This window comes from Solibacillus kalamii, assembly GCF_002174535.1.
GTDB classification, from domain to species: domain Bacteria; phylum Bacillota; class Bacilli; order Bacillales_A; family Planococcaceae; genus Solibacillus; species Solibacillus silvestris.
Map to the genome: position 1 here is coordinate 1 of NZ_NHNT01000011.1, position 57,671 is coordinate 57,671.

Consider the following 57,671-nt stretch of genomic DNA (forward strand, 5'->3'; position numbering starts at 1 on the left):
CCAGGATCAAACTCTCCATAAAAGTAGTTTGAAAGCTCATTTGCTTTGCTAGCGATCCAACTTCGTTAGAAGTTGAAATCTATTGTTTGCTTCATTTAAGAAGCTTGTTTCATTAACGTTGCTTGTTCAGTTTTCAAGGTTCATTGTGTAGTCTTAAGTGACAACTTTTATATCTTACAACATTCTGTTTTGAATGTCAACAGTTTTATTTAATGAAACTGGAGCGGGTGATCGGAATCGAACCGACAACATCAGCTTGGAAGGCTGAGGTTTTACCACTAAACTACACCCGCATTATATTATAGTATATTATGGCGCGCCCGACAGGAGTCGAACCCATAACCTTCTGATCCGTAGTCAGACGCTCTATCCAATTGAGCTACGGGCGCCGGGAATTTTTGGTGCGGCCGAGAGGACTTGAACCTCCACGGGGTTGCCCCCACTAGGCCCTCAACCTAGCGCGTCTGCCATTCCGCCACGACCGCTTCATCCGACAATAATTATTATACATCTCTGAAATAATTTGTCAATATGAAAACTGGTGAGCCATGAAGGACTCGAACCTTCGACCCTCTGATTAAAAGTCAGATGCTCTACCAACTGAGCTAATGGCTCTAAATGGCTGGGGTACCTGGATTCGAACCAGGGCATGACGGAATCAAAATCCGTTGCCTTACCGCTTGGCTATACCCCAAAAATGGCGGTCCCGACCGGGATCGAACCGGCGATCTCCTGCGTGACAGGCAGGCATGTTAACCGCTACACCACGGGACCATTAGTAAATCTTCATTATTAAAATATAAGTGGTGACCCGTACGGGATTCGAACCCGTGTTACCGCCGTGAAAGGGCGGTGTCTTAACCACTTGACCAACGGGCCACTAATGGCTCCGAAGGCAGGACTCGAACCTGCGACCTGCCGGTTAACAGCCGGATGCTCTACCAACTGAGCTACTTCGGAATAATTACTTCGTTGCGACATCATCTTGTCGACTTTTACTATTATAGAGAGCGATTTCCGTTTCGTCAACACTTTTCCTAAAAAAAATTAAAGAAAAAATCTCTTCCTATATATAGAGCAAAAATCATTTTCTTTAAAAAATAACATAAATACTGTATACCTTTATTCATTCATTTTTAAACATCTTTTTCAAATTATTTTTCGCTTCGAAGAAATTTAATTTTCCCTTTACAAATACTGCAGCAATACTTTTTTATATCCATTTTTCTTTTTCTCTTATATATTTGTCCGCAATTCGTACAACTGTATATATGTATTGTCTTTTGCACCTGCTTTTCTTTAGGCTGTTCCAAAGTAGAACAAAAACGTGGTGCTCCAACTTTTTTCAATAAATTCCGAAAATCTGCATCTCCATGCCTATAACCCATCCCTAAAATATGAAGATGATAATGGCAAAGTTCATGTAAAATAATTCCCCTTAACTCCTCTATTCCGAACTGGTCATACAGTTTTTTATTAAGTTCAATATTGTGACTGTTTAACATATACCGTCCGCCCGTCGTTTTCAACCGACTATTAAAATAAGCTTTATGAATAAACGGTCGATCAAAAAATTCATTTGATAATTGCTCAACTAACTTTTGTGCCTGTTCGTCCGTCATATGCCAACCCCCCTTAAATTAATAAAAAGCGCATATCAGCTATGCGCTTTTTATTATAATTGAAAATTATGCTCTTTACACGCTATGTTGATTTTCAGGAGTTAACATCGTTAAAGAAATACGACCTTTATTAGCTTCTACTTTTTCTACCCAAACTGTCACAATATCTCCAAGCGAAACAACATCTAATGGATGTTTAACACGACCCTTTTGCAATTTGGAAATATGGACAAGTCCATCCTGCTTAACTCCGATATCGACAAACGCTCCAAAATCAACAACATTCCGAACTGTCCCCTGCAGTTCCATCCCGACTTGCAAGTCATCCATTTGAAGTACATCGGTTTTCAATAACGGTTGCGGGAAAGCATCACGAGGGTCACGGGTAGGTTTTATTAGTGTATCTACAATATCTTTCAACGTAACTTCCCCTACATCCAATTTCTCACCTAATGTTTTTAAATTTAACTTGCTGATTTCTTCTTCAGCTTTCGCTGTTCCGACATCCTTTTTCGTTAATCCTGCTGCCTCTAATACAGCTTCAGCTAATTTATAGCTTTCGGGATGGATACCTGTAGCATCTAACGGATTTTTAGCATCTGCAATACGCAAGAAACCGACCGCCTGCTCGTATGTTTTAGCACCTAATCGCGGGATTTTTTTCAGTTGGGCACGTGATGTAAATTGGCCGTTTTCACTACGCATTGTCACAATATTTTCTGCAACAGTTTTTGAGAGTCCAGATACATATTGTAAAAGGGAGGCCGAAGCTGTATTTACATCTACCCCAACTTGGTTTACCGCTGTTTCCACAATAAATGTTAGTGATTCTGCGAGCTGCTTTTGGGACACATCATGCTGATACTGCCCTACACCGACAGCTTTCGGGTCAATTTTCACAAGCTCGGATAATGGGTCTTGCAAACGACGGGCAATCGAAACAGCACTCCGTTGTTCCACCTGTAAATCCGGAAACTCCGCTCGCGCCACTTCAGAAGCCGAGTATACGGAAGCCCCAGCCTCGTTGACAATAACATATGCAATGTTTCCATCTGCTTCTTTCAACAGTTCTGCAATAAATTGCTCTGTTTCTCGTGAAGCTGTCCCATTACCAATTGCAATAATACTAATCGGGTATTTTTTTAATAATGCCTTCACTGTCGCTTTCGCTTTCGAAGGATCCGACGTAGTGTGGGGATAAATAACGCCAACTTCAATCATCTTACCTGTCTCATCCACTACCGCCAATTTACAGCCGGTTCTGTATGCAGGGTCTACACCAAGTACCATTTTACCGCGCATTGGAGGCTGTAATAATAAGTTGCGGAGATTTTCCGAAAAAATATGAATTGCCTGTGTTTCTGCTTTTGATGAGAGTTCTGCGCGCAGCTCATTTTCAATAGATGGTTTAATTAAACGTTTATAGCTATCTGCAACTGCCAATTTCACCTCGTTGACAGATGGACCTACATAATTTCTAGGTATAAAATGATTTTCCATTTGAGTTGTCGCTTTATCAATCGGAACTTCAATCGTTGCACGAATCACTTCTTCCTTTTCACCGCGGTTTACCGCCAGTATACGGTGGGGTGCAATTCGATGAACAGGTTCTTCATATTCGTAATACATTTCAAATACTTGTTTTTCATCTTTTTCCGCATTTTTTAATGTTGTGACAAGCTTGCCTTCTCGCCAAGATAGTGTGCGTAATTTTTCACGAATTGCGGCATCATCGGCAAATCGCTCTGCTAAAATATCGCGTGCACCCGCCAATGCTTCTTCAATCGAAGTAACACCTTGTTCTTCGTTTAAATAAGGAGCTGCCATTTCCTCCATCGTCCGCTTTGTAAACTTTAAAAGCTCTTCAGCTAACGGTTCCAAGCCACGTTCTTTTGCAATCGTTGCTTTTGTACGACGCTTTTGTTTAAATGGTCGGTACAAATCTTCCACACGCTGTAAAACAGTTGATGCTTGAATAGCAGTTTGTAGTTCTTCCGTTAATTTACCTTGCTCATCGATTAAACGCAGCACTTCCTCTTTCCGTGTTTCGAGCTGCTGTATGTAATGGTAGCGGTCTTCCACTGCTTTTATTTGAACTTCATCAAGAGAACCTGTCATTTCTTTTCGGTAACGGGCGATAAAAGGTACTGTGTTACCTTCTTCCAGTAGCCCAATAACCGCTTTTGCTTGCTTTGGCTCTACTTTTGCATCTTTCGCGATTATTTGTAACATTTTTTGTTGATCCATCATGCCACTCCTTTAAATTTAAAACTTTCTTTTAGTGTACCATTCCATTTGTATTGTTTCCCAAAAAAGCGATGAATTTATGCATAAAAAAGAGCCTACTAATCTAAGTTAGTAGACTCCTAAAATTTATAACGAGACGCCGCCGCTTGCTGTGATGGCATCTTGTAATTTTTTAATGGCTTTACGTTGAATTCGCGAAACGTGCATTTGGGATATACCGAGTCTCTCCCCGGCTTCCTTTTGACTAAGCTGTTCCAAATATGTTAACTGGATAATCTGTCGCTCACGTTCATTTAATACATTCATCGCATCAGCTACAATCATTCTGCGGTTTGTCACTTCATAACCTGTATCTTCTCGACCCACTACATCAAATAACGTTACCGTACTGCCATCAGAATCCGATTCGATTGAATGATCCATCGATAGTGCCTGATAGCTTCGTCCCATCTCCATCGCTTCCAATACATCCTCATCCTGTACTTCTAAATATGTCGCAATTTCAGTAATGGATGGGGAACGTTGTAAGGACGTCGTTAATGCTTCGACTGCCGCCTTGATTCTAGGTCCCAATTCTTTAATACGTCTCGGAACATGCACGTCCCAAGTTTTATCACGTAAAAAGCGTTTTATTTCACCTACGATTGTCGGAACAGCAAACGCCTCGAAACTTCTGCCAAAAGAAGGGTCAAATCGTCGGATCGCACCTAATAAACCAAGCATCCCTACTTGTACAATATCATCATAATAAGATTTACCATGTGAATATTTGCGTGCAATCGACTCGACTAACTGCTGATAATGGAGCACAAGGTTAGTTTGTGATTCTTCACAGCCGCTCGCCTGATATTCTGCAATCCAATTTAGCACTTCTTCTTTTGATGTATTTTTAGGTAGTGATTCTTTCGACATTCCCTTTCACCTGCTCTCTCGAGACATACTTTGTCATGAAAACAGTGACGCCACCTTCGTTATTTAATTTCACTTCGTCCATTAAAGTCTCCATTAAATAAATCCCTAATCCACCTTCACGTAATAGTGCTACGTTTTCATTTTCATGATATGGACCAACTTTTGATTTAATCTCTTCAAAGTTAAAGCTGACACCGTAATCTGCAACCATTATTTCGATCTTGTCCTCAAATAACGCACAGCCGATCACAACTTCTCCTTCCTCGTTTGCTTTATAAGCATGGTGTACAACATTTGTCACCGCTTCACTTGTAGCAATTTTTAAGTCCTCAATTTCATCATAAGTAAACCCAACTCGCATCGCTAATCCTGAAATTGTTAGCCGGATTACACTTACATATTGCGATTTGGCAGGCACTCGAATTTCAATATAGTCAAATGCTCTCATCATTTCAACTCCAATTCCTCATCAATCTCAATACTCATTAATTCACTTAAACCTGTAATTTCAAACAATCTAACTAAACGATTCGATAAGTTGACTAATTTTAATGATGCATTTTCTCTCGTAACTTTTTTATAAAATGCAACAAATATTCCTAATCCTGTACTGTCCATATAATTTACTTTTGATAAATCTAATTCGATTTTTCGGCCTTCCACAATTTGAACAGTCTCTAACTCTTCGCGTAAAATCGGGGCTGTGTACGTATCAATTTCACCCTCGATATAGCCTTTTAATACGTTTCCATCTTCTCTAAATTGAACATTAACATTCATTATTAGACACCTCCATCTATAAACCTAATTACTTTTCCCCAATGTACAGGAGTTCAAACATAATTATTTATTTATTTTTTAAAAATAACAACCGTAAAATCATCTTCTAATTCAAAATCCGGCAAGTTTTTCAAATAAGTGTACATTTCCTCACACATTTTCTGAGCTGAAAGATGGTTACAGCTTAATGCCAAATTCTTAATCACATCCCGGGGGTCCAGTTCTCCTTGCTTACGGAAATCCGTTACCCCATCTGTAATCATAACGATAAAATCATTATCCTCCAAATGAATATCATACTGTGGATACGTGACTTCCGGCATGACACCTAACAATAAACCTTTTGACTCCAAATCAAAGAAAGTGTTTTTACGAGCATTATAATATATAGCAGGTTCATGTCCAGCTGACCCATATGTAAATTTGCTTTCTTTAATATTATATGTCCCGTAAAACATCGAGACAAACATACTATCATCAACACTTTTTTCAATAATGCGGTTTAACACTTCCAAAATGTATGATGGATCTTTCGTTGCATACTCAAGTGTATCTAGCCCGTACTTAACCATCGACATACAAAGGGCTGCTGGTACACCTTTTCCGACAACATCCGTCACTGCTACACTGACAACTGAGTCATTGTTGTTTAAAAAGTGAACATAATCACCATTCATTTTGCGGATTGGTACAGATAGCATCCCAATATCAATCTGATCCAACATGGGTACTGTTGTTCTGAGAATCATATTCTGAATTTTTGTAGCAACATTCATCTCCATACGCAGTTCTTCTTGCTGTTCCAGTAAACTTTGATGCTCCTTTAAAGTTAAACCAAAGTGTACCATAATCTCAATTAGAAAATCATAGCTATGCGAAATATCTTCTGGTAGATCTGGATAAATTTGCTCTATCGCATATTTGTGGATATTGATAACTTCTTCTGGAGCTACTTTTTTTTGGATTAACTGTCGAATAAAATTTTGGCCTATATACAAATTTCGCTCAGTTTGGTTTGCCAAAAAATCCGATAATATTTTTTGATATTGAGTTTGCAGCTCTTTCAAATTTTATCACATCCTACTTTACCCATTTTTCGATAACTATTGTCGTACCGTTCCCTACATTGGATTGTATGTCCATTGTATCCATTAGTCTCTTGACTCCTGGCAGACCCGCTCCAAGCCCACCTGAAGTAGAATAGCCGTCTTCCATTACCTTTTTCAAATTACTAATTCCCGGTCCTTTATCTGCCGCTATTATGCGAAGGCCAACTTTCTCTTCATTACTAATACGCTCTATCGTAACTTCCCCGGATCGGGCATATAAATAAATATTTCGAGCCAGTTCGCTTATCGCCGTCGTAATTCGAGCCTGATCTACCGCGCCAAAGCCAATTGCTTTCGCCTCGTTACGTCCAAGTTGGCGTGCAGCTACAATATCCCATTCTGTTACAATCTCTACGGTAGATTTCGCATTCATCATAGTGCCCCCAATTTCCTACTTTTTCTTTCTATGGAGTTAACGTACAGTATCAATTTTTTGAATTATTAATCTTTGCCATTATACCATATGTTATCCTTGTAGTTTAGTTGGATATAAATTTTAAACCATTTTTTTGATATATTTATAATTTTAAGGAAACTACCATAATATTTCATGATTACAGTTTACTATTTACCTTAAAATTATAAGGTACTTTTATTTATAATAATAAAAAACACCGAAACGAAATGTTTCGATGTTTTTTTATGTATTAAAATTTTACGAGTCCTAAACTAATATTAAGAGCTATATCTACTTCTTGCATTAGTTTCGCATCTAGCTGAGTAATACGATCTGTTAACCGTGATTTATCAATTGTACGCAATTGTTCAAGCAAAATTACCGAATCACGCTCAAAACCATACTTTTTCGCATCGATTTCAACATGTGTAGGTAACTTTGCTTTTTGAATTTGCGCAGTTATTGCAGCTATTATGACGGTTGGACTAAAGCGATTTCCAATATCATTTTGAATAATAAGAACGGGTCTAGTCCCGCCCTGTTCTGACCCTACCACAGGTGATAGGTCAGCAAAAAAAACGTCTCCACGTTTTACAATCAAATTGTCATCCCCCGCTTACGAGACGCTCCACCATATGTTCCGCTTCATACTCTGCATGCAAGCACTCACTGCAAATTGTCAGATTAATTTGCGACATTTCCACATAGCCCTTTATTAAAGCTTCCCGTATTTGATTTGGTTGCATATGCTTTGTATAATTTTGAGTCGCCAAATACGCCATCATATAACCATTCTCAGTATTACGCCCAAACGTTCTTTCGAATTGCGTTACTAGCTCATTTGGTATGTCAATTACTACTTCTTCTACTTCTACTAATTCCTTCGCGTACAAAACAAGCACCTCCACCGAACATCCCATTTCCCATTCATTCTATCATTGATTGGCTACAATGAAAAGACAGGAAAATTAAAAAACTGACAATTCTCGCAATAAATGAATAAATATGGACATACTTGTTTTGTATATTTGAAGTTTTTTTACAGTAATATTACATCGATTATTTATATACCCTAGGAACTCTAGCTGTAATTACACATGGCACTTCGTAATTAATTGTTTGGAGTTTATGAGCCCAATCATCTATTGTGATTTCCTCTTGCTGTTGGCAGCCTATTAGTACAACTTCTTCTCCAACATTATATGCTTCCGGGAGTAAAATCATACTCTGATCCATACAAATTCTGCCGACAATTTTCGCTCTTTTTCCTCCAACAAGCACTTCTTGGCCAGAAAGCTTTCGGATCATACCATCTGCATAGCCGATCGGTATTGTTCCGATGTAGCAATCCTCTTCTGCAGTATATGTTGCACCATAGCCTACCGATTGACCAGCTTGCATTTTTTTAATATGTACAAGTTCTGTCTGCAAGGAAAAGGCTGGCTTAATCGGAAAAGGTAATTTTGTGCCTACATAACTTGAAGGCAATAATCCGTACATGGAAATGCCGAAACGTACCGCATCATAATGCAAAGTAGGATCTTTCACTAATGCGGTCGCTGTATTGGCAACATGAACAAGACGAGGCTTTTGTGGCAGTGCACCTAAAAAGTCCTTGAATAGGGTAGCCTGATTGTCAAAGTACATCGAATCTTCTTCATCTGCAGTAGCAAAGTGCGTAAATATTCCATCCACTAAAAAATCATCGGAAGAATTAATCATTGTATACAATTCCATTAGTACTTCTTTAGTGGAAACACCGATACGCCCCATGCCCGAATCAACTTTAATATGAAATCTCAGCTGATTCAACAGTGGTGTATATTGCTGTGCTTTTTGCAACCATTCTGTTGAAAATACAGTAAGAATAATATTTTCAGCTGATGCATACGGAATAAAAGTATGTGGTGAAGCACCTAACACTAAAATATCAATATCCTTAAAATTTTCTCTAATATGTACTGCTTCGTCCGGTGTTGCGACAGCAAGCATTGTTGCACCGGCCTCAATTGCCGTTTTTGCAACTTCCACGTCTCCATGACCATATGCATTTGCCTTTACTACAGCAATTATTTGGATTTTCGGTCCTATATAGTTTTGTAGTGAAGAAATGTTATGTGTGATTGCTTGAAGATCAATTACTGCTTTTGTTGGTCTGTAATAAATAGGAGTATTCATTTCGACTTTTACCCTCTTTTTATAAGATTAAACTTACTGTTATTTATGTAATTTTGAGTAAACCATTATTAAATCCGTATACGAAAAGAAATCATCTTGCGCTTGTATACGCAAGATGTCTCTACTTAAATATAACCATAAAATACAATTTAAAAACAAGTTTAGAATTATATTTTTTTAAAAACCAGATTAGTTCGGTCCATCACGATATTAGTCACACATGGGTTGTCACTGGATGTGATGTTTTTAGCTTAGTGGGGGATGAGCCCCCACTGATTGAAGTTTATTTCATACTACTTTCCTGCACACTTGCAGCTACTTCCAGTAATTCATCCTTCGTTAATTTTGTGGAAGCGATAAAGAAGGTCATGCCATCTTTGTCCCACTGAATTGAGTTATCAGTAATAGCCCCTATTGTATAGCCTAAATCCGCCGGGTCCCCAGATACAGGTAATATTGTATCATCGGATTGAATCGGCTGCTGCATTAGTGTAAATGGCTTTTCCCCTTCGAATGTCAAAATAACTCGTGTGTTTCCATCTTCCTGCACTTCAAACTCATCTGTCAGCTTAGTATGTGCCCAGTCGATCGTAGGGTAATATACACTAAACTCTGTGTCCACCACTTCTGCTGATGCGGCTTTCTTTTCCTCTTTTTCAGAGAATTTCTCTACAGCGTACTCTTCTGCAGTATGCTTCACACCTAATTTAATGTCGGCAAATGTAATCACAACTTGTTCTTGTAAAGATTCATCCATCACACTTACTTTTGTCGGAAGCATCGTTTTCTTATCAATTACAATTTGCTGTACCGGCAGTGCTGTTTGGTCTACATTTCGTGTTGCTACTTCAAAAGTATAGCTCGCATCATCTTCAGTCATTACTGCTTTTGAATCTGACACTAAATCATCGGCTAATGCCCCAATTATATACGCCTGACTATTTTGTTTCGGCCATTCACTTTGGAATTTATGCGTTTTACGTAATGATGGCGTGACAACAAAGACACCTTCTTCATTTCGGACGATTAACTGTTGTTCTGACTCACCTTTTGGATTAACTGCCACCCGATAAAAATCTGGTTTTGTATGCCAAACCTTCACATCGTAAATACGTGGCTCTGCGCCTGTCCGAACTTCCATCGAAGCACTTAATTCATAACCTTTTGCGTCATTCCACTTCTTGTTGACATCCTCAATCACTTCATCCTTTGTAGCTTTTCCACACGCCGCCAAAAAGAGACAACAAACGACAACTACTAGCAGTCGGAGTTTCAAAGATTCACCCTTTCGATTATCTATTTCGATAAATTACTATATGAGCCAAGGTGTGCATGTATGTATTATTGCATTAAGATTACTTGAGCAGCTGCTGTTGTCCTTGTATGAGTAATGGAAATGAACCCGTTCACCTGTTCACCATCAAAGTATAAAACAGGTTTCCCTTGCTCTTCTTTTAAAATTTCTATTTGATGAAGTTCACAGCCCTTACCGATGCCTGTGCCATTTGCTTTTGAATAAGCTTCCTTTGCAGCAAAGCGACCTGCAAGAAATTCCACTTTGCGTGAGTCCGATAATGTATTAAACACGGCAAGTTCCCTTTCCGTTAAAATTCGTTGTGCAAATTTCGCCGAACGTCCTATCATTTTTTCAATTCGATCCAATTCTACTAAATCTAATCCAATCCCTTTAATCATTTAATAGCTCTCCCTTTCTTTTCCTCATTACTCCAATGTATAATAAATAAAATACGTTTTATTTTGTATCGACTTAATTGAGGTGGAACATGTTTATTCGTAGAGAAAATTTTAAACAGTACATTACGTTATATCCGGTCGTATCATCAATTATAGCAATTAATTTAATTGTTTTCGTCCTAACATTAATCCCGGGATTCGGCGAAGAATTACTTTATGCCGGTATGAGCGTCAATGGACTCATTGCAGCCGGTGAATGGTGGCGCATTATTACGTCCATGTTTTTACATGCAGGTTTTATGCACGTTCTTTTTAATATGTTCTCCCTATTTTTATTTGGTCCGGAGCTCGAGAAAATCGCCGGCAAAATGCGATTTTTAACAATATACTTTTTAGCCGGAATTTTTGGTGTTGCTGCCACTTACGCAACACAAGATGCCTATTATGCCAGCGTAGGGGCAAGTGGAGCACTGTACGGAATTTTTGGGGCGTTCGGGGCCCTTGTTTATTACACAAGACATTTATTCCCGCAGTTACGGCAAATAATATTGCCGTTAATTGTGATTAGTATTATTATGACATTTTTAACACCAAATATTAATATTGCTGCACATTTAGGCGGTTTGGTTACCGGCTTTATTTTAGGGGTTGTTTACTTTAACCCTAAAAATATGGGACGCTGGCGTAAACAGCCCATTAGACGGGTAAAATAAAAACAGGATCCGCGAAAGTAATTTTCGCGGATCCTGTTTTTTAGTGTTCATACCATGTCAGTATTTTTTCCACTTCCCGTTGCTCCACATGACGTGCAGTCGCTGAAGCTCCGGCTATACCTGACATCACTATAATTTTTACAGATCCTATATTTCGCCGCTTTTGGAAATACGTTTGACTTCCTTGCGTAATTTGCACACGTTTCTTTAAAGCATAAAACGTTACACGACTTACAAGCCGCGATACAATCGTTATTTGCTGATCTTTCACCGTAAATCCGGTCGTCTTAAATTGCCATCTTCCAAGTAGAATAATCGGAACGATCAGCAATAATGACAGCAGTCCATATGGGTAAAAGAAGTAAGAAACTGCGCCAATTAACGGAACTAACCATACAAAATCAATCCGATAGAAAAAAGGCTGTGCTTTTTTCGGCGGCTGAACAATTTGGTTAACTTGAAAATCATATTCAGGAAACAGTTCTGCCAAAGGTGCAAATACTTCTTTTTTTGCAATTAGCGGAAACAAAATGATTTTCTTATCATTTTCCCCGCTAAATCCTCCACCAGCACTTTCTACCGCAACAGAAGCTAAGCCCAGCAGTTGCTGGAAAGGGTTTTCTGCCAGTTTAATTGCCTGCACCCGGTTTAACGGGATTGTCACACGTTTTTTTTCGATTAATCCTCGTGTAATAATTAACCGATCATGCTGCTTGCTCACCGTAAAGTTATAATAATTTAAAAAGGTCAAGCCGACAGAAACTCCCCATGCCAGTATAAGTGCAAGAGCGATTAAAATCATAACGACGATATAGCCGTATTCCACTAAAAATGCCAACTCATCATAAATCAAGTCAAAAGGGATAAACTCCGCAAATTGGGAAAGGACAGCAAAGACACCGGCAAGTACTACTCCCACACCGCTGGAAGTCGTCGCTAATAATAACAGCTCCGGTACTTTCATTTTGTGTAATATAACTGATGCCGGCTCTGGCTCATCCTCTTCAGCTACTTGTACCAGGTCACTTTCAACCGGCAGTTTTTGTTTCGTTTTCGCCTTTTTCATTTGAATTTCTACTTCATCTGCCGCAGCTTTCGTTACCGCTGTCAACTCCGCTTCCGGTTTCCCATCTTTACTTCCCGCCGTTTCCACTTGTACTTGTACAAGCTTGAACAACCGGTGAAAAATACCTTCTTTATAATTCAAGTTTTGAATACGATCAAATGGAATGTAGCGCTTTTTCTTTATAAACAGACCGTATTCCACACGGAGTTCACTATCTTCAAACCAATATACAAATGTCCACCACTTAATCAAACCGCTCACTACCGTTACCGATAAGACGATTACTAAAATAAAGAGTGGAATCATTTCGCTGAAAAATGTTTCGCTTCGATAATCCAAATTAATATTAAAGCCGTTCGCCGCAACAATGATAATGATTGGGATAAGGAGATCTTTCAATGCTTTTACTACATTGATGATTGCCGTTACAGGATGAAGTTTATATTTCTCTTTAAACATCATCTTCCGCCACCCTTGCAAGTTCAGAGATTTTTGTCCTCAATTCATCAGCATCTTCAACTTTCAACATAGGAATTGTATGTACTGTTGCCGCCGAAGAAATCGATATATTCGCTAACATGTATTTTTTTAATATCGGTCCCTGCTCTGTATCAACATGTTGAACACGCACCATCGGTATTAAAGTCCGTTTTACGACAAACAGGCCACTTTGAATTTCAATTTCCTGTTCTCGTACTTCATAACGCCAAATTCCCCAACGAATGCTCGGGAATACAATAACTGAAAATGCAATGGATAACAATACGAGCGCGATGGCAATCCACATAATCCATTGCGGCCAATCAAATCGAACTGTTAAAAATACGATGCCGCCTGTTAAAAGAGCGATAATAAAAGTTTGAATGATTCCATATAGTCGCCACACTGTTTGCGCTTTTTTAGGTAACTGAAACTTTGGTTGTTCTCTCACTAGCCCTACACCTCTTTCTCTATATTATGCTATACGTATTAACAGCTTAAATGTTTCATTCTGTTCTAACTAGGATGATAAAACAATCCCCTTCCCTCATAGTATAGTTAATTGGTAAATTTGTTAAATAATTTATAAAAATTTTATTTCCCGGAAAATATATTTATATAAAATTTTCCATAAAAAAAAAAAAAAAAAACACACCAACGAGAAAATCGTTGGTGTGTAGAAATAGTATTAGTCTTCGCGACGTGGACGTGGACGACGATCACGAGAACCTTCGCGACGAGCACCGCCTTCACGACGACCTCCATCACGACTTCCGCTACCAGAACGGCTTCCGCCTCCGCCACCTTCACGACGGCGATCTCCTCCGCGACGGTCACCACCGCCACGGTTGCCACCACCACGGTTACGGTCATTACCGCCACGGCCACGGCCTCCGCCACCTTGTGAACGGTCACGACGCATTGGTAATGGACGTTCTTCCGATAAAGATACTGGTGTAGCATCAGGTTCTTTAGTAATTGATTTAAGAGCAGCTGCTACTAAGTCAAGTGCATCGTTATTTTCCAATAACTTAGCTGCTAACTCACGGTAAGTACCTAAATCATTATTTTGAACTAATTCCACCAATGATTGCATTGCATCTTCTTGTAAGCCTACTAATGCTTCTTCAGATGAAGGTGGACGTAAAGGAGTCATACGTTTTTTCGTAGTTTCTTCTACGATGCGTAAGTAACCCATTTCACGAGGTGTTACGAAAGTTACTGCAACACCTGATTTACCTGCACGGCCTGTACGACCTATACGGTGAACGTATGATTCAGGATCTTGTGGAATGTCAAAGTTGTAAACATGCGTTACACCTGAAATATCCAATCCACGAGCTGCAACGTCTGTTGCGATTAAAATATCGATTTTACCTTCTTTAAACTGACGTAAAACAGAAATACGTTTTGCTTGAGATAAATCACCGTGGATACCTTCCGCTAAGAAGCCACGTAAACCTAAAGCTTGGCTTAACTCATCAACACGGCGTTTTGTACGACCGAAGATGATTGCTAATTCTGGTTTTTGTGAATCCAATAGACGAGATAAAGCATCGAATTTTTCGCGCTCTGTTGCTTTTACGAAGAATTGTTCAATGTTTTCCATTGTTAATTCTTTCGCTTTAATTTTTACGATTTCAGGATCTTTCATGAATGTCTCTGCAATTTTACGGATTGCTGGAGGCATTGTCGCTGAGAATAGTAATGTTTGGCGATCTGATGGTACGTTTTCTAAAATCGCATTAATATCATCGATGAAGCCCATGTTTAACATTTCGTCCGCTTCGTCTAAAACTAAAGTTTGCACTTCGTCTAAACGTAATGTACGACGGTTAATATGGTCTTGAATACGACCCGGTGTACCTACAATAATTTGAGGTTTGTTTTTTAATGCGCGGATTTGACGGCCAATTTCTTGACCTCCGTAAACTGATAATAATTTTACGCGCTTGTCATAACCTAATTTATAAAGTTCTTCTGAAACTTGGATTGCTAATTCGCGAGTCGGAGCAATTACCAAAGCTTGGATATTTGGATTTTTCGGATCGATTTTCTCGATTAAAGGAATACCAAATGCAGCTGTTTTACCAGTACCTGTTTGTGCTTGGCCTAAAACATCACGGCCAGCCATTGCAAACGTAACTGTTCCTTCTTGGATTGGTGTTGCTTCTTCAAACCCCATACGCTTAATAGAACGTAATGTCGATTCACTAATGTTTAATTCTGAAAAATTTGTCAAACTCTTCATTCTCCTTTTTCCTGTATAAGTTGACAAATGGTTACATTTTCAGATGAAATGGCGGCAAATTTTCGAGCCATTGTATGTGGAACGTTTCCGTTACTTAAAAATTCTCTCTGCTTCATATGCAGAGTCTCTTATATGAAAAGGAAAGCCCGGTCATTGCCGAGCGGTTCAATTCTACTGTTTCTAATTGGGTAATGCTCGTGTAAAAATAGAATAAAACCGTTTATCAAAAAAAAGTACTCTTCACCCATAAGTCTGAAGAGTCTTCGCACAAAATGTATCCATTGCTTTTATTAGTCTAACATGGGTTGTAACGGTATGCAATGATATTGCTTTGTATCAAAATAGTCAGATATTTATTACTCCATTAAAAATTGATACACTTGATCAAACCATTGCTCACAATCATCACTGTAACAAATATGATGTTTTCCACAATCTGAAATATACATTTGCTTTTGTTGCGACTGAATTTGTTGAAATAAAAAATGTGCGGTTGCACTTGGTACAATACCATCCAGCTCCCCTTGTACGATAAAGGTAGGACACTGAATGTTTTTTATATACGGTTCCGTTTTTTTCACGACCTTCATAAATTCAATCGTCGCTGATAACGGAACATTTTTAAATTTAAATTTGTACCGTGCAACCAATTCATTTTCTTCTAACTTTTTGTGCACCATATCCTGAGCAATCGCTCGAACATCTTTTACTAACTGAGTAGGACTCACATACTTGGCTGCAGCACTTAGGAGTACCAACTTTTTTACTGGGTAACGTATAGATAAGTACATCGCAATGACACCACCCATTGAAAAGCCGACGACAATGACTTCATCTACTTGCTTTTTCAACTGCCGATATGCGATTTCCGCTTCCATCATCCAGTGTTCTGCTTTATAGCCTTTCATTGCCAAATTTTCTGCATCACCGTGGCCTGAAAATGTCGGAATACTTACGACCCAATCTATTCGTTGCTCTATATAATGTGCAAATGGCTGTACTTCATACGGTCCACCTGAAAATCCATGTAAAAATAGAACGCCGATTTTCATTAGTTCACCTGCTTCCATGAGCTGTTAGTAATTATAATAATCGACATTTCGAGTAGAAAAAAGCTTTTGCACTAAAAAAACGAGCTAGCACTAGGCTAACTCGATTGAATGGATAATTTTCTCCAACTGCATTCCACGGGAACCTTTAACTAAAAGGATGGACTCGTTTGTTGCATGAGATTGAATTTTTTCGATAATCGGTGCGTACTCATTTTCGGAATACACTAAATGCTCAGCATCAAATGTTTCTTGCAGTTTATTATAGAGCCACTTCATGCGCGGGCCATACAAGCAAACATAGCGTATTTCTTTAGGATGAATATGTGCGGCAATTCCTTCATGCATCTGTTTTTCATCGTTTCCAAGCTCAAGCATATCACCAAGTACAAGCCACTTTTCATTGCGGATTGTCGTTTGCTCGACAAATTGGATCGCTGCATGCATCGATGTTGGCGCTGCATTATATGCATCATTAATAAATAATAAATCACCGACCGGAACAAGCTGCATCCGCATATCAGTTAAAGCTACTTTCTTTAATGCTTCGCGGATTTGTTCGTCAGTCAAACCTAGTGCCTTACTTACCAGCATTGCACTTAATGTATTCTTTACTTGGTGTTCCCCTAAAACTGAAATAAAGAAATCACCTTGTATTAATCCTTCTACATGGAAGCTGCTTCCTTGTGCTGTCGCTTTAATTTGAGACGCTGCCAAATTCAGTTCCTGGCTAAAGCCAAATGCCTGTGTTTTTAAATGCGGTGTTTTGGCAACTAAGTTCTGAAGTAACGGCTCATCACCGTCATAAAAGAGAATCCCTTCTTCAGACAACCCTTTTACAATTTCAAACTTCGCCTTCGCAATTCCTTCACGCGATCCTAAATCTTGCATATGTGCTTCACCGATATTTGTAATAATGGCATAATGTGGTCGTGCAAGCTTCGTTAAAAATTCAATCTCACCGAAACCGCTCATCCCCATTTCCAATACGGAAACTTCCGTGTCCTCATCAAGCTGTAAAATCGTGATCGGCAAACCGAGCTGATTATTAAAATTCCCGATCGTTTTTTGTACTTTAAAGTAAGGAGAAAGAGCTCCCGCCAAAATATCTTTTGACGAAGTTTTACCGTTTGAGCCGGTAATCCCGATAAATATCGCTTGATGCTCATTACGGTAACACTCTGCCATTTTTTGAAGTGCAAGCTCTGGGTCTTCCACGAAAATTAATGGCAAATGTGCCGGGGGATTCGGCTCGTCGATCATCCATAAAGAAGCTGCCGCACCTTTTTCAAATGCCTGCTCGACAAATCGGTGTCCATTAACGGCTTCTCCGCGGAAAGGAATAAATAAATCCCCTTTCGTAATTGTCCGTGTATCAATGGAGACCCCTGTGACAATTGTTTCAGGAAATGACTGATTTTCTATCGTTAACCATTCTGCAATTTGCTGTAAACTTTTTTTCACTTTTTATCCCACTCAATCTCTGTTGTATTGAAGCTGTTGTTTTTCTGTATAACGTTCCACCGCAAAATCAATCAGCTCTTTAATTAACTGCGGATATGTTACATCTGTATGCTGCCACAGTAACGGGTACATGCTGACCGGTGTGAATCCTGGCATCGTATTTACTTCATTAATGTAAATTTCGTTGTTTTCAGTTACGAAGAAATCCGCGCGCACTAACCCGGCTCCGTCAATTGCTTTGAATGCTCTTTTCGCCATATCAACCAAGTTTGTATAGACATCGTTTTGCAATGGTGCCGGAATAATTAATGCCGTCGAGCCATCTTTATATTTTGAATCATAATCATAAAACTCAGTCATCGGCTTAATCTCACCTGCTACTGAAACATTTGGTGTATCATTCCCTAACACAGCAAGCTCAATTTCACGTGCAGTGACGCCCTGTTCAATTACAATTTTGCGGTCATATTGGAGTGCAAATTGGACAGCTTTTTCTAGTTCCGCTGAATTTGTCGCTTTGCTAATCCCTACACTTGATCCTAAGTTAGCTGGCTTAACGAACATTGGATAACCTAAAGATTGTTCGCATCTTTTGATCCAAGCTTCTTTTTCCCGCTCCCATTCACTTCGAATAAAGTATTCATAAGGTAATTGCGGCAATTTTGCCATTTCAAACAACTGTTTCATAACTACCTTATCCATACCTGCTGCAGAGCCAAGAACACCGTTCCCTACATAAGGAATGTTCAGTACTTCCAAAAAGCCCTGTACTGTTCCGTCTTCACCGTTCGTGCCGTGCAGTAAAGGGAAGATTACATCAAATGGACTTTCCATATGTTTTGCAATGAATTGCGTAATATTATTTTCAGAATGGTCTGATGCTGCTGTAAATTGCAATTGTTCAATCGTTTGAGCGGGTTCTGTTAACTGAGGTCCAACACGCCATTCCCCCTTCAATGTAATAAAAATCGGGAAAACGTCAAACTCATTAAAATCCAATGCTTGTGTTACTGCCTTTGCAGTTGAAAGTGATACTTCATGCTCGGCTGACTTACCACCATATAATAAACCAATTCTTTTTTTCATTTTTTTGACCTCCAGTTTTCACTAACCTTATTTTATCACGAATACACAAAACGCTGAAATCGGATAAAAAACACCCACTGCCCTGTTCGCTGTGAGTGTCAACTAATTTGTATTAATTCATCATAGCCTTGTTTTAATATTTCATCTAAATCGTCCCAAACTTCATCCGGATAATCATAATCACTCAGCAGTCTAATTTCGATTCCATAATGGGAATTTGGTTTATCTAGTTTATATAATGACAGCAATGCGCCTTCCTTAACAAAAGGCCGATATAGTCTTAATGTAGAAGGATCGATTGTCGGTGAGTTGTTTTTACTCTTTCTTCTCCAAAAGCTTCCAACACCTTCTTTATCTCTTATCATTCGATTAAATAGATTCGAAACAAGTATTTCAGAATCGCCTATAAAACGATAATATACTTTTGTCATTTTGTCAGTTACAGAAGAGTAATAAGCATAGCGATTTTGCAATTTGCTGAAAAAGGGTGATGCAAGCGGTTCACGCTTATGACTTAAATACAGAAGCTCTGCTTGTTCAAGGGGAGTTAATGTATTAATGTTTTTCTCTGTCGTAAAATCTACCCAGCATAAATCTTTCTTTAAGTCGCTTTCCTTTTTTAGAAAATCGCGCATATCTTCATTTGTTACAAAATCAAATTGTGTATGCATATTAAAAGAGCCGTTGTCGTACGCGTGCTTTAATAACAGAACATTTTTTACGGGCTCGACCGAAACCATAAATTCCTTCAGTGTAAGACCACTATAAATAACAAAATGTTCGACATCGTTCATATGAATATATAAATGATGCATAAAATCTTCAGCAGATTTCATTTTCTTCGCCACGATTTGCACGCCCCTTTAATATGAATAATATGATTATTATATGACTTCTCATTCAAATTTGAAACATTTTCTCACCTGTTTCGTCCAACTTTTAAATTAGTCTTACTAAAGTAATTTTTATAAGAATATGATAAAGTAAATAAAGCTTAAAACATTACAGCAATTCCCGTGAAAACTTTCCTATATGCAATTCTTTTACCGGGAAATGTTGTGCCCATATAAAGAACCTTCAATTTGTTGGTATCTTCTAGCCCATTAACGGGTTAAATTTAATAATTTAAGGTGAAACGAATGGATACAAACAATTACAATTTTAATAAACGGTTCGACTGGCCGCTCACTACCATCCTAATCATATTTTTGGGGGTAAGTGTTCTTGCAATCGCATCTGCACAAACTTCCGGTCAATATGGAATAAATTTCATACCGAAACAAATAATAAACTACGCTATTTTTGCCTTTATTGTTGCCTTTGTCATGTACTTTGACCCGGATCAGTATAAAAAAATGGCATGGCCTTTGTACGGTTTCGGAATTTTATTATTAATTGCCCTTGTTGTTATTCCGACATCAACCGGTTTAACTGTCGAAACAAACGGAGCAAAGAGCTGGTTCAAAACACCAATCGGTAATATTCAGCCTGCCGAATTTATGAAGACGTTCTATATTTTAGCTTCTGCCTTTTTAATTAGTAAGCACAATGAAAATTACCAGATTAAAACGATTAAATCCGATTTATTGCTGCTCGGCAAAATTGGGTTAACGTTGGCAGTACCGCTTGGCTTCATTATGATGCAGCCAGATTTAGGTTCTGCTCTAGTATTTTTTGCCATTACTGCAGCACTTGTGATCGTGGCAGGTGTCACTTGGAAAATTGTTTTACCGTTGTTTGGCGGAGCAGCAGTTATAGGCGGGTCGTTATTATGGATGGCACTGTATATGCAGGACTTCCTGGAAAAGACATTTGGATTCCAGCCATACCAATTCGCCCGTATTTATTCATGGATCAATCCATACGAATATGCGACATCAGACGGCTATCATTTAATAACTTCACTAAATGCAATTGGCTCCGGTGAGGTTTTCGGTAAAGGATTCATGGCGCGTGAAGTTTATGTTGCAGAAAATCATACTGACTTTATCTTTGCTGTAATTGGCGAAGAATGGGGCTTTATCGGTGCAAGCGCTGTTATTTGTCTATACTTCCTGTTAATTTATCACTTAACGAAAATGACATTATTGTTAAAAGATCCATTCTGTACTTATGTATGTGCAGGAATTATCGCCATGATTACATTCCATGTATTTGAAAACATCGGCATGACGATACAATTACTGCCAATTACCGGTATTCCGTTACCTTTCATTAGCTATGGAGGTAGTTCGATGATGGGGAATGCCTTAGCGATCGGTCTTGTATATAGTATGAAGTTTCATTACCGAACATATATGTTTACAACAAATGATCCCGACGATGAATAAAACAAAAGGACCCGTGCATATCGCGGGTCCTTTCTTATTGCTTCATATGAAAATAACGGATGACGAACAAGGTTTCATCTCTCCTTACTTTCATTAATTTTGCGCTTGTGGAGTTTGTGTTGGTGGTGTTAAAACTTTTAAAAGCTCAAGACGAGATTTCGTAACTGTCGCCGTAACACCTAATTTTGATAAGTTTGTAACAATACGCTTTAAATCAATCTCTTTCGCCATTTGATTACACCTCAAACTTTCCTTTGTTAATATATATAACGATTTTTCATGTTAAAAGTTTCAAATTAATAAGGTCAGACCTTCTAATACTTCATATATTACCACGTAAAATCTTATTTTTCTTTCCTGTTTTGTGACAAATCTAAAACATAATTAAACTTAACCGTTTTTAAGCAATAATAAACTTATTTAAATTTATTTTAAAAAAATTATTCCTTGTAAGTTTTATAATTACTTTTGAAATAATTTACATAAACTTCTCGAATACATGTTATTTAATAATTTCATTTCCCACGTGTAGTTAAAAGGGATTGTATTGTATCCCCAACCATGTTTAACAAAAATTACAAATGGAAATATTGTAAAATATCATGACCATTTTTTGTGAAGTAAAACCGATTAGGAATAAACAGATTTCCGTTCGTGCGACCCTTTAAGTTAATCATTTCACATAGATGTTACTTCAGTAGGAGGAACTTCAAATGTCACATATAGAAAAAAACATTTATATTCCAAAAGAATTGACCCATTATCATACGAGTTTAAGTCACTCAGCTGAACAAGCAGCCATTTTGAACCCGGTGAAACAACCTTCATTTTTGCATGAAAGCAAATTTGCCGGTCTTCCGTTTCTAACAAACAAAATGGAACATCCAAAAGACAATCAAAATCGCTATATGCTATTTTTGGCACAGCTTAACTTTGCGGAAATCCAGCTGGATCACCCATTTCCACAAGATGGTATATTGCAATTTTATATTCCCCAACAATGTTATGAAAAGGAAAAGTTTCATTCGGAATGCCGTTATTTTAAAGTACAATATATACCTTATCAAGGTCACTATAATAAATTTATTCATGATTTCACCTATTTAGAAGATGTAAACTTCAGCAGTTTCCCAATTCAACAGGAAATGAAGCTTATTCCTAAATCACAATTCGAACCGGTATCGGCAATGGATTACAGATTAAATAATTATTTCAAACCTGAAATTATGGATGCACCTATTACACTGGATGACCGTTCATTCCAGGATGTATATTTGGAAAGTTATTTAGCAGCCGAACATAAAATTGGGGGCTATCCATATTTTATCCATCAGGATTTCAGAAAAACATCGCCCTATTTACAGCACTATGACACATTATTACTGCAAATCGTTTCAAACGATGAACAAAATATTATGTGGGGAGATAGCGGTATTATCAGCTTCTTCATCAACTCCGAAAAATTGGCGCAACGCGATTTCTCGGATATTTACTTCCATGTTGAGGAATACTAAACGTTTAGAAGCACTCGCTTGAAGTGTTTCTTTTTTTGTTTTGCTTCCATAGGCTATAATGATAAGAAAGAAGGAAAGTAGGTGAATCTTTTGAGCGCAATTACACAAAGTTCCATTTTAGTACCACTTATTATGTTTATAAATATTCTTTTTGCCCTGACTGTCATTTTTTTAGAGCGCAAAAAGCCTTCATCGACTTGGGCATGGTTGCTCGTTCTTTTTTTCTTACCGTTTGTTGGATTTTTCCTCTATTTATTATTAGGTAGACAATTGAGAAAAAAACATTTATTCCGTTGGGATGGAAGAAAAGATATCGGAATTGAACAACTGATCAGTTATCAAATTGAAGCAATCGAGAATAATGAACTAGAGCTACGTGTAGAACATATTAAAAGTTATAATCATCTCATTTATATGAATTTAAAAACAAACAACGCTGTCCTGACACAAGATAACGATGTAAAAATTTTCGTTGACGGCAGTGACAAGTTCGAAGCACTTATCAATGATATTTTACATGCGAAAAACCATATTCATATTCAATACTATATTTTCAAACTGGATAATTTGGGCCAACGCATTGTAAATGCTTTAATCAAAAAGGCTAAACAAGGTGTAAAAGTAAGAGTACTATTTGATGAAATGGGCTCACGCGGAGTTCGGAAGCGGCATTTTAAAGAGCTGATCGAAGCTGGCGGTGAAGTAGAAGTGTTCTTCCCTTCGATTTTACCTCTCATCAATCCACGCTTAAACTTTAGAAATCATAGAAAAATTTCCATAATAGACGGGCGTATCGGCTATATCGGAGGATTTAATGTTGGGGACGAATATTTAAGTTTATCGGATCGTTTCGGCTACTGGCGGGATACCCATCTGCGTATTGAAGGGAGTGCTGTCCATCCATTACAGACTCGCTTCATTTTGGACTGGAATCAGGCAAGCGCCAAAAATGATATTTGTTATGCGGAGCGTTACTTTCCGATTATCCCTCAAAAAGGAACGGCCGCTCTCCAAATTATTTCAAGTGGACCGGATACAGAATGGGAAGTAATTAAAAACAACTACTTGCATTTAATTACGAATGCAAAAAAATACGTGTACATACAGTCCCCGTATTTCATTCCAGATGAATCGTTTTTTGACGCTATTCGAATCGCTGCCCTATCCGGACTCGATGTACGGATTATGATTCCAAATAAACCTGACCATTTGTTTGTCTATTGGGCGACTTATTCATATGTAGGGCCACTCGTTGAGGCGGGAGCCAAGGTGTATCATTATGAGAAAGGCTTTATTCATGCCAAGATGATTGTTGTAGATGATGAGATTGCTTCAGTTGGCACTGCAAACATTGATGTGCGGAGCTTTAGTTTAAATTTTGAAGTGAACGCTCTTCTTTATGACAGGTTATTGGCTCACCGCCTTGCTGAAATATTTGAAAGTGATATATTAGACTGCTCCGAGCTCACATTTGAACTGTATAAAAACCGTTCCAATTTTATTAAATTCAAAGAATCCATTTCCCGTTTATTATCACCTATATTATAAGGGAATGGAAGTAAGCGTGAAGGTAGATCAGGTGAACTGATATTCCTTTTACACATAGTAAAAAACCAATTTCCTCCTTGTGAGAAAATTGGTTTTTTCGTTTATATTCCAGCTTCAAGTATCATTGTATTCCTAAATATTCTTCCAGCGTTACGCCTGCTTCATATACCTTCGCAGCTAGTTCGCCTTCTAAGTAGCGGAAATGCCATGATTCATGCATGAAACCTGTAATATCTTCTTTTCCTTTTGGATAACGTAAAATGAAGCCGTATTTATGAGCATTTTGTGCCAGCCATTGTCCCGCTTCAGTCTGGCCGAATTCATTTGTCAGCCACAGCTCTTCACGGCCCTTTTCCCCAATATCAAAAGCGAGTCCAGTCTGATGCTCGGAATACCCAGGTCTTGCACTATAGCGATCAGCTGCTTCCTTTCCGTCTCGCTTTACATAACGATCGTATAGCGTTTTTTGATAATCGTAAGAACGGAAACCACTAAATGCAACAAGCTCTAGTCCATCTTCCATTGCAGCCTTTGCCATCTTTTCAAAAGCTGCACGTGCTTTAGGATCTTCTCCTTTATTGTAGGTAGCAGGTAGTGGATTTTTCTTGTTCGCGATTAAAACCCCCTTCACAAATGTAGGTTCTGTCGCAGGCTTTTGGCCAACAATATATCCATTTTCAAGTTCCACTTCTTCCATAACAGGAGCTTCTTTAGCAGGTTGCTGATTTGGCTGCTCTCCGGAATTTGTCGGAGGCTTCTCGCCGTTTTTATCTGAAGAAGGCAGATCAGCACTATTTCCTTCTTGTTGCTTCAATGGTTCTGCGGTTTCATTTGTTTTATTTTGTGTCTCTACATTTTCAACTTCGTTTGGTTTAACAGATTTTTCTTCTGTTTGCGCTAATTCAAATTTATAATAAATAGATCCTAAAATCGCGATTAAAATAATAATTGAAATGGATACAATCATTGCGATCGGACTTTTTCTGTTTGCTTTTCTGTTCATTCCATTTCGCCTTCTTTTTCTATTTTTATCCTGTGACAATAATATATAAAACAATAATCGATAAAACCGCAAAGATCATCGACATCTTCTGCATCCATTTTGCTTCTTTTTCATGCCCCTTTTCTTTAAAGGTACGTGAACGGAAAAAATTCGTAAACGTAAACATGATTGTCATCGCTAAAATAGCTGCTTCCATATTTTGTTTCACAATAAAAAATAGTGCGGTTAAACTAGCTCCTGCCACTAATACGAGTGATATAGCTCTTTCATATTTTTTCATTATTCTCTCCTTACATGATGATTACGTTTTCTACTTCAGCAATCTAATTTTCAACCTTTGTTTAGTATAAAACTAGCTTAATTGATAATGCAATTTTGAAAATCTTAGAAAGGTACAAATTTGTTTACAAATAAAAAACTCTACATGTAATAATATATACCATGCAGAGTTTTCATATATTATTCTTTTTTTTCTGAAACTTTCAGCTAAACAAAGAATAAGGAAATTAAACTAACTTATCTGCCCAAAGTTTAACGGACCATTTTATATACACCATTCCATTTTGAGTATTAAACACTTTCGTACTCTACTTCCGGAATTTCAAATCTGAAAAATTCATGATGCAGTTCATCACGGAAATGCTTAGGTGTTACACCTGTGTACTTCTTAAAAATTCTAGTGAAATAACTCTGATTGCAGAAATGGAATTGATCTGAAATTGATGTAATGCTTTTATTCGTATGACGTAAATAATATTGGGATTCCTCTACACGGCGGACATTTAAGTATTCCACTAAAGTAATACCTACATGTTCACGGAAAATACGCGATAAATGACTCGTACTAATATGGAAGTTCGCTGCAATACTTTCAACTGTTAAATCATTTTCCAGCTCATCATTTATGTACATAATTACTTTGTTTACTGTTTGGTGACGGAACGTAGGCTGTTTTCGATCCGCAATAAAGTACACATAAAAATCGATTAAGTCATCTGCAAACTGCAGAAACTCGGCATCCTTCATCTTGTTTTCAATCATATCTGCACATGCTAAATTGAAGGCAAATGCTTTTTTAGAAGGGACTTGATTATCTAAAAGCTTACGCGCAACAATTGATGATAACGTAACAAAGTATGAGCGCACTACTTTAATGACTTGTTTTCCGAAGCGTACGGATAATATGTCTATAATTTCGTGTAATGTCTTCTTTGCTTTGGCTACTTCTAAATGATAAACTTCAAAAATCAATCGAGATTCCAGAACAAAAAAATCTTCGATACCAGCATATTGATTGATATTGTCAATCTCTTGAAAATACCGCTTTGAAATTGTTTCCGAGATTGAATATTGATGTAGTTGCATAAGTTACCCCATCTTTCTTCAGAATGACCTTCTATTACTTATTAGAAAGACAAGCCTAATACGAAATGTACAAGTAATTGTCATAATTCTGCAGAATGGTTATGTTCCTACATCAGCCAGTCTGCATTTCATAATAAGTCATATCATTATATTAATCATAAGAAAATTCCATAGTAGAATTTCTTTTATTAAGCAAAGTAATTATTTATACAATTTTATATTTATACTATCTATAATATGCTTTATTTCCCGCATAATAGTACATTTTATTAGTAACTATAGTGAATATTACCATATTATAAGTTTTGCTTTCAACCTAATTTTAACAATTACTCTAGGACAAAATTATTAGGTTACTTCCAATTATAGAAATAAAGGAAATTAAAAATTGCATATTTCGCTTAATCATACTCTTTTAGCATAGTAATTTTCACGCTATTTTTTTACTAAAATTTTTTGACAAAAATCCATTTTTAGATTTACAGAAAATATTTTTCATTTTAAAAAATCTTCCCAACCCAATTTCTTTAAATATGTAGTAAAATAGTTCATAATTGTATAAAATGCTTATAAAGAGGTGTTATAAAGTGGATCCAAGACAAATAGAAGAAATTATGGAAGTCATTAAAGAGTTTTTCCCTGAAAATACATCAATTGCTATTTCAGATACAAATGAGTATTTATATTACCAGCCAAGCAAGAAAGTAGACTTAAAAATCAAACCAGGCGACCCGATTAAAGAAGGTTCAGCTGCATACAAAGCATTAACGCATGGCCAAAAAATCAATTCTTACATTGAATCGGACGTATTCGGAGTTCCTTATTATGGAATGAGTATGCCTCTCATCGAAGAAGGTGAAACAAAAGGCGCTATTACAGCAATCTTCCCTCAAAAACCTTCTCCATTTTTAACTAATTATATTACAGTAAAAATTGATGACTGCTGGTACCCAATTAAACATAATCAAGTAATTTATCTTGAGACTCAATTGCGTAAAACATTTGTAAAAACGATGCACCGTGAAGGATACCACCGCTTGAACTTAAGTGATTTGGAACTATTTTTAGCTCCTGATTCGTTCATCCGTTGCCACCGTTCTTATATTGTTAATATTGATTTTATTGATGAAATCCAACCAGATTCACACTCAACTTTCCTGCTAATCATGAAAGACGGTACACGTATTCCTGTAAGCCAACGCTATGCAAGCTACTTCCGCCGTTCTTTAGGATTCTAAAATTGTTTAAAAGCGACTCGTCTAAACGGGTCGCTTTTATTCTTTTCCCCCCTCCTATGGTCTTTTTACCTATTTTCTTAATTTTTAATTGTGCAAATTTGCTAATTAATCAACCGGCCAGCTTTACATTCAATTCGTTTTTATCTCTCTTTTACGATAAATTTCTCTAATAAACACCTTTTAAGCGCTTTTATGTTGCGCGTGAAGTAAATGTGACAATTTGATGATAATATTAGCATAAATGCCGGTTTACTACCTGGTGAAAAACACAGAAAATTATAAAAGTTTTCTGTTTATCAAACGATTAAATAACTTATTAGGGGAGGATTTTTTAATGGATCCACGAGTTGAGAAACGTTTAGGTTTAAAACAATTAGCAGATAAAGTTGTTTCTGCTGAAGAAGCTGCTGCTTTAATCCAAGATGGCACAGTGGTAGGGATGTCAGGATTTACTCGTGCAGGTGATGCTAAAGTTGTACCAATGGCATTAGTAGAGCGTGCTAAAAATGAAAAATTCAAAATTGATGTATATACAGGGGCTTCATTAGGTCCTGAAGTTGATAACTACCTGGCTGCTTCTGGTGTTATTAACAAACGCGGTCCTTTCCAAGGGGATTCGGTAATGCGTGGTTTAGTTAACAAAGGCGAAATTTCTTATGTAGACGCACACCTTTCTCACAATGCTGAGTTAGTACGTCAAGGAATTATCGGCCCTATTAAACACTTAATTTTAGAAGCTGTTGCTATTACAGAAGATGGTCTGATCATTCCATCAAACTCTGTTGGTAACTCACCGATCTTTGCTGAATATGCAGAGAACATTATTATCGAATTAAATATCTCTCATCCTGAAGCATTAATCGGTATTCACGATATCTATGTTCCGGGTGAACAAGGTAAACGTGAAGCGATTCCAATGACAAATGCTGAGCAACGTATCGGTGAAATCGGTATTAAAGTAGATCCTGCTAAAATTAAAGCAATCGTAATTTCTGAAGAGCCAGACGCTCCTTCATTAATCGTTCCTCCAGATGAGGAAACGCAGGACATGGCAAACATCTTATTAGACTTCTTCCGTTCTGAAATCAAGGCGGGTCGTTTAACTAATGAATTAATGCCATTACAATCAGGTGTAGGTTCTGTAGCAAACGCAGTATTAGACGGTTTTGCTGATGCAGAATTCGAAAACTTGGTAGTTGCTTCTGAAGTATTACAAGATGCAGTATTCAACTTAATTGATGCTGGTAAAGTACGCTTTGCTGCTGCAACTTCTATTACACTTACAGAAGAATTACAGAAAAAAGTTTATGGCAACTTAGAAAAGTATGCTGATAAAATTTGCTTACGTCCACAAGAAATTTCTAACCACCCAGAGCTTATCCGTCGTTTGGGCTTAATCTCAATCAACACTGCTCTTGAGTTAGACATTTATGGTAACGTAAACTCTACACACGTATCAGGTACTAAAATGATGAACGGAATCGGCGGTTCTGGTGACTTCGCACGTAACGCTCGTCTTGGTATCTTCGTAACGAAATCATACGCAAAAGGCGGCGCGATTTCTTCAATCGTACCAATGGTTTCTCACGTAGACCATACTGAACACGATGTAGACGTAATCGTAACGGAACAAGGTATCGCTGATTTACGCGGACTTGCTCCAAAAGAGCGCGTAAAATTAATCATCGAAAACTGTGCTCACCCAGATTTCAAAGAGCAGTTATGGGATTACTATAACCGCGCTTACGAAGCAACTGGCGGCGCGCACACTCCTCACATTTTAGAGGAAGCTCTATCTTGGCACGTAAATCTTGCTAAAAACAAAACAATGAAAAAAGAAACAGCTAACGCTTAATCTTTTTACATGTTAAAGGGTTTGTCTGAAACGATTTAAAACGTTTCAGGACAAACCCTTTTTATCGTTTTGGTTTAAACATGATTAAACCTCCACATCATAAAAAAAGGAGGCTACTTTCCCGCCCACCTTGTTTTTATATAGTTCAGCTGTTCGCTTATGCTCGTTTGTCCTGTTCATGATTGTAATAATTTGTTGTTGTTTGAGCGCCCTCTTCGACCATTTGGTTACCTTCTAGCGTATGGTCTGCAATCTCTCCTGCTGTCACTGCAACATCTTCCAGTGATTCTTCTTTGTAGTCTTCTTTTCCGACAGAAGCCGATTTAGCCATATTTGTATCTAAATCTCCTGTTGATGATGGATGCGCGTTTTCATTACTATAACCAGCCGATTTGTCTTGAACTTTCTGCATTAGACCTTGCACTCCACCGCTTTCATTCACTTTCCCTTTTGCTTTGTTTAAATAATCCATTGCTTTATCACGGTTTTCCTTTTTACTTAAAAATGAAGCAGCACCTGCTAATAATCCAGCAACTACAACGCCTTTACCTTTTAATTTAGCCATAATAATATTACCTCCCAATTCGAATTTTAATTTCACTTTTCATATAAATTAATATACCCTTCGAAATTCTTTTAAAACATTTGCTGTTATAGGATTAAAAAATACCTGAATTGGATAAATATATATAAATAAAATAAAAGGAGTGTTCAATATGTTTCAAAACAAAGAAATTACATATAAAGGTACGGAAATTTTTGCACTTCTCGGTGTCTCAGGCGTTATCACTGCTATGATTTCATTATTTGTAGGGTTTTGAACAACCATGATCGTAATTCTAAATAAAGTTATAATTCCATAATAAAAACACGATTTTCAAAAGAAATGAAAATCGTGTTTTTTTATATTGCTATACTTTTACATCGTCATACGCGTCGCTTTTTTGGAATGAAGAAACGACATATGAGCAAATGGCATTCATTTTGTAATTGTTTTCTCGTGCGTAGTCCGCAGCGGCATCTAAAAGCTTTTTGGCTACCCCTTGACCGCGCAGTACATCCGATACATACGTATGGTCCATATTCATGACACCATCACGTAAAACCCAAGTAATCTCAGCAACACGCTGACCATTCAACTCATATTCCAGAGCACCATAGTTGTTCCCTTTGTCTTTATAAATAAATTCCATATTTCTCCCTCCTTTTGTACTTCACAATATACCATAATTTGAATTTTCATTAAAAATAAAAGCACCCGTTAAAGAGTGCCTTCATTAAAAAGTATTTTATTTGAACCAGGATGAAATTGTATCGATTAGATTATTGAAGAAATTTTTGACGCTTTGCCAAAATCCTTCATCCTCCAGTATTGCACCGAACTTCTCATCGAACTTTGCCGTTAAATCCGATAACTGTGAAGATAATTTACTGAAGTCGATATTCAGATTACTAATTCGGTCCATTAAATCAACTAAAAGCTGACGGTCTGCTTCACTCAAATTGATTTGCAGTTTATTCAGCTGTTCTTCAACAATTTGCTGAACTTCTTCTTTTGTTGCCGGTTTATTTTCTGCAATTGCTTTTTTAATTTCCGTTAATAGTTCCGCTACTTGTTCATCTGAAACCCCTGCCGATTCAGCAAGTGATGTAGCAACGGATAATTCGTCATTTGCGACATCTGTACGTTCAATATCTAATGTCTCACCTGTTTTTACTTCATATGCTTTATATATACCGACTAATGCAGAGTGACCTGTTACTGGTTTTGGTGCTGCAATTTCCACAATCGCATCTTCAATACCTGCCGTTAACATGGCACTTGCATACATTTCCGATGTTACTTGTGTAATATTATCTGGTGTTACGATACTAATTGTAAGTCCCTCGCCTGCATCTTGGCGTGTAATTTTAGCTGATGAAAACATGCGTGAACTTGGGTTACTATCTTTTATATATTTTGCTAAATCCTGTCCTGTAATCGTAATTTCATCTATTTCTGTCTCTTTATCTACTCGCAATGCTATTTTCACTGTTTCTTTTTCATCAGCAGATAAATTACCTCCATAAACAACGATTGGTACACCGAGCTTTTCATTGATTGGATTCTTTTGTTCTGTAGCGGCCGCAGAAGCAGACATTGGTAAAACAAAAGAAATCAGTAGCACAAATGCAGCAATAACAGCCATCCATTTTTGTTTCATTTATAAATCCCCCTTTACGAATGTATATGTTGTCCAATTTTACTATACATTCTTTAATTAATACGAATAAAAAAAGTAAAAGGTTTCATATACATTTCCCCTTTTACTTATAGTTGTATCTAAACGATTTCTGTCCAGCCGTCTTTTTGCGTAATTTTGCGCGCTTTCATTAAAGTACCTAGTGCACGCTTAAACGAACCTTTACTCATCTTGAACATTTCAGAAATTTCCTCTGGTGTTGACTTATCACCAAACGGCATCTTTCCGCCGACACTTTCCAAATATGCAAAGATTTTTTCCGCATCTTCTCCTAAACGCTCATGCTTTCGAGGTAAAAATGATCCGTTTAACGAGCCATCTTCCTTCACATCAATAATACGCACCTGCACTTCTTGTCCTAAACGAGGCTCAGCCTTCATTTCAGATTCGTGTACGAAAATACGATAAGGGTTATCAACGCCTAATAAAAATGAACCTACCGGTAATAGACGGTATGGTCGAGCAGTAATGTTTCTGTTGAACATGTCTTCCGCTGCGCCTTCATACATGTCATTAACTTTTTCTTCAGTAATTAGACGACCGAATAAATCACCGTTGCGATCTGTACGTAATGTAATATACAAATGATCTCCTGACTCTGGCCATACTTCTTCAATAGCCGGTAAATCTTCGGCACGCACCAGTACTTCACGTGACGTACCAATATCACAAAAAGCACCTTCTTTTGTCACTTTCAACACACGCGCCCAACCGTAATCCGCTTCTGTAATATGAGGAATAGCCGTCGTTGCCTGAAGGTCTCCTCGGCGATCTGTATAAAGGAATACTTTTAAAACATCGCCGATCGCAATTGTTTCTGCTACATCTGATGCATTTAAAGGAATTTCCAAATCACCATTTGTTAAAATATAGCGTGACCCTTGTTCTTCCAATACCGTTAATTCCACTACTTGTCCTGATTTTATTAACTGATTCATCATATTCTCCTTTTTCTTGTCAATCATTACATACTATGATTTGATTTCATTTCTTCCAGCTTCTTTGTAATTTGAGGCTCTTCTTCTAAAAGCTGCACAAGATCAGCAATGCGATCAATGGAATTCCAGCTTAAGTGATGTTCAATACCTTCAACGTCTTCATATATACGTTCTTCATCGACCCCTATTAAACGCAAAAATTGTTCCAGCAAATCATGTCGCTGAACAAGTCTCTTTCCTAACTTTTGCCCTTTTGGCGTTAATGTTAAGCCTCTATATTTTTCATATATCAAATAGCCGTCTTTATCTAATTTCTGCACCATTTTTGTAACGGAGGAAGGTAGAACAGATAAAGCTTCCGCAATATCGGACACACGCGCATACCCTTTATGTTCAATTAGTAGATAAATTTGTTCAATGTGGTCCTCCATGCTAGGTGTTGGCATAGCTGTTCCCTCTCTTTCCAATTGCTCCTTTCAGTTTACTACAATTTCACGTAAAAAGTTAACTGAAAACAGTAAACACCTAAATATACATCGGCTTGGCTGCATAACAGTTTGGTTCCAGTTACATAGGAAGCGGATTAGTCATCTATTGCGGAAAATCGTGACACAAAAATGGGTTAAAAGAAAAAGGCTATTGCAATTAGTATGCCCCTAATTGAATAACCTCTTCATTTTATCTTTACAAAACTTGATCATGACTGCTTATATACATAATGAACGCATTGAAATCATTTCTTATGGATGCTTAGGATATTGTTTTACGATGTGAAGTGCACGGATAATTTGTTTGTTAATTTCCTCAAGATATTCCGGGGTGCTCATTTGTTTAAATACAGCATCTCTCGTCTCATCTGATGTAACATAACGAGCAGGCAATACATTTAAAACAATTGCATTCACATCCATCTCACATTGTTCACAATGGCAAAATGTTTGATATTCAACGCCATGCAGCAGAAAACTAACAAGCCCTTTTACAATTTCCTCTGTTACATTTATTAATTTAATACCTGACATTGTATCTTTCGCCTCATTTATATAACTAGATTGTCTTCTTTAATCATATAACGCGAAGTAATATAACTCAAACATTTTTATTAGCATATGTGACTATTTTACTTTCATTTTATATTTTTCAACTCTATATTTTAACTCATTCCAATATCAATACTGCACTACTTTTCTCCTTTTATTAACGTATAAAATTCAAAGCAACTTTTAAACATTAAAAAATCCTCCCTTTTGAAAAAGGGAGGATCCATTCAAACTTCTATTCAGCTTTTAAAATTAACTCGTAACCATGGTCGATATCGCCATTGATTTTTGTTTTATGATAACGGCCGTAAACCCAGTTTGACGTTTGGTTGTCATACCATTTAGACTTCACATGTCCGCTCTGTCCTGGACCAACAATATGATATGCTGATTTTAAATTATCCAAGTCAGCTACAAAGCGCCATGATGCCCCGTGATTTACATTCCCGCTGCCATCTTCAGAAGCTGCTTGTACGGTAACACTAGAACCGCCAACCGGTAGTTTTTCAGGGTTGACATAGTCCGCTAAAAAGTCGGATGCGCTTGCTAATGGATGATCGAATGTGAGCTGATTATAGCTGCCCCATTTCCATTTTGAAACCGACGTCCCAAATTTACCTTTAATTTTTGTAACTGCATCCTCGAATGCAGTGTAAACGAATTTATCCAGTCCGCCTTCTTCTGTAATCCAGACACCCGGATTACCCGCATATGCATCACGCAGCATCTGGTCGGTAATTTGCGATTTGGCTGGCATTAATTTATAAACATCTTCAGGCATTGCATCCTCGAATAATGCCTTTTCCATATTTTCAATTAAGAAATGGTAAATAAGTGGTGCACCTTGGTCTTTATCATCGTAATACTCCCACTCTTCCAGAAGTGTTATGACATTCTTGTATTTGCCATCTTTATCTTGAGCTTTGATCGTTTCAAGTAAGCCTGGTAAAAATTCTTGGGCATGCAAATTCTTTTTATCCATTTGCATCCCTTTCATTTCTGCAACAGACAGCTTTAATAATTCACCTGTTTCCTCATCATACATCGGTGTTTTAATCATCTCTACGATTCGCTCATATCGATAAGGCTGTGCCCAAAGATTCGAAATATGGTAAGGGTATTCCTCGCCTACAACTTGATTATTCGCTGTTGCAATAAACCCTTCTTCCGGATTAATAACAGTTGGCAGCTCATCAAACGGGATATAGCTTTCCCAACCGTATTCCGAAGAGTTACCTGGCACTGGCAATGCACCTGTACCTTGTTTACGGATTGGTACTAGACCATTTGCTTTGTATGCAATTGTTCCATCAGTTGAAGCAAACACAAAGTTTTGCGCCGGTGCTTTAAAGTCCTCTAACGCAACTTCAAACTCTTCCCAATCTGTCGCTTTATTGAAACCTAATACTGCTTTTAGTTCCTGTGTTGATTGTAATGCTGTCCACTGCATAGAGAACTGCTCTTTCATCTTTGTATCTTTAAGCATAATGTTAGAAATAATTGGACCATGGCGTGTTTCCACAACTTCAAAGTCCACCGTTTCACCGTCTTTTACTTTGATTGGCTCTTGTCGAACAGTTGCCTCTTCCCATTCGCCGTCATATTCAAATTGATACGGGTTTTCCGGGTTGGGTGTTTCAATATATATATCTTGCACATCTGGGTTCACATTCGTTACGCCCCATGCAATTTGTTCGTTATGCCCAAGAATAATTCCAGGAATCCCTGCAAAAATTACACCACTTACATTTTGTTCTGGTGATTGCAAATGCATTTGATACCATACAGACGGTGTGCTTAATCCTAGATGCGGATCATCTGCAAGCAATGGCTTTCCTGATTTTGTCAGCTCGCCACTTACTACCCAGTTATTACTGCCGTTATGTTCTGATGGTAAATAATCTGTTGGAATAGCACTTGCAATATCTGTTTCCAGATTTAAATTCGCTTCAATAATTGATTGGGCGTTTTCTGGGTACTCTACAAATAACTCTTCAGCTTGCTCTTGTGTATAGTTTTGCATTGCCCATGAACGGAATACTTGCTGATTCCAGTTTCCACCTAAGTCATATGCCATATATTTTCCGATTGTCAATGAATCAATCGGTGTCCATGCTTCAGGTTTATACCCAAGTAGTTTGAATTCATATGAAAGTTTGCTTGTATCTTTTACTTCATCGATAAAAGCATTTACACCTTCCGCATACCACTCCAGAATTTGTTTTGACTGGGCATCATAATCATCCCATGATTGTTCCGCAGCATGACGTAAACTAAATGTCCTGAAAAACTTATCTGTATTTACTGCAGATTCACCTACGACTTCAGCTAATGTACCACTTGCTTGGCGGCGCGCTAAATCCATTTGGAATAAACGATCCTGCGCCTGTACATAGCCTTGTGCACGGTAAAGATCCGCATCAGACTTGGCAACAATGTGCGGTACTCCTACACCATCTCTCGTAACTTCTACATCCTCATCTAAAATGGAGACAGCAAGCTCACCTTCAATGACAGGTTTAGAATTTGATACGTATAAGTGCAATCCTGCTACCGCTGCACCACCTACAATAATTAAAATCCCAACTGCCCAAATGACAATGTTAATAAATTTGCGTCCTTTTGACTTTTTCGACTGTTGCGCCATAAATTCCACCTCTTTTTTTCGTTTTTTACAAAGCAATATGCTGTAAAAGTTCTATTTCTATTAGTCTATTCATCTTACACCGTTTTTAATTTTAATACGATAGGGCAATGATCGCTACCTAAAATTTCTGAATGTATAGATGCTTCCTCTACTTTTTCAACTAGTTGGTCAGAGATAATAAAGTAGTCGATGCGCCAGCCGATATTTCGCTCACGTACTTTCGCCATGTAACTCCACCATGTAAAGTGGTCGGTTACATCCGGATGGAAATGACGAAACGTATCTGTAAACCCACTTGCGAGTAAGTCTGTCATCTTTCCGCGCTCTTCATATGTAAATCCGGAATTACCGATATTGGATTTCACATTTTTAATATCCAGTTCACTATGTGCAACATTTAAATCTCCACAATAAATGACGGGCTTTTTCGCATCAAGTTCCTTTAAATATATTCTCATCCGGTCTTCCCAAAGCAGCCGTTCCTCTAAACGAGTTAAATCTCTTTTTGCATTCGGTGTATATGCATTCACTAAATAAAAATTTTCATACTCCAATGTAAGGATTCGACCTTCATCTGCCGCAATTTCGTTTTCAATGCCGTAGTAGACAGCTAACGGCTCGTGTTTCGTAAATACCGCTGTACCGGAGTAGCCTTTTTTCACTGCTGAATGCCAATATTGATAGTATCCTTCTAGTTGGAGATCAATTTGTCCTACCTGGCATTTTGTTTCTTGTAAACAGAAAAAGTCTGCATCCATTTCCCGAAAATAATCCAAAAATCCTTTATTTACACATGCACGTATCCCATTCACATTCCACGAAATAAATTTCATCTTTCTTACTCCTTTTATGTAACATATATTAAATTACCCATTAAAAAAAAGAGAACTCGCGCTAAATTAGCACGAGTTGAAGTTTCACTTTATCTTTCAAGATTAGTCTTCACCGACGATTTTTACTTCCATTTCCAAATCGATATCGAACTTCTCTTTTACGACACGCTGTACCATTTGAATTGTATCGATATAGTCTTTTGCCGTAGCATTGTTTTTATTGACAATAAACCCTGCATGCTTTGTAGAAACTTCTGCCCCACCAACACCCTTACCTTGCAATTCACTATCCTGAATGAGCTTACCTGCAAAATAACCTGGTGGACGTTTAAATACACTGCCTGCTGAAGGATATTCGAGGGGTTGCTTCGATTCACGCTGGTATGTTAAATCAGCAATTTTTTCATCGATTTGCTGTTGATCGCCTTGCGCTAATTGGAACGTAGCTGACAGTACGAGATATCCTTTTTTTGCAATAATACTTTTACGGTAAGAAAGCTCCAGTTGTTCGTTGTTCAGCTCAAGAATCTTTCCTTCCGGTGTTAGTACTCTACAAGATGTGACGATATCTTTAACCTCACCACCGTAAGCGCCGGCATTCATCGCCATTGCTCCTCCGATCGAACCTGGAATACCGCATGCAAATTCAAACCCAGTTAAACTTTTAGCTGCAACTTGTTTTGACACTTCTTTAATCAATGCACCACTTTGCGCATAAACCGTATTACCTTCAATGCGAATTTCATCCAATAAGGCAAAATGCAGGACGATTCCACGGACACCACCATCACGAACGACCATATTAGACCCGTTCCCCAGCATGAGTAGCGGTACATTATTTTCATACGCATACTTAACGACAGCTGCTGCTTGCGCTTCTGTATTCGGCAGCACTAAAATATCCGCCTTACCGCCAAGTTTTGTCATCGTATATTTTTTTAGTGTTTCATTTATTTTTATATTAGTTGAAGGAATCCATTGTAATAAATCATTTTCCCACTGTTGAATTGTCATAAAAAACATTTTCCTTTCTTGTAAAGCTGACGTACTTTTTAAGTATCTGTTTTTATAACGCTTTTTACAAGTAAAACAGCATGATTTATAACCAAGTTTTCGCCCAGATCTCAATTTCTCTAACAGTTTGTTCAAGGGAAAGCCCTTTATCTGTTAAATTATACTCAACACGAACCGGTACTTCTGAGTATACTTTACGTTCAACAATTCCTTCTTTTTCGAGTTCCTTTAAACGCTCCGACAATAAGCGTCCACTAATCGGCAATGCTGCTTCGATCGCATTGAAACGTTGAGGTCCTTCCAACAATTGATAAATAATTAAAGCTGTCCAGCGTTTCCCAACAAGCTCCATTGCTTTCGATAGACGCGGACATAGCGCTGATTCTTTCATTTTCTTCACCTCATATTCACTACTCTAAATCTAAATTTATTTAACTGCTACTTATTATATTACCACTTCTCATCAATTACGAAAAGTAAGTAGCTTACTGCCAGGTTAATTTTAAATAATTGCAACTGCTCAATGACATAAAAAAGAAGGGAGCTCACTACTTTGTGAGCAACCCTTCTTTACTATATGAAAAATAAAATTAAGCTGTTACTTTTACTAAATTTTGCGCTGCAGCTTTTACTTTTTCTAAACCGTCAGCAATAATTTGTTCAGCGCCCGCTGGATTTGAAGCATGACCTTCGATAATAACTTCATCGATTTTTTCCATGCCATATACGCCACCAATAACTGCATTAATATAGTTTACCGACATTTCTGATGCAGATGCTTGTGGTGTTGAGTAAATACCGCCACGTGCATTTAATACAATATATTTTTTGTCCGTCATTAAGCTTACTAATTGACCTTGTTCGTTATATTTAAATGAATATCCAGCACCGTATGTGTAATCAATGAATGATTGTAATGCAGCTGGGATTGTTAAGTTCCATAATGGGAATGCAAATACTACTACATCAGCAGCTGTTAATGCTTCACGAGACTTATTGAAAGCAGCTAAAGAACCTTCTTGGATTGCTGATAATTCTTCGCCTGCTTGTGCTTTACCGAAAGCGTTGAATAATTCTTGACCGAAATATGGCATATTCTCTTCAAATACGTCAAAAGTTGTTACGTTTAAACCTTCATTATTCGCTACTTCAGCAATGAATGTTTCATACATTTTTGTTGATACGCCATCTGGGCGGTTATTTGCTTTTACTACTAATACGTTTGTCATTTTCATTCTCCCTAATATTTTTAATATTATTTATTTTTGCAATTTTATCTTGTTTTAAATTATCTCAAATTCGAGGTACTTTTATATAATAAAAGAACAACCTAAAAAAATCAATTAGATTGTTCTCATACTTTAGTCTGAATTCCCATTTCGGTTTTATATAAAAATACGAATCCAGGTAAATTCACTCGTTTTATTGCTATTAAATATCACAAGAATCATCGGTGCACGCAGCCCCGTCTACACCTTGCATTTTTAAAGGCTTACGTAAACCCATTTCCTGTGCTGCCTTTTCGATTGTTTGCTCAAACACTTCCTGTGGCTGTGCACCTGAAATACCGTACTTATTATCAATAACAAAGAAAGGTACGCCGCGTACACCAAGATTTTGAGCAACCGCAATATCTTGCTCAACTTGCTCCAAATACTCATTGCTCTCGATCACTTGTCGTGCTTTTTCTGCCGATAACCCGACTTCTTCTGCTAATGTCAGTAACACATCCGTTTGCCCGATTGCTTCACCTTCTAAAAAGTAGGCTTTTAACACACGCTCGGTGAACTCTTTTTCTTTCCCTTCTGTTTCAGCCCATTTCGCTAAACGGTGCGCTTTTACAGTGTTGGCACTTTTCATTTCATCGAAATTGTACTCAAGCCCTACTTCTTTGGCACGTGCTGTAACATTTGCTGTCATCTTCTTCACTTCATCTAATGAAATCTGGTATTTTCGTGACAATTCTTCATATACAGAGCTTGTTGTATCAACTGGTGTGGAAGGATCCAATAAATAGCTTTTATATGCTACTTCAATCGCATCTCCATACCCAAGTTCATCTAATGCGATTTCTAACTGTTTTTTGCCGATATAGCAAAAAGGACATACATAATCAGACCATACTTCGATTTTCATGCTAATCACTCTCCTTGTCTTGTATTGTAGCGAGCAATTATTCAAAAGTACAATGTTTAAAACTCTCTACTCCCCACTAGTTGTTAATGACTTTAATTTGTAGCATAACTGAATAAATCAATGCCAAATATCCAATGCTAAAAAATAAAAAGGTGATATTTTGAAACAATCTCTATGGCTTCCAACACATTCAGATTTTTCTGCTCCAACACTTCAAGAATCGATTAACTGCGATATATGTATAATCGGAGGGGGTATTAGCGGTATTTATACAGCATATTCTCTGGCTAAAGAGGGGCTTAGTGTAGTGCTAATCGAAGCAATGCCCCAGTTTGCACAAGGAACAACTGGCTATTCTACAGGAAAATTGACAGTCCAGCATAACCTCATTTACTCAAAACTTAATGAAGAAGACGGGAAAATTTACTACGAGGCGAATAAACAGGCTATTGAACAAGCTGTTTCCGAAAGTAGCACCAGCTTTACCCGAGCTACTTCGTATGTTTATACAGCTACTCCTCAAGGAAAGGAGCAGCTTTTAAACGAGGCGGAAAGCTATAAAAAAATTGGCATTCCCTTTGTTGCAACAAAGGACATCGAACTTTCGGTTCCTGTAGAACTTGCGCTCGGTATCAAAAATGAAGGTCAGATCAATCCTGTCGAGTTCACAGATACGTATGTTCAATTAGCAAGAAAACATGGCGCACAACTTTATTTAAATACGCGAGTCACTAAATTAGAAATGTCCAAAAATTGCCTTCATACAAGCAATGACAGTACCGTTCATTATAAAAAGCTGATTTTATGTACCCATTATCCAATAGAATCAATTCGTCAGCTTTATTCGATGAAGCTGCAAATCAAACGGTCTTATTTAACAGCAACAAAATACTCACAGCTGTTAGAAGGCCAATATTTAAGCGTCGATGCTCAAAGTCGTACAATCAGAACGGCGCTTATCGATAATCAGCCTTACTTTATCTATGGTGGACAATCGCATACTGCTGGCTCGACAAGTGATACAGACCCGTTTTATGAAACATTGCAGCATGAACTAACAACTGATTTTGAGCTTCCGCCATATGAATACGGCTGGAGTGCACAGGATGTTATGACTGCAGACCAAGTTCCTTATATCGGCCAGCTATCTCCGAGTGATGACAGTTTGTACATTGCAACAGGCTTCAATAAATGGGGGCTTTCTTCTTCACTTGTTGCAGGAACTTTGCTTACAGATCTTATTAAAAGAATCGCAAACCCGGCAGCCGCTTTATTCTCACCGAATCGTTCGAATTTCGGGAAAACATTTTACTTCATGCTGCAAACGGGCGGGATGATCGGAAAAGAGCTTGTAAAAGGCTATATTGACAGACCAGATGCGCCTAAGTGTACACACCTCGGCTGTAAAACAAGATGGAATGTTGCAGATGATACATGGGATTGTCCATGTCATGGATCACGCTATAATGCAAAAGGCGAAGTTATTGAAGGCCCTGCCGTCTATCCGTTAAAAATGAAAAAATCCGGTAACTCTTAAATGAGTTACCGGATTTATTTTTTATTTTAAGTTTTCAGTTAAAACTGGAACGATTTGTTTTTTACGTGATACAACGCCTGGTAAGCTGATGCGACCATTAACAATTGTTGCACCAAACGCTTTCGCTGCTTCTTCGGCAACTTGTCCAGCTGCTACTGCTGTTGAATCATTGTTTAAAATATCTGTTACGACAAAGAAGAATAAATCAAGGCCGTTATCTGCAATATTTTTGTTCAACAAGTTTTCAAGCTCTTCTTGGCGACCAAGAACGTCTTCAATATCCACTGCATTTACTTGGGCAACCGTCGCTTTATATTCACCAAATTCAAAGCCTTTTGCATCCAATGACAATAAATCTTCCAATGACTTATCTGAAAGGTCCGCACCTGCTTTTAGCATAGCTAAACCATATTGTGCAGTATCAGCATTTGCAATGGCTGCCAATTCTTCACCAGCTTTTACATCTTGCTCTGTGCATGTCGGTGATTTGAATAATAATGTATCTGAAATAATTGCAGAAAGCATTAAACCCGCAATATTAGCCGGAATTTCCACATTATTTTCTTTAAATAATTTATTTAAAATTGTCGCTGTACAACCTACAGGCTCCGCACGGAAATAGAGCGGATCAGCTGTTGTAAAGTTCGCAATACGGTGATGATCGATTACTTCCGTGATTTGTACGTCTTCGATTCCATCTGCCGATTGCTGGAACTCATTGTGGTCCACTAAAATTACTTGTGCCGCTTCGTCTTTTACGTTCGCAATTAGACGTGGTGCTTCAAAGTTGAATTTTTCCAGTGCATACTTTGTTTCATTATTTAATTCTCCAAGACGAACTGCTTCTGCATCCACACCTAATTGTTGTTTTAAGTATGCATAAACAATTGCTGAAGTAATTGTATCTGTATCTGGATTTTTATGTCCGAAAACTAATGTTTTACTCATGAGTGAGCCTCCTATTTAAATGCTTTTCGCTCTTCATTTTAACATAACGTTCATAAAGTGAAAAACAGAAGATTTGCTAACATTACTTAGCAAAAAGTAAAACTGTAAGGGCTATGGTTTAGCCCTTACAGTTTAGCTGATTGCTATCAAATTCGACATATTCAACGTGCTTTTTGTTTTTTTAGTATACTGCTCATATTGTTGCGGATTTTGATCCACCATCGATTCCACTAATATATGTAAAAGAGAGAAAATAGCAATTGTACAAGTGATGCCGTCTTCTTTTGAATTAGGAACGATAAGTACGGGGTTAGCCGGTTCCTCTTGAGATGTAAGCTCTTTGTTGCGGATTTCGGCGATTTTTACATTTTTCCTTTTAGCAATTTCTACTATTGTCGTTATATCTTCATATTCCTCATCAAGCGATATAATGAAAAGCAATGAATCTTCATCCATATATGCAACCTGTTGTGCAATCTTGTCGGCCTCATGGGGTATAAAATGAACTTGGTCTCGTAATCTATTGACATTGCTGTACATCCAAAATGCAACTGGTGTCGATTGTCTGAAACCTAAAAAGTGGATTTTTTTTGCTGTATGTAATAATTGCACAACTTCTTCAATATCCTGCTCTTTTAGTTGATTGAAAGTTTTTGAAATGTTGGCGATATCTTTTTTTACAATGTCTGCCCCAATGTGATTTCGGATTTTCTTTACAGGCAGCGCTTGTTTAACTTCGCTTGCTTCACCTTTTTCCATTAAATATTCCTTCAGTTTGTCTTGGAGCTCACTAAAACCTGCTAAATCCATTGAATAGCAGAACCTTATTACAGTCGATTCACTTACATCCGCTAATCTTCCTACTTCGGAGGCAGTATTGGTCCACACAATATTCGGATTATCCATAACAAACTGAGCAACTTTTCGCTGCCCCTTAGAAAGGCGAATATACTTCTTTTTAATATTTTCACAAATAGTCAAATTCTCCATCTCCCTTTCCTCTATTTTTTCAATAAAATACTATGTCACTCATTCATGTAACTTTACGTGCACTAAATTCTTAATAATAAAAAATACATTATCATGAATAATAATAGAATTCAACGAGTTTTCTGAAAAAACTTTAGCATACTAAAGAATATAAAATTCCGAGTATGAAATTGACATACTTTTGTAAGATTTTATAGTTTATAAATGAACTATTATTAAAATCCTGTTAAGCTTATTCATCTATTAGGTATTTTTTTACAGATTACTAATATAAAAAGGAACCTGCGCTCTTTTAATAGCACAGGTCCCTATTCATTATAATACGCTCTATGGATTGTCATTTGGCATATGACTATTCTAATTCTGTTTGCTTCGTTTCTTTCCCTAAAAAAATAACCGCTAACACACCAATAACAATGGCCACACAGAAAATAGCAAAAATAAAGCTAATATCATAACCTTTTGTCAGCAATGTTCCTACTAATAATGGGCCGAAAATACCTCCAACTCGACCTATTGCTGCCGCCATACCCGCTCCCGTTCCACGTACGATTGCCGGATATTGCTCAGGTGTATACGCATATAAGGCACCCCATGCTCCCAAGTTAAAGAATGAAAGCAACATACCCGAAATTAATAATGTTTCGATCGTTTCTGCACCACCGAATACAAAGGCACTTGCTGCAGTACCTAATAAATATGTAACTAATACAAATTTCCGCCCAAACTTTTCGATGAACCAAGCAGCTGTAAAATAACCTGGTAATTGTGCTAACGTCATGATTAATACATATTTAAAACTTGATATTAAATCAAATCCTTTGCCAACCATTACACTTGGTAACCATAAAAACATGCCGTAGTAAGAAAATACAACTGCAAACCATAAAACCCAAAGCATTAGTGTAGAACGTGCATATTTTTTCTCCCATAATGTTGCGATATTTTGAAATACTGAACGTTTTTTCGATTCCTCTTTTACCCTGAACTGTGGAGAGTCCGGTAATTTCATTCTTATATAAATTGCATAAAGTGCAGGAATTGCCGTAATTAATAATGCAACTCGCCAGCCTTCTAGTGGCCAAAATTCAGCCGGTATAACGAAATAGGCAATAAGCGCAGCAATTAGCCAGCCTCCAGCCCAAAAACTTTCAAGTAAAACAACAACTCTTCCGCGTTCTTCAGCTTTTACGCTTTCAGATACAAGTGTCGAAGCAACCGGTAATTCCCCGCCAAGCCCCATTCCAACAAAGAAACGTAATATTAAAAAGAGCGTCAACGTTGTCGTAAAAGCGGATAATCCACTCGCAACGGAGAAAATTATTAATGTCCACATAAAAATTTGTTTACGTCCAACTTTATCTGCAAGTACACCAAATAATACCGCACCTACTGCCATACCGATGGAGTTTACACTTGCAATCCAACCCATTTGACTACTATTCAATCCCCAGTCAACCGCAAGTGCTGCAATAATAAAAGATAGTATTCCAACATCCATTGCATCGAACATCCATCCAACCCCTGCTATACGTAGAAGTTTATTACGTGATAAGGGCTTTTGTTCATTTGTTCCCACTGACATTACTTTTCCACCTTCCATGTGTCTTTACACCTGACTTAACAACATTATTATAATACATTTCTTTCTTAAAAGTGACAACATTTTTTTTACTTAACAAATTGTTCCGACAATTTAGCAATTCCTATTGAAATAAGAAACACATAGGTATAAAATGTCTTGTATACAAAAACAAATGTTCACCTAGCGAGAACAGAAGGAGTTTATTATCTATGTGGAAAGGTCTTATCGAAGAATATAAACAGTACCTACCTGTTACTGAAAATACACCTGCTTTATCACTAAATGAAGGAAATACACCACTAATCCCGTTAGTAAATTTATCAAAAGAGCTCGGAATTGAGTTATACGGAAAAATCGAAGGCGCTAACCCAACCGGATCTTTTAAAGACCGTGGTATGGTATTTGCTGTTGCAAAAGCAATTGAAGAAGGTTCTAAAGTTGTCATTTGTGCATCTACAGGCAATACATCCGCTGCTGCAGCGGCATATGCGGCACGTGCAGGCATTCAGTCTATCGTTGTCATTCCAAAAGGCAAAGTAGCACTCGGAAAATTGGCACAAGCATGCATGTACGGTGCAAAGATTATTGAAATTGACGGTAACTTTGATGATGCTTTAAATATTGTTCGCAAAATTGGAGAAAATACTCCAATCGCACTTGTAAACTCTGTAAACCCATATCGTATTGAAGGTCAAAAAACAGCTGCGTTTGAAATTGTCGACCAACTTGGCCAAGCACCTGACTACTTATGTATTCCTGTAGGTAACGCAGGGAATATTACAGCTTACTGGAAAGGCTTTAAAGAATATAATGAAGCAAAACAAAGCGGTCTTCCTAAAATGTATGGTTTTGAAGCAGAAGGTGCCGCTGCAATCGTGCAGGGTGCTCCCATTGCAGATCCGGAAACAGTAGCAACAGCGATTCGTATCGGAAATCCAGCAAGCTGGAAGTTCGCTGAAACAGCTCGTGATGAGTCAGGCGGTCTAATTGAAGCTGTAACAGATGAAGAAATTTTAGAAGCTTATAAACTAATTGCCAACAAAGAAGGGATCTTTGTTGAGCCGGGTTCAGCTGCTTCATTAGCTGGTGTCATTAAGTCAGTAAAAGCCGGTAAAATTGCTGCAGGCAGTCGTGTTGTTACAATCTTTACTGGAAACGGCTTAAAAGACCCGGATACAGCGATGAATGTTTCGACTGTTGACCTTGTTTCTCTACAAAATGACGAGCAGGAAATCCGTAATTATATCGAGGGCGTATTTAGTCTATGAGTACAAAGTGGCAAATCAAAGTTCCTGGCAGTACAGCAAATTTAGGCCCTGGATTTGATTCCATTGGCCTTGGACTATCACTCTATTTAACATTGGATGTCACATTACAAGACGAGTGGGAATTTACTCATATTGGTGACAATGTGCCTTCTGATACGACAGTCGACACACATTTAATTTATACAATCGCACAGCAGGTAGCAAAGCAATATAATGCGACGCTGCCTCCATGTAAAATTGAGATGACTAGTGAGCTTCCCCTTGCTCGTGGTATCGGCAGCAGTGCGGCAGCAATTGTAGGAGCTATTGAATTAGCCGATATTTTAGGGGGTTTGAAATTATCGCAACAGGATAAGCTGAACATTTCATCTCAAATTGAAGGCCATCCTGATAATGCTACCGCTTCGGTATTGGGAGGATTGACGATTTCTTCAATGGATGAAGCCGGAATTGTCGACACACTACATATTCAGGAGATAGATGCGGCATTCGTTGTATTTATTCCGAATATCGAACTCAAAACAGCAGCATCACGCGGTGTTTTACCGGAGCATTTAAAACGAAGCTATGCAGTGCGTGCAAGTGCCAATGCGAATATGCTGGCCGCTTCCCTTATTGCAAAGGATTATGAGCGGATTGGACGTTATATGGAAGCAGATCTTTTCCATGAGCCTTTCCGTGCAAACCTCATTCCCGAATATAATGAAATTCGCGAAGCTGCAAAAAAGGCTGGAGCGTATGGAACTGCTTTAAGTGGTGCCGGACCAACATTAATCTCGATGATCCCGCTTGCTTTATCCGAACAGTTTACCTCATCAATGCAACAACAGTTTCCTGAACACCAAGTCGTAGTGACAACTGCTTCACCATCCGGCTCCACTGTCACAGCTTATTAATAATAAAATTATAGATGAGGCTCTTTATAAGGGTATTTAATGTACGTTATTTCCACATCCGAATAACGTACATTTATTTGTTTTTTCTATACAATTTTGTATTTTATGCATAATTACCCTTAAATTTGGGTATATTAATAAATCTACTGTTAGAAAGGGGTAATGTTTATGAAAATTGCAGTTATTGGGGCTGCTGGTAAGGCAGGAACTCATATTTTAAGAGAAGCAATAATGAGAAACTTTGATGTGACAGCGATTGTAAAAAATAGGGCAACAGTTCAAGAAGAAAATATTAACATCATTGAAAGCGACCTGTTTAATTTAACAGAGGAACAAATCGCTCCTTTCGATATTTTAATTAATGCTTTTGCTCCACTACCAGGGGAAGAACATTTACATGTTGATGCTGGTGAACATTTAATTTCCTTACTAGAAGGAACAGAGAAGAAGTTGTTCGTAATCGGGAGTTCAGGCTGCCTCTTTGTTGATCGCGAAAAAACAGTCCGCCTTATGGATCTCGAAGATTATCCGGAAGACCTTGCTGTCGCAGCAAAGGCTCAATTGCAGAATCTGCGTGATTTGGAAAGCTCTTCAATCCACTGGTCCTTTGCCATTCCATCGGCAATGTTCGATTCGGATGGACCGCGTACCGGCCACTATATTAAGGGTGAAGAGAAAATTTTAGTAAACTCGCAATTTAACAGTTATATCAGTTATGCTGATTTTGCTGTCGCATTGCTCGATGAAATTGAAAAAAATGAATACCCAAATACAACATTTACTGTTGCATCTGAAAATGTAACAGCAGCATCTTAATAAAAAGCGCCGAAGCTTTTGGCCTCGACACGATAAAAAACCAGCATGCTCCCAAAAGGAGATGCTGGCTTTTTTTGTGGAGAAATTAAGTTAACATCACTAAACTGATCGCCATAACTGCCATACCTGCTATTAATCCATAAATTGAAGAATGGGCTTCATCATATTTTTTAGCAGCCGGCAACAGCTCATCAATCGAAATAAATACCATAATACCTGCAACACCAGCAAAAACAATACCGAACAATGTATCTGTCATAAATTGCATTAGTACTAAGTAGGCAATAAACGCACCGAGCGGCTCTGATAAACCAGAGGCGAACGACCATTTAAATGCCTTCATACGCTTCCCTGTTGCATAAAAGATAGGAATAGCTACCGCAATACCTTCCGGAATATTATGAATGGCTACAGCAATTGCTATCGCTACTCCGACATTCGGGTCTTGCAGTACCGCCATAAATGTCGCAATACCTTCCGGGAAGTTATGAATCGCGATTGCCAACGCTGTAAATAAACCCATTTTCATTAACCGGTCTGCCTCTACATCTTCATTTCCGATTAATTGAGCCTTTTGTACATCTTCTACAGACTTTACTTCATGCGGGTTTCTCCCCTTTGGAATAAACCGGTCGATTAAGGCAATTAAAAGCATCCCCCCGAAAAAGCCGATGATAGTGTACCAATATCCTACTGTCTCCCCATGAACGTTAACTAAAGCGTCTTTCGCTTTTACAAAAATCTCTACAAGTGATACATAAATCATAACACCTGCTGAAAAGCCTAATGCAACTGAAAGAAACCTTTTATTTGTGCGTGTTGTAAAAAATGCAATCAAGCTGCCAATACCAGTAGCAAGCCCTGCAAATAATGTTAAGCCTAACGCTAATAATACATTCTCATCCATACAATTCTCCTTCTTTATAATCTTTTCTCATATTATACGCACAATGTTTCCTATGTGCAACTTTTTTTAAGCGGGAAACATCTTGTGCGGGTAACCAAATCAAATACTAAAAAAGGGATTCCTATTCATCAGGAATCCCAATACGACTATTTATGCTTTTTTGACTCATACCATAATACGCATAGGACAAACCAAGTATACCCGATACTCCACCCTGCTAAAACATCCGTTGCATAGTGGCGACCTTCCGCTATTCGTGATAAACCTATGAAAAAAATAAGGACTAGCATTACGCTGTATGTAATAAATTTCCAACTTTTATTTTTCAGCCATTTCGAAATCAAATATGCGAGCGTTAAAAAGAACATTACACTAATTTGCGCATGTCCTGAAGGAAAGCTAAATGAAGTAAGCTGATCTTCAATTTCCGGACGCGGTCGTGAAAAAATACGCTTTAAAAGCTGATTCACCCCATTTCCAACCCCAACTGCAAGAAGCACAAAGAGCACACCGCGAAAATCTTTTTTAAAGATTGCCAAATACAGCAAGATAATAACGGTTGCAACTATGACAAACTTTATTTCTCCTAAATAGTGAAATAAAATAATGAAACTATTACCAAATAATAAAGAACGGATTTTCATATCAAATGCCTCGAAGCTTGGTGTATCAAAATTCAGTGCAATAATAATAAACACCAGCAATGTAACGAATGCAAAAATCGAAACTTTCTTTTTCAAACGATAACCTACTTTCCTTATACGAACTGTTACTTCACTATTATTATATGTAATGTAGTATACAAAAAATAAAAATCCACTTCGCTAAAAAACTCTGCAAAGTAGATTCCCTCTTAAACATTCATTATTCTACAACTGTGTAATTTCCGTGCTCCATTGAAATAACGAAATCCGGTTTAGGTGGTTTACCGCTATGCTCTTTGATTTTCGCTTTGTGGCCCGCAATATGCTCCGGGCTCTTCTCCCAGGCTTTCCATGCATCCTCCGATTCCCAACGAATAATCATTACAACTTCCTCTTCACCACGTTCGCACATTTTTTACAAGCAGTTCACGGCCAATAAATCCTTCACGTTGTTCAAGCATCGAGGGACCTTGACCAGGTTTTTTGCTAAAGCGCTCGATAATTTTAAGCGAGTTGCCTTCTGTTACGATCCATTTGCGAATTTGTACGAACATTTTAATTCCCCTCTCTTTTAAAAAGGCATGCCTCTACTTGAGAGACATGCCATCTTTAATTATATTATTTTAATTCGTTTAAGATTTCATCTAATTTTTCTGCTTCAGTTGTTACACCGTTAGAAGAGAAGTACCAGTTTACGCCATCAAGGTAAACGATTTTGCCTTCTTTGTAAGCACGCGTTTGTTTGATGATATCGTTTTCGATGTCAGCTTTGATTGTTTCTACATCAGATGCTGTACGGTCGATGATTAATAATACTTCTGGGTCTACAGAAAGAATTGACTCATACGAGAAGTCAGAACCGTGTGATGAAGCTTTGATGTCAGTTGTTGATGGTTTGAAACCAAAGTCATTGTATACGTATGCGAAACGAGAATCTTCACCGTTGTCGAAACCAGAGATTTTTTTGTCGTTGTACATTGCTACTAATGCATTTTCATAGCCAGCTGCTTTTTCTTTTACAGCGTCAACTTTTTCTTGTAATGCAGCTTTTAACTCTTCAGCTTTTTCTTGTTTTCCGAAGATTTCAGCAGCTAAGTCAACTGATTCGTATACACCTTCAACATAGTTTGAGTTATCAGAACCGATGAATACTACGTTTGGTGTAATTTCTTTTAATTCTTCATAGAAAGAACCTTGACGACCTGAGATGAAGATTGCATCCGGGTTAGCAGCTGCTACTTTTTCGAAGTCGATTTGTTTTAAAGAACCAACATCAGTAATTGAATCATTTAAATATTTTTCTTTTAAATGCTCAGGGAAGTTACCTTTACCGCCGTTAGCAGCGATACCAACGATACCTTCAACACCTAATGCATCAAGTGTATCTAAGAAACCGTAGTCAAATACTACGATGTTTTTTGGCATTTCTTCAAATGTTACATCTTCAAAAGTAAGGGATTTACCGTCTTCTGTTTCACTACCCGCTGATAATGGAGATACTGTCATTGGGAAAGCTGGAGCTTCCGTAGATGAAGTTGTTTCTTCTGTTTTAGCTGGTTCGTTCGCTTCATCTTTTGTAGATGTTTCTTCGTCTGAACCACAAGCTGCTAACATTAATGTTAATGCTGCTGCCGTTAAAAATTTCCACTTTTTCATTGTTACTTTTCCTCCTAAAATACTCTCAAGCGAGAGTGATAATCGTTTTCAATTAACTAACGTTAGTGTAAATCAACTGCCTATAGTTGTCAATGAATATTCTGAAACTAATATTCATTCTCAATTAAATTTACAAAATAAATGCATAAGCGAGCAAAGCTCATGCATTTATCCGCATTTTTATTTAACTATGTGAATTAAAATATACACAAATACGACAGCCATCTTGTTCCTGCACCGGAATATGCATATCATATACTTCTCGTAATGCTTCAGAGTTAATAATCTCATTTGTTGGACCATCTTTTACAAGGCGTCCATCCTTCAATGCGACAATCCGATCTGAATATACTGAAGCAAAGTTAATATCATGTAAAACAATTACTACTGTTTTGCCCAATTCATCAACAAGCTTGCGTAAAATTTTCATAATTTGAACAGAGTGCTTCATATCCAAGTTGTTTAAAGGCTCATCCAGTAAAATATATTCTGTATCCTGAGCGATTACCATCGAGATAAAAGCACGTTGCTTTTGACCACCTGATAATTCATCCAAAAACTTATGTTCCATTTCACCAAGTGTCATATATTCAATCGCACGGTCGATATGCTGCTCATCTTCTGGAGTCAAACGACCTTTCGAATATGGATAACGACCAAATGATACAAGCTCACGAACTGTTAAACGCACATTTAAATGATTTGACTGACGTAAAATAGCAACGCGTTTCGCAAAATCATTGGACTTCATTTTTTTAACATCACTTTGATCTAAAAATACTTCTCCTGTATCTGCATCAAGCAACCGGCTTACCATTGATAATAATGTAGATTTACCTGCTCCATTCGGTCCGATAAACGAAGTAATTGCTTTCGGCTGAATAGTTAATGAGACATCCTCAACAACCGGTTTTTTTCCAAAGCTTTTAGAAAGCCCTTTAATTTCAATCATCCTGCTTTCCTACTTTCCTTCAGTATTAGGTAAATAAAGTAAAGTCCACCGACAAAGTTAATAATAACGCTGATCGTTGTACTTAACTGGAATACATGCAGTACTAAGAACTGCCCACCGACAAGTGCAATAATACTAATTAAACTCGCACCCACTATTAAAACGGAATGCTTGTACGTAGCAAAAAACTGATATGCCAAGTTAGAAACGATTAACCCTAAAAATGTAATTGGTCCAACAAGCGCAGTAGATGTTGCAATTAAAACAGAAGATAAAATTAATACTTTCAATACTATTCTATCATAATTTACACCTAAGTTTATTGCATTCTCCCGACCTAGTGACATGACATCTAAATCACGCAATAAACGGTAACCGTAGATAAATGAAGCCCCTAAAATAATGACAGCAATGAATAGCAGCTCTGTTTTCACATTCATGAAACTAGCAAACAAACGTGTCTGTAAGCTTTCATATTCTACAGGGTCGATTATTACTTGTAAAAATGTTACAAAACTGCCGAGTAATGTTCCGATGATCATTCCGGCAAGTAAAAGTAGGAAAATCGGATGTTTATCTGCCCGGAACAAGAAACGGTATAAAATCAGCGCGAAAATTACCATTGCCAATATTGATAAGCCAAAGTTTAAATAACGACTTACTACAAAGATTGACGCAGAGCCTGCAAAGAAGAAAATAACCGTTTGCACTACTTCATACATCGAATCGACACCCATCATAGATGGTGTCAGTAAACGGTTATGTGTAACCGTCTGAAATGTAACGGTCGCATATGCAATCGCCGTTCCTGTAATTACCATTGCTGCTATTCGCTCTAACCGCTTTGGAAAGGCATAACTGAATCCGCCCTGAATATTGTAAAAAGCAAATAACGCAATACATACCAGTGCGATAATTGCTAAGAAAATCAACTTCGTACTATTTTTTCGCATATGCTTTCCCCCTAAATAACATTACTAAGAAGATCGCACTGCCGATTACCGCAACCGTTGTGTTTACGGGAATTTCAAACGGATATACAATTAAACGACTTAAAATATCACACATTAATAGGAATGCTGCACCTAAGAAGATTGTATGCGGAATTGTTTTACGTAAATTGTCTCCCATATATAATGAAACCAAGTTCGGTACGATTAATCCTAGGAAAGGTATAATCCCTACCGTTAAGACAACTGTAGTGGAAATAATCGCTACTAGTACTAAACCAAGATTCAATACGGTACGATAGCTTAAGCCAAGATTTTTGGCGAAATCTTCACCCATCCCAGCCACTGTAAACTTATTGGCATATAAATACGCAAGGAAAATTGCAGGCACCGCTACATAAAGCAATTCATAGCGACCTGATACAACAAGTGTAAAACTTCCTAGAAAGAATGTATCTACACTTTGCAGCACATCCGCCTCATACGCAAGAAATGTTGAAATGGCACCAATAATATTCCCATACATAATCCCGATAAGAGGTACAAAAATAACGTCCTTGAATTTAATGCTTTCAAGAAGACGCATGAAAACCATCATACCGATCAGTGCAAATGTAAAACTGAATATAATTTTCTCCATATACCCAACACTTGTAAAAAATATCATTGATACAACAATACCTAGCTTTGCCGCATCAAGTGTACCAGACGTAGTCGGCGATACGAATTTGTTACGGCTTAAGCTCTGCATAATTAATCCAGAAATACCCATCCCTGCCCCAGCAAGTATAATTGCCATTAATCGCGGTACTCGACTCATTAAGAAAATTTGCATTTTATCTGAATCCCAATCCAATAAATCAGATGGCTTAATGTCGATAGCTCCGATAAACAATGATAAAAAGGACAGGACGATGGTCGCTACTACGAGCATCCAAAGTCTCATTTCATTCTCCCACTATTCTTTATATATTTTATACCTCTATATATTACGTAATTTCTAAATGAAAATGAGAATCATCTCTTTCCCTACATCATTATATAATTGCTAATAATGAAAATCAAACAGACAATTTATAATAAGTTATTTTAAAAGAAGAATAGACTGAAAAATGTACTTTTAGAGCGATTCTCCGTTTTAATTACGCATCCTTTCTCTTTATTAATAGGAAGAAAATTCAAATTAAAAAAGACCACAATTATTAAAAATTGTGGTCTTACATTTATAATCGATATGTTTTTTTACTTACACTATACTTATTTAATGCTTCGCGATTCACATTATAGCCAAGCCCTTTTGACTTTGGAACAGTAATGTAGCCATCTGTAACGGTTACTTCAGGTTGAATAATATCTTCATGCCAATAACGTTCAGAAGCAGCGGTATCTCCAGGCATTATAAAGTTTGCAAGACTTGTCAGTGCAACATTTTGTGCGCGGCCGATACCCGCTTCCAGCATTCCCCCACACCACACAGGAATATTGTGTTCCATACAGTAGTCATGGATACGCTTTGCCTCGCTAATACCGCCAACTCGCGCAATTTTAATATTTATCACCCGACAGCTGCCAAGTTGAACCGCTTTTCTCGTGTCCTCTAATGAAGTAATACTCTCATCTAAACAAACCGGTGTCTTTATTTGTTTTTGCAATAGTGCATGATCGATTATGTCATCATGCGCTAATGGCTGTTCAATCATCATTAAATTAAATGCATCCAACTCTTTTAAACGATCGATGTCATCTAATGTATACGCAGAGTTTGCATCTGCCATTAAAGGAATTACCGGGAATGCCTGCCGAATTGTTCGGATTAGCTCAATATCTTTGCCTGGCTTAATTTTTACTTTAATTCGTTTATAGCCTTCATCCAAAAACTGCTGAATCGTTTGGATCAGCTGTTCATCTGTAGGCTGTAAACCGATGCTGATTCCTACTTCGATTTTTTCCCGGACTCCTCCAACAGCCGATGCCAACGATTGGTTCGTCAATTGAGCATAAATATCCCACACCGCTCCTTCAATCGACGCTTTCGCCATATTATTGCGTCGAATCGGACGGAATATTTCATACACGTCATCTGGATGCTTTAATTCTTTCCCAAGCAATGCAGGGATTAAAAAATCCTCCAATAAATGAAGCGAAGTTTTAAATGTTTCTTCTGTATAGGAAGGCTCCTCAAATGCAACCCCCTCGCCCCAACCGACTACACCACTTTCATCTGTCGCCTCAATAACTAAAAAACGCTTGTCTTGCATTGTACCTAAGCCTGTCGTAAACGGGGTTTTCATTCGCATCACTAGTTCATGAATTGTTACTTTTACTAATTTCATATTTGTTGCTCCTAATAATATTCAGCCGCCGAATCATTCACTAATTGATGCTAAAGAGCAAATAATGAACGCTTTACAAGTAAGTAATGGCTAATATTATCATCTATTTTGTTTAAATAAATTATTTTATAATTTTGATCAAACATTGCCTGTAAAATGTGTCTTGTTTTATAGCGCCAATCTTCCGCTAAAGAGACACTTTCCACTTTGATTTTCTGGAAGTTCGTAGGGATAGGTAACAGATAGGCATCATGGATAAGCGACTCTTCTTTTTTGAATCTTTGCTCGGGATCCAATGTCGGAAGGCCTACCATATTTTCTTCCCAATTTACTACCGGCTTTGCTTCATCCAGTAATTCTTCCACTTTCGCATCCCAGCGCAAGTAATCATTATCTACAAGTTGCCATTCTACACAAAGACGATCTGTAGGCAATACTCGATTGAACGGATCTTCCATTTCTCCGTAGCAATTTTCTATATAAGTATCGCTGTAACTACGCAATTTTGAAAAGTTTAAAAATCCGCTGCGTGCTTCAAGAGGGTCAAATGTCCAGCGGCAAGTTCTATAACCGCGCTCTATAGCGATATCCTTTAAGTAATTTTTAAGAAGTTCTCCAACGCCTAGCTCACGATAATTACGTTTCACACCAATCATATGGGAATATAAGTATATATTCTCATCCATATATCCAGGGCAACTATAGTTAAAACCAATTATTTCATCATTTAAATATGCACCGAGTACAATCCCGCCATTGCGAATCGTCGCAATTGTCTGATGTACCGGAATGCTGCCAACAGCCCAAATTTCATGCTCTAGCTTACGTGCCTCTTCAATTTGTTCAATTGTCGTTAACTCTTTAATCGTCACTGATTCTAACATAATTCTGCCTCCCCTATAGTTACTTTTCTTCATTCTTTAAAACGCCTTGCTTTACTTAGTTCTCTCCTCAATCATGCTATGTTACCATGATTTCTGAAAAAGATGTGTAACCATCGGGAATGTTCTACATATATCGGTTACCCGGTTATTTTCGACCAAATGTAGCGAATTTAACCCAAGCAGGTCTCTTTCGGCAAATGTTTTTGACAACTGCTGAAAGAAGTTAATGTGAAGAATCGATACTTCCTTACTCAAAGATTTCTTAGCGCTTTGATAAGTATCATCCCAATCCCATTATATACCACATACTACCTTTTTAAGTAGTTAACTTTTATTATTCCTTATTGACCAAAAGAAAAAACCTTTATTTGCAGAATTTCTGCAAATAAAGGTTTGATAATTACTTAATACCGCGCATTGCTTTAGAGATGATTGGCGAGATTAGGAGGATAATAACACCTAATACCACCGATAAACCACCTAATACACCAAAGTAAGTTGTTTCAGATACAATTCCATAAACTCGAACTAACTGTGCGTTAATTGCTTGTG

57 protein-coding genes, 8 tRNA genes and 1 pseudogene (1 of these 66 running past the window's edge) are annotated in these 57,671 nt (G+C 37.7%); 10 read left to right on the top strand and 56 right to left on the bottom strand.

What is annotated here, in order from left to right; all coding sequences use genetic code 11:
• Positions 1 to 219 precede the first annotated feature (219 nt).
• The 20 genes from CBM15_RS14395 to acpS form a co-directional block, all read right to left on the bottom strand.
• Positions 220 to 293, bottom strand: a tRNA-Gly gene (locus CBM15_RS14395).
• A gap of 19 nt (positions 294 to 312) precedes the next feature.
• Positions 313 to 389, bottom strand: a tRNA-Arg gene (locus CBM15_RS14400).
• Between the two features lie 10 nt (positions 390 to 399).
• Positions 400 to 485: transfer RNA gene (locus CBM15_RS14405), tRNA-Leu, on the bottom strand.
• A 54-nt stretch (positions 486 to 539) separates the two neighbouring features.
• Positions 540 to 615: transfer RNA gene (locus CBM15_RS14410), tRNA-Lys, on the bottom strand.
• Between the two features lie 4 nt (positions 616 to 619).
• A tRNA-Gln gene (locus CBM15_RS14415) sits at positions 620 to 694 on the bottom strand.
• 4 nt (positions 695 to 698) lie between these two features.
• Positions 699 to 774: transfer RNA gene (locus tag CBM15_RS14420), tRNA-Asp, on the bottom strand.
• 30 nt (positions 775 to 804) lie between these two features.
• Positions 805 to 879 (bottom strand) — tRNA-Glu (locus tag CBM15_RS14425).
• A gap of 5 nt (positions 880 to 884) precedes the next feature.
• Positions 885 to 960 (bottom strand) — tRNA-Asn (locus tag CBM15_RS14430).
• 194 nt (positions 961 to 1,154) lie between these two features.
• Complete coding sequence (locus CBM15_RS14435) at positions 1,155 to 1,622, bottom strand: SprT family protein (RefSeq protein WP_087618059.1); 468 nt, start codon at positions 1,620 to 1,622, stop codon at positions 1,155 to 1,157.
• A gap of 75 nt (positions 1,623 to 1,697) precedes the next feature.
• Positions 1,698 to 3,869: a Tex family protein gene (locus tag CBM15_RS14440; protein ID WP_087618060.1), complete on the bottom strand. Its 2,172-nt coding sequence runs from the start codon at positions 3,867 to 3,869 to the stop codon at positions 1,698 to 1,700.
• 126 nt (positions 3,870 to 3,995) lie between these two features.
• Positions 3,996 to 4,781 carry an RNA polymerase sigma factor SigB gene (gene sigB, locus CBM15_RS14445; RefSeq protein WP_008405769.1) on the bottom strand — a complete coding sequence of 262 codons (786 nt, stop codon included), beginning with the start codon at positions 4,779 to 4,781 and terminating at the stop codon, positions 3,996 to 3,998.
• On the bottom strand, positions 4,759 to 5,229 hold the full coding sequence (gene rsbW / locus CBM15_RS14450) for an anti-sigma B factor RsbW (protein ID WP_014822539.1): 471 nt from the start codon (positions 5,227 to 5,229) through the stop codon (positions 4,759 to 4,761). Before rsbW ends, sigB begins: the two co-directional genes overlap by 23 nt.
• Positions 5,229 to 5,561 (bottom strand): STAS domain-containing protein, encoded by a 333-nt coding sequence (locus CBM15_RS14455; protein ID WP_014822538.1) that lies wholly within the window; start codon positions 5,559 to 5,561, stop codon positions 5,229 to 5,231. Before CBM15_RS14455 ends, rsbW begins: the two co-directional genes overlap by 1 nt.
• 71 nt (positions 5,562 to 5,632) lie before the next feature.
• The gene (locus tag CBM15_RS14460; RefSeq protein ID WP_087618061.1) at positions 5,633 to 6,628 is read right to left on the bottom strand and encodes a PP2C family protein-serine/threonine phosphatase; all 996 of its coding nucleotides are present in this window, start codon (positions 6,626 to 6,628) and stop codon (positions 5,633 to 5,635) included.
• 13 nt (positions 6,629 to 6,641) lie between these two features.
• The gene (locus CBM15_RS14465) at positions 6,642 to 7,043 is read right to left on the bottom strand and encodes an anti-sigma regulatory factor (RefSeq protein WP_014822537.1); all 402 of its coding nucleotides are present in this window, start codon (positions 7,041 to 7,043) and stop codon (positions 6,642 to 6,644) included.
• A gap of 274 nt (positions 7,044 to 7,317) precedes the next feature.
• On the bottom strand, positions 7,318 to 7,668 hold the full coding sequence (locus CBM15_RS14470) for a type II toxin-antitoxin system PemK/MazF family toxin (RefSeq protein WP_008405778.1): 351 nt from the start codon (positions 7,666 to 7,668) through the stop codon (positions 7,318 to 7,320).
• Between the two features lie 4 nt (positions 7,669 to 7,672).
• Positions 7,673 to 7,960 carry a hypothetical protein gene (locus CBM15_RS14475; protein ID WP_008405780.1) on the bottom strand — a complete coding sequence of 96 codons (288 nt, stop codon included), beginning with the start codon at positions 7,958 to 7,960 and terminating at the stop codon, positions 7,673 to 7,675.
• Between the two features lie 166 nt (positions 7,961 to 8,126).
• A complete protein-coding gene (gene alr, locus CBM15_RS14480; RefSeq protein ID WP_087618062.1) occupies positions 8,127 to 9,245 on the bottom strand; it encodes an alanine racemase in 1,119 nt (372 codons plus the stop codon).
• A 283-nt stretch (positions 9,246 to 9,528) separates the two neighbouring features.
• Positions 9,529 to 10,521, bottom strand: coding sequence for a LolA family protein (locus tag CBM15_RS14485; protein ID WP_008405782.1), 993 nt, complete (start codon positions 10,519 to 10,521; stop codon positions 9,529 to 9,531).
• A gap of 65 nt (positions 10,522 to 10,586) precedes the next feature.
• Positions 10,587 to 10,940: a holo-ACP synthase gene (acpS, locus tag CBM15_RS14490; RefSeq protein WP_008405783.1), complete on the bottom strand. Its 354-nt coding sequence runs from the start codon at positions 10,938 to 10,940 to the stop codon at positions 10,587 to 10,589.
• An 89-nt stretch (positions 10,941 to 11,029) separates the two neighbouring features.
• Here acpS and CBM15_RS14495 point away from each other — a divergent pair, with 89 nt between their 5' ends.
• The gene (locus CBM15_RS14495; RefSeq protein WP_087618063.1) at positions 11,030 to 11,653 is read left to right on the top strand and encodes a rhomboid family intramembrane serine protease; all 624 of its coding nucleotides are present in this window, start codon (positions 11,030 to 11,032) and stop codon (positions 11,651 to 11,653) included.
• Positions 11,654 to 11,693: 40 nt separating this feature from the next.
• On the opposite strand, the gene CBM15_RS14500 is transcribed toward CBM15_RS14495, so the two are convergent.
• From CBM15_RS14500 to CBM15_RS14530, 7 genes are all read right to left on the bottom strand, one after another.
• Complete coding sequence (locus tag CBM15_RS14500) at positions 11,694 to 13,178, bottom strand: PH domain-containing protein (protein ID WP_087618156.1); 1,485 nt, start codon at positions 13,176 to 13,178, stop codon at positions 11,694 to 11,696.
• Positions 13,171 to 13,650: a PH domain-containing protein gene (locus CBM15_RS14505; protein WP_087618064.1), complete on the bottom strand. Its 480-nt coding sequence runs from the start codon at positions 13,648 to 13,650 to the stop codon at positions 13,171 to 13,173. Before CBM15_RS14505 ends, CBM15_RS14500 begins: the two co-directional genes overlap by 8 nt.
• 237 nt (positions 13,651 to 13,887) lie before the next feature.
• Positions 13,888 to 15,441 (bottom strand): degradosome RNA helicase CshA, encoded by a 1,554-nt coding sequence (gene cshA / locus CBM15_RS14510; RefSeq protein WP_008405787.1) that lies wholly within the window; start codon positions 15,439 to 15,441, stop codon positions 13,888 to 13,890.
• Positions 15,442 to 15,806: 365 nt separating this feature from the next.
• On the bottom strand, positions 15,807 to 16,502 hold the full coding sequence (locus CBM15_RS14515; protein WP_087618065.1) for an alpha/beta hydrolase: 696 nt from the start codon (positions 16,500 to 16,502) through the stop codon (positions 15,807 to 15,809).
• A 90-nt stretch (positions 16,503 to 16,592) separates the two neighbouring features.
• A complete protein-coding gene (locus tag CBM15_RS14520; RefSeq protein ID WP_087618066.1) occupies positions 16,593 to 17,963 on the bottom strand; it encodes a UDP-N-acetylmuramoyl-tripeptide--D-alanyl-D-alanine ligase in 1,371 nt (456 codons plus the stop codon).
• Positions 17,964 to 17,975: 12 nt separating this feature from the next.
• Positions 17,976 to 19,049: a D-alanine--D-alanine ligase gene (locus CBM15_RS14525; protein WP_087618067.1), complete on the bottom strand. Its 1,074-nt coding sequence runs from the start codon at positions 19,047 to 19,049 to the stop codon at positions 17,976 to 17,978.
• A gap of 98 nt (positions 19,050 to 19,147) precedes the next feature.
• Positions 19,148 to 19,897, bottom strand: a complete 750-nt coding sequence (locus tag CBM15_RS14530) for a hypothetical protein (protein WP_087618068.1) — start codon at positions 19,895 to 19,897, stop codon at positions 19,148 to 19,150.
• 291 nt (positions 19,898 to 20,188) lie between these two features.
• On the opposite strand from CBM15_RS14530, the gene CBM15_RS14535 reads away from it, so the two are divergent.
• A complete protein-coding gene (locus CBM15_RS14535) occupies positions 20,189 to 21,379 on the top strand; it encodes an FtsW/RodA/SpoVE family cell cycle protein (RefSeq protein ID WP_087618069.1) in 1,191 nt (396 codons plus the stop codon).
• Positions 21,380 to 21,472: 93 nt separating this feature from the next.
• On the opposite strand, the gene CBM15_RS19385 is transcribed toward CBM15_RS14535, so the two are convergent.
• Positions 21,473 to 21,610, bottom strand: coding sequence for an Lmo0850 family protein (locus CBM15_RS19385; RefSeq protein WP_008405794.1), 138 nt, complete (start codon positions 21,608 to 21,610; stop codon positions 21,473 to 21,475).
• Between the two features lie 482 nt (positions 21,611 to 22,092).
• Between CBM15_RS19385 and CBM15_RS14540 the strand changes: the two genes are divergently transcribed.
• Both CBM15_RS14540 and cls read left to right on the top strand, forming a co-directional pair.
• Positions 22,093 to 22,893: a YwqG family protein gene (locus CBM15_RS14540; protein ID WP_087618070.1), complete on the top strand. Its 801-nt coding sequence runs from the start codon at positions 22,093 to 22,095 to the stop codon at positions 22,891 to 22,893.
• A gap of 81 nt (positions 22,894 to 22,974) precedes the next feature.
• Positions 22,975 to 24,441, top strand: a complete 1,467-nt coding sequence (gene cls, locus CBM15_RS14545; RefSeq protein WP_087618071.1) for a cardiolipin synthase — start codon at positions 22,975 to 22,977, stop codon at positions 24,439 to 24,441.
• Between the two features lie 121 nt (positions 24,442 to 24,562).
• Here cls and CBM15_RS14550 read toward each other — a convergent pair whose 3' ends face one another.
• The 3 genes from CBM15_RS14550 to CBM15_RS14560 form a co-directional block, all read right to left on the bottom strand.
• Positions 24,563 to 25,444, bottom strand: coding sequence for a M15 family metallopeptidase (locus tag CBM15_RS14550; RefSeq protein WP_087618072.1), 882 nt, complete (start codon positions 25,442 to 25,444; stop codon positions 24,563 to 24,565).
• Positions 25,445 to 25,469: 25 nt separating this feature from the next.
• Complete coding sequence (locus CBM15_RS14555; protein ID WP_087618073.1) at positions 25,470 to 25,724, bottom strand: hypothetical protein; 255 nt, start codon at positions 25,722 to 25,724, stop codon at positions 25,470 to 25,472.
• Positions 25,725 to 26,014: 290 nt separating this feature from the next.
• Positions 26,015 to 26,809: a helix-turn-helix transcriptional regulator gene (locus CBM15_RS14560; RefSeq protein WP_087618074.1), complete on the bottom strand. Its 795-nt coding sequence runs from the start codon at positions 26,807 to 26,809 to the stop codon at positions 26,015 to 26,017.
• A gap of 587 nt (positions 26,810 to 27,396) precedes the next feature.
• Here CBM15_RS14560 and CBM15_RS14565 point away from each other — a divergent pair.
• Together CBM15_RS14565 and CBM15_RS14570 are read left to right on the top strand one after the other, a co-directional pair.
• Positions 27,397 to 28,047, top strand: a complete 651-nt coding sequence (locus tag CBM15_RS14565) for a LytTR family DNA-binding domain-containing protein (protein WP_087618075.1) — start codon at positions 27,397 to 27,399, stop codon at positions 28,045 to 28,047.
• Between the two features lie 334 nt (positions 28,048 to 28,381).
• Positions 28,382 to 29,902 (top strand): succinate CoA transferase, encoded by a 1,521-nt coding sequence (locus CBM15_RS14570; RefSeq protein ID WP_087618076.1) that lies wholly within the window; start codon positions 28,382 to 28,384, stop codon positions 29,900 to 29,902.
• A 157-nt stretch (positions 29,903 to 30,059) separates the two neighbouring features.
• On the opposite strand, the gene CBM15_RS14575 is transcribed toward CBM15_RS14570, so the two are convergent.
• The 12 genes from CBM15_RS14575 to CBM15_RS14630 all read right to left on the bottom strand — a co-directional run bounded on the left by CBM15_RS14575 (position 30,060) and on the right by CBM15_RS14630 (position 40,753).
• A complete protein-coding gene (locus CBM15_RS14575; protein ID WP_008405804.1) occupies positions 30,060 to 30,467 on the bottom strand; it encodes a hypothetical protein in 408 nt (135 codons plus the stop codon).
• A 346-nt stretch (positions 30,468 to 30,813) separates the two neighbouring features.
• Complete coding sequence (locus CBM15_RS14580) at positions 30,814 to 31,095, bottom strand: GNAT family N-acetyltransferase (protein ID WP_008405806.1); 282 nt, start codon at positions 31,093 to 31,095, stop codon at positions 30,814 to 30,816.
• A gap of 96 nt (positions 31,096 to 31,191) precedes the next feature.
• Positions 31,192 to 32,106, bottom strand: coding sequence for a DUF1002 domain-containing protein (locus tag CBM15_RS14585; protein ID WP_087618077.1), 915 nt, complete (start codon positions 32,104 to 32,106; stop codon positions 31,192 to 31,194).
• Between the two features lie 119 nt (positions 32,107 to 32,225).
• The gene (locus CBM15_RS14590; RefSeq protein WP_087618078.1) at positions 32,226 to 33,083 is read right to left on the bottom strand and encodes a CvfB family protein; all 858 of its coding nucleotides are present in this window, start codon (positions 33,081 to 33,083) and stop codon (positions 32,226 to 32,228) included.
• Positions 33,084 to 33,109: 26 nt separating this feature from the next.
• Positions 33,110 to 33,529, bottom strand: a complete 420-nt coding sequence (gene mntR, locus CBM15_RS14595; protein ID WP_008405810.1) for a transcriptional regulator MntR — start codon at positions 33,527 to 33,529, stop codon at positions 33,110 to 33,112.
• A gap of 294 nt (positions 33,530 to 33,823) precedes the next feature.
• Entirely contained in the window at positions 33,824 to 34,105 is a 282-nt protein-coding gene (locus tag CBM15_RS14600) for a late competence development ComFB family protein (protein WP_087618079.1), read from the bottom strand.
• A 253-nt stretch (positions 34,106 to 34,358) separates the two neighbouring features.
• A complete protein-coding gene (locus CBM15_RS14605; RefSeq protein WP_087618080.1) occupies positions 34,359 to 36,770 on the bottom strand; it encodes a penicillin acylase family protein in 2,412 nt (803 codons plus the stop codon).
• Between the two features lie 74 nt (positions 36,771 to 36,844).
• On the bottom strand, positions 36,845 to 37,603 hold the full coding sequence (locus tag CBM15_RS14610; RefSeq protein WP_087618081.1) for an exodeoxyribonuclease III: 759 nt from the start codon (positions 37,601 to 37,603) through the stop codon (positions 36,845 to 36,847).
• A gap of 102 nt (positions 37,604 to 37,705) precedes the next feature.
• Positions 37,706 to 38,617, bottom strand: a complete 912-nt coding sequence (murB, locus tag CBM15_RS14615) for a UDP-N-acetylmuramate dehydrogenase (protein ID WP_087618082.1) — start codon at positions 38,615 to 38,617, stop codon at positions 37,706 to 37,708.
• An 85-nt stretch (positions 38,618 to 38,702) separates the two neighbouring features.
• Entirely contained in the window at positions 38,703 to 39,008 is a 306-nt protein-coding gene (locus tag CBM15_RS14620) for a winged helix-turn-helix transcriptional regulator (protein WP_008405817.1), read from the bottom strand.
• A gap of 199 nt (positions 39,009 to 39,207) precedes the next feature.
• On the bottom strand, positions 39,208 to 39,846 hold the full coding sequence (locus CBM15_RS14625; protein WP_087618083.1) for an FMN-dependent NADH-azoreductase: 639 nt from the start codon (positions 39,844 to 39,846) through the stop codon (positions 39,208 to 39,210).
• A gap of 202 nt (positions 39,847 to 40,048) precedes the next feature.
• Entirely contained in the window at positions 40,049 to 40,753 is a 705-nt protein-coding gene (locus CBM15_RS14630) for a DsbA family oxidoreductase (RefSeq protein ID WP_008405820.1), read from the bottom strand.
• Between the two features lie 160 nt (positions 40,754 to 40,913).
• On the opposite strand from CBM15_RS14630, the gene CBM15_RS14635 reads away from it, so the two are divergent.
• Positions 40,914 to 42,290, top strand: a complete 1,377-nt coding sequence (locus CBM15_RS14635; RefSeq protein ID WP_087618084.1) for an FAD-dependent oxidoreductase — start codon at positions 40,914 to 40,916, stop codon at positions 42,288 to 42,290.
• 21 nt (positions 42,291 to 42,311) lie between these two features.
• On the opposite strand, the gene CBM15_RS14640 is transcribed toward CBM15_RS14635, so the two are convergent.
• The 3 genes from CBM15_RS14640 to CBM15_RS14650 all read right to left on the bottom strand — a co-directional run bounded on the left by CBM15_RS14640 (position 42,312) and on the right by CBM15_RS14650 (position 45,813).
• On the bottom strand, positions 42,312 to 43,238 hold the full coding sequence (locus CBM15_RS14640) for a manganese-dependent inorganic pyrophosphatase (protein WP_087618085.1): 927 nt from the start codon (positions 43,236 to 43,238) through the stop codon (positions 42,312 to 42,314).
• Between the two features lie 132 nt (positions 43,239 to 43,370).
• On the bottom strand, positions 43,371 to 44,228 hold the full coding sequence (locus tag CBM15_RS14645; protein ID WP_239534859.1) for a MurR/RpiR family transcriptional regulator: 858 nt from the start codon (positions 44,226 to 44,228) through the stop codon (positions 43,371 to 43,373).
• A gap of 352 nt (positions 44,229 to 44,580) precedes the next feature.
• Positions 44,581 to 45,813, bottom strand: a complete 1,233-nt coding sequence (locus tag CBM15_RS14650) for an MFS transporter (RefSeq protein WP_087618158.1) — start codon at positions 45,811 to 45,813, stop codon at positions 44,581 to 44,583.
• A gap of 209 nt (positions 45,814 to 46,022) precedes the next feature.
• Here CBM15_RS14650 and thrC point away from each other — a divergent pair, with 209 nt between their 5' ends.
• The 3 genes from thrC (at position 46,023) to CBM15_RS14665 (ending at position 48,793) form a co-directional block, all read left to right on the top strand.
• Positions 46,023 to 47,081: a threonine synthase gene (gene thrC, locus CBM15_RS14655; protein WP_087618086.1), complete on the top strand. Its 1,059-nt coding sequence runs from the start codon at positions 46,023 to 46,025 to the stop codon at positions 47,079 to 47,081.
• Positions 47,078 to 47,977 carry a homoserine kinase gene (gene thrB / locus CBM15_RS14660; RefSeq protein ID WP_087618087.1) on the top strand — a complete coding sequence of 300 codons (900 nt, stop codon included), beginning with the start codon at positions 47,078 to 47,080 and terminating at the stop codon, positions 47,975 to 47,977. The genes thrC and thrB overlap by 4 nt, the downstream gene beginning before the upstream one ends.
• A gap of 168 nt (positions 47,978 to 48,145) precedes the next feature.
• Complete coding sequence (locus CBM15_RS14665) at positions 48,146 to 48,793, top strand: NAD(P)-dependent oxidoreductase (protein ID WP_008405832.1); 648 nt, start codon at positions 48,146 to 48,148, stop codon at positions 48,791 to 48,793.
• 85 nt (positions 48,794 to 48,878) lie between these two features.
• Here the strand turns inward: CBM15_RS14665 and zupT are convergent, their stop codons facing one another.
• The 10 genes and pseudogenes from zupT to CBM15_RS14715 all read right to left on the bottom strand — a co-directional run.
• Positions 48,879 to 49,700 carry a zinc transporter ZupT gene (gene zupT, locus CBM15_RS14670; protein WP_014822515.1) on the bottom strand — a complete coding sequence of 274 codons (822 nt, stop codon included), beginning with the start codon at positions 49,698 to 49,700 and terminating at the stop codon, positions 48,879 to 48,881.
• A gap of 146 nt (positions 49,701 to 49,846) precedes the next feature.
• On the bottom strand, positions 49,847 to 50,440 hold the full coding sequence (locus tag CBM15_RS14675) for a phosphatase PAP2 family protein (RefSeq protein ID WP_087618088.1): 594 nt from the start codon (positions 50,438 to 50,440) through the stop codon (positions 49,847 to 49,849).
• 124 nt (positions 50,441 to 50,564) lie between these two features.
• Positions 50,565 to 50,898 (bottom strand): annotated as a pseudogene (locus CBM15_RS14680) (antibiotic biosynthesis monooxygenase family protein).
• Between the two features lie 64 nt (positions 50,899 to 50,962).
• On the bottom strand, positions 50,963 to 52,000 hold the full coding sequence (locus tag CBM15_RS14685) for a siderophore ABC transporter substrate-binding protein (protein ID WP_087618089.1): 1,038 nt from the start codon (positions 51,998 to 52,000) through the stop codon (positions 50,963 to 50,965).
• A 184-nt stretch (positions 52,001 to 52,184) separates the two neighbouring features.
• A complete protein-coding gene (locus tag CBM15_RS14690) occupies positions 52,185 to 52,952 on the bottom strand; it encodes an iron ABC transporter ATP-binding protein (protein ID WP_008405841.1) in 768 nt (255 codons plus the stop codon).
• Positions 52,949 to 53,905: an iron chelate uptake ABC transporter family permease subunit gene (locus CBM15_RS14695; RefSeq protein WP_008405842.1), complete on the bottom strand. Its 957-nt coding sequence runs from the start codon at positions 53,903 to 53,905 to the stop codon at positions 52,949 to 52,951. The genes CBM15_RS14690 and CBM15_RS14695 overlap by 4 nt, the downstream gene beginning before the upstream one ends.
• Positions 53,892 to 54,848, bottom strand: a complete 957-nt coding sequence (locus CBM15_RS14700) for an ABC transporter permease (RefSeq protein ID WP_008405843.1) — start codon at positions 54,846 to 54,848, stop codon at positions 53,892 to 53,894. Before CBM15_RS14700 ends, CBM15_RS14695 begins: the two co-directional genes overlap by 14 nt.
• A 277-nt stretch (positions 54,849 to 55,125) precedes the next feature.
• On the bottom strand, positions 55,126 to 56,235 hold the full coding sequence (gene menC, locus CBM15_RS14705) for an o-succinylbenzoate synthase (protein ID WP_087618090.1): 1,110 nt from the start codon (positions 56,233 to 56,235) through the stop codon (positions 55,126 to 55,128).
• Between the two features lie 50 nt (positions 56,236 to 56,285).
• Positions 56,286 to 57,119 (bottom strand): GNAT family N-acetyltransferase, encoded by an 834-nt coding sequence (locus CBM15_RS14710; RefSeq protein WP_014822509.1) that lies wholly within the window; start codon positions 57,117 to 57,119, stop codon positions 56,286 to 56,288.
• Between the two features lie 400 nt (positions 57,120 to 57,519).
• Positions 57,520 to 57,671 carry the 3' portion of a peptide MFS transporter gene (locus tag CBM15_RS14715; RefSeq protein ID WP_087618091.1) on the bottom strand. Its footprint extends 1,333 nt past the window's final position, so only the last 152 of its 1,485 coding nucleotides appear in the window; the start codon falls outside the window, past its right edge; the stop codon is at positions 57,520 to 57,522.

What these genes read in the sequence shown, in the direction of transcription:
- CBM15_RS14435 (WP_087618059.1), bottom strand. Translation starts at nt 1,622, where the DNA reads ATGACGGACGAACAGGCACAAAAGTTAGTTGAGCAATTATCAAATGAA.
- CBM15_RS14440 (WP_087618060.1), bottom strand. Translation starts at nt 3,869, where the DNA reads ATGGATCAACAAAAAATGTTACAAATAATCGCGAAAGATGCAAAAGTA.
- sigB (WP_008405769.1), bottom strand. Translation starts at nt 4,781, where the DNA reads ATGTCGAAAGAATCACTACCTAAAAATACATCAAAAGAAGAAGTGCTA.
- rsbW (WP_014822539.1), bottom strand. Translation starts at nt 5,229, where the DNA reads ATGAGAGCATTTGACTATATTGAAATTCGAGTGCCTGCCAAATCGCAA.
- CBM15_RS14455 (WP_014822538.1), bottom strand. Translation starts at nt 5,561, where the DNA reads ATGAATGTTAATGTTCAATTTAGAGAAGATGGAAACGTATTAAAAGGC.
- CBM15_RS14465 (WP_014822537.1), bottom strand. Translation starts at nt 7,043, where the DNA reads ATGAATGCGAAATCTACCGTAGAGATTGTAACAGAATGGGATATTGTA.
- alr (WP_087618062.1), bottom strand. Translation starts at nt 9,245, where the DNA reads ATGAATACTCCTATTTATTACAGACCAACAAAAGCAGTAATTGATCTT.
- acpS (WP_008405783.1), bottom strand. Translation starts at nt 10,940, where the DNA reads ATGATTAAAGGGATTGGATTAGATTTAGTAGAATTGGATCGAATTGAA.
- CBM15_RS14495 (WP_087618063.1), top strand. Translation starts at nt 11,030, where the DNA reads ATGTTTATTCGTAGAGAAAATTTTAAACAGTACATTACGTTATATCCG.
- CBM15_RS14500 (WP_087618156.1), bottom strand. Translation starts at nt 13,178, where the DNA reads ATGTTTAAAGAGAAATATAAACTTCATCCTGTAACGGCAATCATCAAT.
- CBM15_RS14515 (WP_087618065.1), bottom strand. Translation starts at nt 16,502, where the DNA reads ATGAAAATCGGCGTTCTATTTTTACATGGATTTTCAGGTGGACCGTAT.
- CBM15_RS14525 (WP_087618067.1), bottom strand. Translation starts at nt 19,049, where the DNA reads ATGAAAAAAAGAATTGGTTTATTATATGGTGGTAAGTCAGCCGAGCAT.
- CBM15_RS14535 (WP_087618069.1), top strand. Translation starts at nt 20,189, where the DNA reads ATGGATACAAACAATTACAATTTTAATAAACGGTTCGACTGGCCGCTC.
- CBM15_RS19385 (WP_008405794.1), bottom strand. Translation starts at nt 21,610, where the DNA reads ATGGCGAAAGAGATTGATTTAAAGCGTATTGTTACAAACTTATCAAAA.
- CBM15_RS14540 (WP_087618070.1), top strand. Translation starts at nt 22,093, where the DNA reads ATGTCACATATAGAAAAAAACATTTATATTCCAAAAGAATTGACCCAT.
- CBM15_RS14550 (WP_087618072.1), bottom strand. Translation starts at nt 25,444, where the DNA reads ATGAACAGAAAAGCAAACAGAAAAAGTCCGATCGCAATGATTGTATCC.
- CBM15_RS14555 (WP_087618073.1), bottom strand. Translation starts at nt 25,724, where the DNA reads ATGAAAAAATATGAAAGAGCTATATCACTCGTATTAGTGGCAGGAGCT.
- CBM15_RS14560 (WP_087618074.1), bottom strand. Translation starts at nt 26,809, where the DNA reads ATGCAACTACATCAATATTCAATCTCGGAAACAATTTCAAAGCGGTAT.
- CBM15_RS14570 (WP_087618076.1), top strand. Translation starts at nt 28,382, where the DNA reads ATGGATCCACGAGTTGAGAAACGTTTAGGTTTAAAACAATTAGCAGAT.
- CBM15_RS14575 (WP_008405804.1), bottom strand. Translation starts at nt 30,467, where the DNA reads ATGGCTAAATTAAAAGGTAAAGGCGTTGTAGTTGCTGGATTATTAGCA.
- CBM15_RS14580 (WP_008405806.1), bottom strand. Translation starts at nt 31,095, where the DNA reads ATGGAATTTATTTATAAAGACAAAGGGAACAACTATGGTGCTCTGGAA.
- CBM15_RS14585 (WP_087618077.1), bottom strand. Translation starts at nt 32,106, where the DNA reads ATGAAACAAAAATGGATGGCTGTTATTGCTGCATTTGTGCTACTGATT.
- CBM15_RS14590 (WP_087618078.1), bottom strand. Translation starts at nt 33,083, where the DNA reads ATGAATCAGTTAATAAAATCAGGACAAGTAGTGGAATTAACGGTATTG.
- mntR (WP_008405810.1), bottom strand. Translation starts at nt 33,529, where the DNA reads ATGCCAACACCTAGCATGGAGGACCACATTGAACAAATTTATCTACTA.
- CBM15_RS14600 (WP_087618079.1), bottom strand. Translation starts at nt 34,105, where the DNA reads ATGTCAGGTATTAAATTAATAAATGTAACAGAGGAAATTGTAAAAGGG.
- CBM15_RS14605 (WP_087618080.1), bottom strand. Translation starts at nt 36,770, where the DNA reads ATGGCGCAACAGTCGAAAAAGTCAAAAGGACGCAAATTTATTAACATT.
- CBM15_RS14610 (WP_087618081.1), bottom strand. Translation starts at nt 37,603, where the DNA reads ATGAAATTTATTTCGTGGAATGTGAATGGGATACGTGCATGTGTAAAT.
- murB (WP_087618082.1), bottom strand. Translation starts at nt 38,617, where the DNA reads ATGACAATTCAACAGTGGGAAAATGATTTATTACAATGGATTCCTTCA.
- CBM15_RS14620 (WP_008405817.1), bottom strand. Translation starts at nt 39,008, where the DNA reads ATGAAAGAATCAGCGCTATGTCCGCGTCTATCGAAAGCAATGGAGCTT.
- CBM15_RS14625 (WP_087618083.1), bottom strand. Translation starts at nt 39,846, where the DNA reads ATGACAAACGTATTAGTAGTAAAAGCAAATAACCGCCCAGATGGCGTA.
- CBM15_RS14630 (WP_008405820.1), bottom strand. Translation starts at nt 40,753, where the DNA reads ATGAAAATCGAAGTATGGTCTGATTATGTATGTCCTTTTTGCTATATC.
- CBM15_RS14640 (WP_087618085.1), bottom strand. Translation starts at nt 43,238, where the DNA reads ATGAGTAAAACATTAGTTTTCGGACATAAAAATCCAGATACAGATACA.
- CBM15_RS14645 (WP_239534859.1), bottom strand. Translation starts at nt 44,228, where the DNA reads ATGGAGAATTTGACTATTTGTGAAAATATTAAAAAGAAGTATATTCGC.
- CBM15_RS14650 (WP_087618158.1), bottom strand. Translation starts at nt 45,813, where the DNA reads ATGTCAGTGGGAACAAATGAACAAAAGCCCTTATCACGTAATAAACTT.
- thrC (WP_087618086.1), top strand. Translation starts at nt 46,023, where the DNA reads ATGTGGAAAGGTCTTATCGAAGAATATAAACAGTACCTACCTGTTACT.
- thrB (WP_087618087.1), top strand. Translation starts at nt 47,078, where the DNA reads ATGAGTACAAAGTGGCAAATCAAAGTTCCTGGCAGTACAGCAAATTTA.
- CBM15_RS14665 (WP_008405832.1), top strand. Translation starts at nt 48,146, where the DNA reads ATGAAAATTGCAGTTATTGGGGCTGCTGGTAAGGCAGGAACTCATATT.
- zupT (WP_014822515.1), bottom strand. Translation starts at nt 49,700, where the DNA reads ATGGATGAGAATGTATTATTAGCGTTAGGCTTAACATTATTTGCAGGG.
- CBM15_RS14685 (WP_087618089.1), bottom strand. Translation starts at nt 52,000, where the DNA reads ATGAAAAAGTGGAAATTTTTAACGGCAGCAGCATTAACATTAATGTTA.
- CBM15_RS14690 (WP_008405841.1), bottom strand. Translation starts at nt 52,952, where the DNA reads ATGATTGAAATTAAAGGGCTTTCTAAAAGCTTTGGAAAAAAACCGGTT.
- CBM15_RS14695 (WP_008405842.1), bottom strand. Translation starts at nt 53,905, where the DNA reads ATGCGAAAAAATAGTACGAAGTTGATTTTCTTAGCAATTATCGCACTG.
- CBM15_RS14700 (WP_008405843.1), bottom strand. Translation starts at nt 54,848, where the DNA reads ATGAGACTTTGGATGCTCGTAGTAGCGACCATCGTCCTGTCCTTTTTA.
- menC (WP_087618090.1), bottom strand. Translation starts at nt 56,235, where the DNA reads ATGAAATTAGTAAAAGTAACAATTCATGAACTAGTGATGCGAATGAAA.
- CBM15_RS14710 (WP_014822509.1), bottom strand. Translation starts at nt 57,119, where the DNA reads ATGTTAGAATCAGTGACGATTAAAGAGTTAACGACAATTGAACAAATT.